Below are 55,436 nucleotides of genomic sequence, written 5' to 3'. Positions count from 1 at the left end.
GGACCGGCCGCGCCGGGGGCGGTGCCCGGCTCCACCACGAAGACCTGCCGCTCGTCCGCCACCCGCCACAGCTCGGGCCGGGCCGCGTCGATCAGCCGGTGGTCCGCGAGGAGCCACTGCTCGTCGAAGGGCGCCATCAGCACCCGTACCGGCTCCGGGCACGGGCCCGGGTCCCGGTCCAGCCGCCCGGTGCCGCCGGAGCGGCCGGGCAGCTGTCCGGCCGCGGTGTACGGCGTGCGGGCGCGCGTCGGCTCGAACAGGGCCTCCCGGTCCGCCCCCTCGGCCTTCAGCAGCGCGTCCCAGCGGGCCCTGAGACAGCCGGCGTCGGGAGCCGCGGGCCACTGCCGGCCGAGCCGCGGCGGTGCGACGGACCACGGCATGAGGTCCGCCAGCAGCGGGGCGTCGTCGTGCGTCACGCGGGGCATCGTACGACGCGGCGACGGCCCGCAGGTCACGTGGCGTCGAGGGTCACCGTGAAGGAGAACCGGTCCCCGCGGTAGTGGATGACGACCACGTCCAGCGGCCGGCCCGCCTCGTCGTAGGTGATGCCCGTGTAGTGCAGGATCGGGCTCAGCAGCGGCACTTCGAGCAGCCGGGCCGTCTCCGGGTCGGCCAGCCGCGCCTGCACGGTGTCCGTGATCCGGCTGATGCCGACGCCCACCACGTCCCGCAGCACCTTGGTCATCGGCCAGCGCACCAGGTCGTGCGGCGATATCCGCTCGGCCAGCTCCGGACGGACGTAGTTGCGGGCGTGGTTGGTGGGCTCGCCGGTCTTCTCGTCGCTGCGCAGCCGGTGGTAGGCCGCCACCTCCTCCAGGTCCGGGAAGAACTCCGCCAGTTCGGCCGTCACCGGCGCGGTGCCGTGGTCCAGCAGCTCGGTCGTCATACCGGACTGCTGGGCCACGATCGCGTCCACCGAGCCCAGCAGCCGCACCGGGGCGCCCCGGTGGGCCGTGGGCGCGATGAAGGTGCCGCGCCGCCGGTGCCGGGTGATCAGCCCCTCCTCCTCCAGCTCCTTCAGCGCCTGCCGCATGGTCAGCACGCTCACGCCGTAGTGCCCCGCCAGTTGCTCCTCGGTGGGCAGGCGCAGCGGGTCCCGGGGCGAGCGGCCGAGGATCGAGGCACGCAGGGACTGGGACACCTGGTACCACAGCGGCAGCTTGCGGTTCAGGACGATCGAATCCGGAGCAAAGGAGGTCACGGGCTATCCGTACCGGTCTGATCCGTTCAGTGCAATGGCCGGAAGTGTTTCTCCAGGCCCTGCCAGACGTCGTCGTAGCGCTGCTGGAGGTGGTCCGCGCGGGCCGCGTGCGGTGTGAGCGTCACCGGCCAGCGGGTCTCGAACATGAACGCCAGCCCGTCGTCGATCTTCTGCGGCTTCAGCTCGGCCGCGCTCGCCCGCTCGAAGGTCTCCCGGTCCGGGCCGTGCGCCGACATCATGTTGTGCAGCGAGCCGCCGCCCGGCACGAAGCCCTCCGCCTTGGCGTCGTAGGCGCCCTCGATCAGGCCCATGTACTCGCTCATCACGTTCCGGTGGAAGTACGGCGGCCGGAAGGTGTCCTCGCCCACCAGCCAGCGCGGCGCGAAGACGACGAAGTCCACCCCGGCCAGGCCCGGGGTGTCGCTCGGCGAGGTCAGCACCGTGAAGATCGACGGGTCCGGGTGGTCGTACGAGATCGTCCCGATGACATTGAAGCGGCGCAGGTCGTAGACGTACGGCACATGGTTGCCGTGCCAGGCGACGACATCGAGCGGGGAGTGGTCGTAGGTGGCCGTCCAGAGGTTGCCGCAGAACTTGTTGACCACCTCCACCGGGCCTTCGGTGTCCTCGTAGGCGGCCACCGGCGCGCGGAAGTCACGGGCGTTGGCCAGGCCGTTGGCGCCGATGGGACCGAGGTCGGGCAGGCGGAAGGGGGCGCCGTAGTTCTCGCAGACGTATCCCCGGGCCGTCCCGTCCAGCAGCTCCACCCGGAAGCGCACCCCGCGCGGGATCAGCGCCACGTGGCCGGGCTCGGCGTGCAGCAGGCCGAACTCGGTGCGCAGCAGCAGCCCGCCCCGCTCCGGCACGATCAGCAGCTCGCCGTCCGCGTCGCTGAAGACGCGCTCCATCGAGGAGTTGGCGTGAAACAGATGCACCGCCATGCCGGTGCGCTGGGTGGCGTCGCCGTTGCCGCCGAGGGTCCACAGGCCCGCCAGGAAGTCCGTGTCCGGGCCCGGCTTCGGCAGCGGGTTCCAGCGCAGCCGGTTGGGGTCCGGGACGGCCTGGGTGAAGGGGGCCGTGCGCAGCGCGCCGTTGCCCGCGCGGGTGAACGCCGGGTGGGCGGCCGAGGGGCGGATGCGGTACAGCCAGGAACGGCGGTTGTGCGCCCTGGGCTCGGTGAAGGCCGCACCGCTGAGCTGCTCCGCGTACAGCCCGAAGGGCGCGCGCTGGGGCGAGTTGCGGCCCTCGGGCAGCGCGCCCGGAACGGCTTCCGAACTGTGCTCGTTGCCGAAACCGGAGAGGTACTCCAGTGCCTCGGCGGTCTTGCGTGCGTCCCCGCTCATGATCGCTCCCTTGCAACCTGATTCCTATGGAGCACCGTAGGATTGCGATTTCCCGGGCGCAAGAGGGACGTCGGCCCTCCTTCCGGCGGACGGCCGGAACCAGACCTGAGGGGGATCCGGCCGCCGGAGGGCTGTTCTACGCTCCCGGGCATGACGTCGTGGACGCGCCGGCCTCTCGCGGCGCTCGCGGTGTCCGCCCTGCTGCTCGCCGCATCGGCCGGCTGCGGGGCGGACGGTGCGCGGGGGAGCGGGCAGAGCCGGGGGAGTGGGCAGAGCCGGGAAAGCCGGGAAAGCGGAGTGAACGGAGAGAACGGAGAGAGCACAGAGAGCGGGGCCGGCGGGTCGGCCACCCCGGTGGGGAAGATCATCGATCACACCGACGAGGAGGGGCGGGCCTACCGTGAGGTGGACCGCAAGGGCGCGCCCGAGATCGGCGTCGAGGTGCGGCCGGACGCGGCGGGCAGCTGGGACGTGCGGCTGACCGTCCGCCGCTTCCGCTTCTCCCCGGCCGGTACGGCGGCCCGCCCGGTGTCCGGCCGCGGTCTCGCCCATCTGCTGGTGGACGGCCGCCTCGTCGGCCGCCTGCACGCCCCCGAGTACCGGCTCTCCGCCCGCCTCGTCCCGCGCGGCACCCACCACGTCACCGCCCGCCTCTACGCCGACGACGACACGGTCTGGGCGGTCTCCGGCAGGCCCGTGCAGAGCACCGCCGACATCACGGCGTCGGACCCGCACGCGGCGAAGGGGGCGGCGGCCGTGCCCGGGGGTGGCGGCTCGGGCGCGGCGCCGTCCGGGGGCGGCGCGGGTGTCCGGCCCGAGGGGGGCGTGAACCCGTCCGTGCCCTCTGCGTCCTCCGCGCCCTCCGTGCCTTCTGCGCCCTCCGTGCGCACTGCGCCCTCTGTGTCCGGGCCGGTCGTGCCCGTGTCCTCCGCGCCCGCGTCGTACGGGAGTGCGCCCTCCGGTGGTGCGCCCTCCGTGCCCGTACGCCCCGCGCCGCCGGTGCCCGCGCCGTCCGCGCCGCTCGCGGCTCCCGTACCGCCCGCGCCCGCGTTCCCGGCTCCCTCCGCACTCGGGGCGCGCGGCGCGCGGGGAGCCGTGTGCGCGGGGGACGACCCGGGTGCCGGTGTCCGCACCGCGGGCACCGCTTCACCCGGCCGCCCCGGCCGGGCATCATGAGTGCCGTGCCCCATGCGACCCCGCTCCGTCGCGCACCCGTGCAGCGGCGCAGCGCCGAACGGCTGACCAGGATCCTGGACGCCTGCGCCGAACTCCTCGACGAGGTCGGCTACGACGCCCTGAGCACCCGCGCCGTCGCGCTGCGCGCCGGTGTGCCCATCGGCTCGGTCTACCGGTTCTTCGGCAACAAGCGCGCGATGGCCGACGCGCTCGCCCACCGCAACCTGGAGCGGTACTCCGAGCGCGTCCAGGAGCGCCTGGAGGGGCTGGCGGACGACGGCTGGCGTCCGGCCATGGACGCCGTGCTCGACGAGTACCTGGCGATGAAGCGGACCGCGCCCGGCTTCTCCCTCGTGGACTTCGGCAACCAGATACCGCTGGGCGCCCGGCACGCCGAGCCCAACCACCGCCTCGCCGACCGCCTCACCCACCTGCTCGCCGGGTATCTGCGCCGCGAGCCGGACGACGATCTGCGCCGCGCGTTCCTGATCGCCGTGGAGACCGCCGACACCCTCGTGCAGCTCGCCTTCCGGGTCGACCCCGAGGGCGACGAGCGGATCATCGAGGAGATGCGGGAACTGCTGCGGGCGTACCTGGGGCGCGTGCTGGGCTGAGGCCCCCGCCCGGCCCGGCCACCCCGTCCCCGCCCCTCGGACTCGCGCGCCCTGTCCGCGCCCCACCCCCTGCCGGTCCCCCTGTCCGTCCCGCCCGCTCCGGTGCCCGGTTGCGCCGGGCGGGTGACAGTGGACGGCGCGTCGAGGCGGGGTGCGGTGGCCCCGGCGGGCGATGTGAAAGAGAGTCAGGTGAAAGAGCGATTTGTATGAAAATCGTCTGACTCGGAGGAGCGCGCATGCCCACCCTGACAGTCCCCCGCACCCTCGGCTCCCGCGTCGGTGCCGCCGCGGCCCTGACGGCCCTGACCGCCGCGGGTGCCACCTGGCTGGCGGCGCCCGTGGCGATGGCCCAGGGAGAGGCCGGCGACATCAAGATCCACCGGGTGGGCGTGCCCTTCGGCGTCTCGAAGGACGACCCGGTGGTGTGCCGCTTCTACCTGGACGCCGTCAACTTCGACGTCCTGCCCACCATCGGCTACACCATCCAGGCCATGCCCCCGCTGCCCACCAGCGCCACCGTCACCGGCACCATCGCGCTCGCCGCCGGGGCCGGCCACACCGACCCGCTGGGCCTGGCCGACGGGCAGTACAAGCTCGTCTGGACCGTCGCGGGCGTGCCCAAGGAGAAGATCTTCCACGTCAACTGCCGTGACGACGACGGCCGCAAGGAAGGCGCCCAGGGTCCGGGCGGGCAGATCGAGGACCAGGGCCGCGGCAACGGCGAGCAGCACTCCGGGCCCGGCGCCGGGCAGGGCGGCCAGAACGGTCAGGGCCCCAAGGGCGGCGTGCACGCGGGCGGCGGCGGCCTCGCCTCGGCCGCCGCGTACACCCCGGTGGCCGGGGCCGCGGCCGTGGGGCTCGTCGTGGTCGGCGGGGTCGCGTACCTCCGGCTGAACCGCCGGCGCACCCGTGGCGCCGCGTAGGCGCCGACGCAGGCCCTGGTACCGGACCCGCGCCTACCGCCTCGCCAGGACGGCCGCGCTGACGGCCGTCCTGGTCACGGTGGGCACGCGGTGCGACGGGCACCGCGACCACGGCGCACCGCAGCGGGCGGCGGGCCCGCACGCCGAGGCGGCCGCCGCCCCGGCGGACCGGCGGGACGGCCCGGACGGCGCTGCGGCCCCGACCGGGCCCCCGCCCCGGCCGCTGCCCCGCTCCCCGGCGACCTCCCTGCGCATTCCCTCGCTCGGCATCGACGCGCCCGTAACCGGCATCGGCCTCGCCGCCGACCGGCAGCTCGGGACCCCGCCCGTGGACAAACCCAAGCTGGTGGGCTGGTACCAGGACGGACCCACCCCGGGCGAGTCCGGCACCGCCCTCGCGGTCGGGCACCGCGACACCACCACCGGTGCCGCCGTCTTCGCCGCGCTCGGCCAGGTGGAGCCCGGCCGCTCCATCGAGGTGCGGCGCGCGGACGGCCGTACCGCCGTGTACACCGTCGACAAGGTGCGGGTCTTCGACAAGGACCGCTTCCCCGACAAGGAGGTGTACGGCCGCTCCCGGCGGCCCGAGCTGCACGTCATCACCTGCGGCGGCCTCTACACCCGGCGGACCGGCTACTCCAGCAACGTGGTCGTCTTCGCCCATCTGACGGCGACGAGGTGAGCCGCGCGTGACGGCATCGGGGTGGGGCGCGCGTGGAGGTGGCGTGGCGAGGCGCGCGCGGCGTGGCGCGGGGCGGGACGGGGCCGGGTGGCGCGGCGGGCGCCGACCGCTTCACCCCGCCCCGCCGCTGGACGCGGACCGCCCGCCTTCGTCCCCCCCCCTCGCACCGGAACCCGTCCGAACCCTCCTGATCCCCCGATGCGGCCGTATCCCGCCCGATCCCGCCCGATCCCGCCCGATGGACGAAAGTGTGCGAGATCGTGCCCGATGTCTTCCCCGGGCCGCACCCGTCCGTTAGCTTCCGTGACTCACACGCCCCGTACGACCCGCGCGAGGCGTCCGCCGCGCTGCGCCCAGCGCCTGGGTGAGTCACCGAAGGCATGCCTCATGACACGCGCCATCTCCCTGCACGACGTGAGCAAGACCTACAGCAGCAAGACCCCACGGGTGGTGGACCGGCTGTCGCTCGACGTGGCGCCCGGTGAGTTCCTCGTCCTGCTCGGACCCTCCGGCTGCGGCAAGTCCACGGTCCTCAGGATGATCGCCGGACTGGAGGAGATCACCGAGGGGATGCTGCTGCTCGACGGGGAGTACGCCAACGAACTGCCGCCCGCCGCCCGGGACATGGCGATGGTCTTCCAGAACTTCGCGCTCTACCCGAACATGACCGGCCGCGGCAACATCGGCTTCCCGCTGCGCATCGAGTCGCCCGGCGCCGACCACGGCCCGCGCATCGACGCCACCGCCCGGATGCTCGGCATCGAGGACCTGCTCGACCGCCTCCCCGGCCAGCTCTCCGGCGGCGAGCGCCAGCGCGTGGCCATGGGCCGGGCGATAGCCCGCCACCCCTCCGTCTTCCTGATGGACGAGCCGCTGTCCAACCTCGACGCCAAGCTCCGCAGCCATCTGCGCGCCGAGATCGCCCGGCTCACCCGGGAACTGGGCGTCACCACCCTCTACGTCACCCACGACCAGTCGGAGGCCATGTCGCTGGGCGACCGGGTCGCCGTGCTGCGCGGCGGGGTGCTGCAACAGGTCGGCACCCCGCGCGCCGTCTACGCGCTGCCCCGCAACGTGTTCGTCGCCGCCTTCATCGGGACCCCGCGCATCAATCTGCTGCGCGGCCTGGTCCGCGCCCCGCTCGACGGGGCCATGACGATCAGGCTGGGCAAGCAGTTCCTGCGGCTGCCCGAACCGCTCTCCCTGGACCACCAGTTGCTGCGCGTGCAGCAGGGCCGCGAGGTGATCGTGGGGCTGCGCTCGGAGGCCGTACGGATCGCGAAGCCCGCCGCCGCGCGGCCCGGCGAGGTGCCACTGACCGGGCTGGTCGAGCACCTGGAGTTCCAGGGCCACGAGGTGCTCGTCCACTTCGACACCGGGTCGAGCCCGGCCGTCGTACCGGAGCTGGAGGCGCCGCGCCCGCACACCCGGCCGGACCGGCGCCGCCGCCGCGACGCCACCGTGCTGGAACGCCTGCGGGAGCGGGCCGGGGCCCTGCGCGGCGGTCCGGTGGCGCTGCTCGACCGGCCGCGCCGGGCGGGTGCCGGGGAGACCGGTGCCGCACCGGAGGGCGCCCCCGCGGCCGAGCCCCGGCTGCCCGGCGACCTGGTGGTGCGCACCACCCCCGACATCCGGCTCCGGCACGGCATGCAGGTGCCGCTCCTGGTCGACCTCGCCCACCTCTTCGTCTTCGACCAGCACGGCGAACGCGTCTGCCCGGCCCCGGACCGGCTGCCGGACCTGCGGGAGTGACCGCCCGGGGGCGGCCGCCCGGAGTGACCGCCGGGAGTGAGGGCCGGGTGCGGCCGCCTGTCGTGACCTTTGGGCGTGAGCCGCCGCACACCGGGCGGGGAGGGGCACGGTTCCCTGGCGCCACAAAACTATCGGCGCTAGTTTATGGATCGGCCGAGCCCGGCCCGCACCCCCCCCGTGGACCGCGCGCCGACGCGGCCGACGCCCCCGCCCCGGAGGAGCACCATGAAGGCACACGACGGCATGTACATCGGCGGCGCCTGGCGCCCCGCCCCCGACCGCGCCGCCATCGAGGTGGTGAACCCGGCCGACGAGCAGGTCGTCGCCACCGTCCCCGCGGGCACCGCCGAGGACGTCGACGCGGCGGTGCGCGCCGCCCGTGCCGCCTTCCCCGGCTGGGCCGCGACCCCGCCCGCCGAACGCGCCGCCCGCCTGGCCGCCCTGCGTGACGTCCTCACCGCCCGCAAGGACGAGATCGCCGAGACCGTCACCACCGAACTGGGCGCCCCCGAGCAGTTCGCCCAGGCGGTCCACGCGGGCCTGTCCCTCGCGGTCGCCGCCTCCTACGCCGACCTCGCCGCCACCTACGCTTTCGAGGAGCGGACGGGCAACTCCACCGTCCTGCACGAGCCCGCCGGTGTGGTCGGCGCCATCACGCCCTGGAACTACCCGCTGCACCAGATCGTCGCCAAGGCCGCCCCCGCCCTGGCCGCGGGCTGCACCCTCGTCCTCAAGCCCGCCGAGGACACCCCACTCACCGCCCAGCTCTTCGCCGAGGCCGTCGACGAGGCCGGATTCCCGGCCGGTGTCTTCAACCTGGTCACCGGGCTCGGCCCGGTCGCCGGACAGGCCCTGGCCGAACACCCCGGCGTCGACCTCGTCTCCTTCACCGGCTCCACGGCCGTGGGCCGGCGGATCGGCGCCACGGCGGGCGCCGCCGTCAAGCGGGTCGCCCTGGAACTGGGCGGCAAGTCCGCCAACGTCATCCTGCCCGGCGCCGACCTCGCCAAGGCCGTGCACGTCGGCGTCGCCAACGTCATGTCCAACTCCGGCCAGACGTGCAGCGCCTGGACCCGCATGCTCGTCCACCGCGACCGCTACGACGAGGCGGTCGCCCTCGCCGCCGCTGCCGCCGCCAAGTACGCCGACCGCATCGGCCCCCTCGTCAGCGCCCGGCAGCGCGACCGGGTCCGCGGCTACATCGAGCGCGGCCTCGCCGAGGGCGCGCGCCTGGTGACCGGCGGCCCCGAGGCGCCCCGCGAGCGCGGCTACTACGTCAGCCCCACCGTCTTCGCCGACGTCACCCCCGGCATGACCATCGCCCAGGAGGAGATCTTCGGCCCGGTCCTGTCGGTCCTGCGCTACGAGGACGAGGAGGACGCCCTGCGCATCGCCAACGGCACGGTCTACGGACTCGCCGGAGCGGTCTGGGCGGCCGAGGAGGCCGAGGCGGTCGCCTTCGCCCGCCGCATGGACACCGGCCAGGTCGACATCAACGGCGGGCGCTTCAACCCGCTGGCGCCCTTCGGCGGTTACAAGCAGTCCGGGGTCGGCCGGGAACTCGGCGCGCACGGACTCACCGAGTACCTTCAGACCAAGTCCCTCCAGTTCTAAGGGAGTCACGCGCCATGGCCGTACGTGCCGCCGTCCTGCCCGCCATCGGCTCACCGCTGGAGATCACCGGCATCGACCTGCCCGACCCCGGCCCCGGACAGGTCCGCGTCCGGCTCGCCGCCGCCGGGGTCTGCCACTCCGACCTGTCCCTGACCGACGGCACCATGCGCGTCCCGGTCCCCGCCGTCCTCGGCCACGAGGGCGCGGGCACCGTGCTCGCCGTCGGCGAGGAGGTCACCCATGTCGCGCCGGGCGACGCCGTCGTCCTCAACTGGGCGCCGTCCTGCGGCACCTGCCACGCCTGCGGTCTCGGCGAGGTCTGGCTGTGCGCCAACGCCCTCGGCGGCGCCGCCGCCGTCCACGCCCGCACCACCGGCGGCACCGACCTGCACCCAGGGCTGAACGTCGCCGCGTTCGCCGAGGAGACGGTCGTCGCCGCCTCCTGCGTCCTGCCGCTGCCCGACGGCGTCCCGCTGGCCGCCGCCGCCCTGCTCGGCTGCGCCGTCCTCACCGGCTACGGCGCGGTCCACCACTCCGCCCGGGTGCGCGCCGGGGAGACGGTGGCCGTCTTCGGCGCGGGCGGCGTCGGACTCGCCACCCTCCAGGCCGCCCGGATCGCGGGCGCCGGGCGGATCGTCGCCGTCGACGTCAGCCCGGCGAAGGAGGAACTGGCCCGCCGGGCGGGCGCCACCGACTACATCGTCGCCTCCGAGAACACCCCGCGCGAGATCCGCGCCCTCACCGGCGGCCAGGGCGTCGACGTCTCCGTGGAGTGCGCGGGCCGCGCCGTCTCCATCCGCGCCGCCTGGGAGTCGACCCGACGCGGCGGCCGGACCACGGTCGTCGGCATCGGCGGCAAGGACCAGCAGGTCACCTTCAACGCCCTGGAGATCTTCCACTGGGGCCGCACCCTCTCCGGCTGTGTCTACGGCAACGCGAACCCGGCCGAGGACCTGCCCGTACTCGCCGCCCACGTCCGCGCCGGCCGCCTGGACCTGGACGCCCTGGTCACCGAGCGGATCGCCCTGGACGGCATCCCGGCCGCCTTCGAGAACATGCGGGCGGGGAAAGGCGGCCGGGCCCTGGTGGTGTTCTGACGCCGGGGCGCCGCGGGCGCCGGATCGCCACGGCCCGCCCCCGCCGCAGCCCGTGCGGTCGCTCGCTCCGAGCATCCGCTCGGGCTGTCCGCTCAGCGCACCTGCCCGGGTCAGCGCACCTGCTCGGGACGCGGCCGGACCGTCCCCCTGTCCGCCTCCGGCATGTCCGCCACCGACCGCTCCGCCTCCGGCATGCCCTCCGTCTCCGGCCGCCTCCGCGGCCGCGAGCGGGACACCGCCACGCCCGCCAGGCACAGCACCCCGCCGCCCAGCGTCAGCAGTCCGGGCACCTCGCCCAGCGCCAGCCATGACATCAGCACCACCAGCGCGGGCACGGCGTACGTCGTCGCGCCCATCCGGGTCGCGCTGGTCCGGGCCAGGGCGTACGCCCAGGTGGTGAAGGCGAGGGCGGTCGGGAACAGGCCGAGGTAGACCACGTTGAGCGTGGCGGTCAGCGGCGCGCGGGCGGCCTCGTGGACGAGCTGCCCGGCGAACGGCAGACACGCCACCGCGCCGACCAGGCACCCGAAGGCGGTCACCTGGAGGACGCTCGCCCGGCCCAGCGCGGGCTTCTGGGCGACGACCCCGCAGGCGTACGCGACGGCCGCGAGCAGGCACAGTGCCACGCCCACCACCGAGGAACCGCCCGCCCCGGACATCGAGAGCCCCACCGTCACCGCCCCGGCGAACGACACCCCCATGCCCGCCAGCAGCCGCGGCGGCATCCGGTCGCCCAGCAGCCGCGTGCCGAGCAGCGCGATCAGCAGCGGGCCGACGTTCACCACCAGGGCGGCCGTCCCGGCGTCCACGCGCTGCTCACCCCAGTTGAGGGCGACCATGTAGAAGCCGAACCACAGCAGACCCGATATCGCGATCCCGCGCCACGCCTCCCGCGGCGGCCACCCCTCCCGCCGCACGAGGCACAGCGCCCCCAGCGCCACGGCCCCGGCCAGCAGCCGTCCGAGCGCCAGCGCCCCGGGCGAGTACGCGGCTCCCGCGCTGCGGATCGAGACGAAGGCGGAGGCCCACAGCACCACGGTGACCGCGGCGGCTCCGGCTGCCAGTCGGGACGGGGGCAGGAGCTGGTGATGACGCATCATGTCTCCGGAGGCTAGGCGGGGAGGTGAAGGGAAAGCTCGCGGATTCCGGACACCGGGTCCGCGGGACGGCCGTCAGCCCAGTGCCGTGCGCTCGATGCCGAGCAGCTCGTAGAGGGCGGTGGCGCCGACCGGGGTGACCCGTACGGCGCGTTCCGAGCCGATGCGTTCGCACCAGCCGGTGTCCAGGGCATGGCGGCACAGGGCGGCGCCCGCCGCGCCCGCCAGATGGGGGCGGCGCTCCGTCCAGTCCAGGCAGGCGCGGGCGAGCGGGCGCCGCCCCCGCCGGTCCAGCGCGATGCCCGCCGAGGCGAACCACCCCAGGCCCGCGTCCGTGAGCGCGAACCCGGTGCCCGCACCGGCGGAGCCCTTGCCACCCGTCCCCGTGCCACCCGACCCCGCGCCACCGGATCCCGTACTGCCCGGGTCCGTACCACCGGTGCCCGCACCGGCGTCCGTCCGCAGCAGGCCGCGCGCGGACAGCGCGTCCGTCACCGCGATGCCGAGGCGCCCGGCGAGATGGTCGTAGCAGGTGCGGCCCCGGGCCATCGCGGAACCGGCGCCCGCCTCGCGCAGGGTGCGCGGACGGCGGGCCGCGGGCGCCGCCCGCGCGGCCAGGTCCTCCACCAGCTGGGCCGCCCGCGCGTCGGCGAGGCGGACGTAGCGGTGGCGGCCCTGCCGTTCCTGGGCGAGCAGGCCGCCCGCGACGAGCCGGTCCAGATGCGCGCTGAGCGTGGAGGCGGCCACGCCCGCGCGCCGGGCCAGCTCACCGGCCGTCCAGGCCCGGCCGTCGAGCAGCGCCAGCAGACAGGCGGCGCGGCTCTCGTCGGCGATCAGCCCGGCGAGCGCCGCCAGCGCGGGTGCCTGCGGATCCTTGGGGGTCATGCTCCCAGGATGGGGTACGGACGGTTCGGCGGGCACCGAAGTGTGGCCGCGGGCGGCTACGCCTCGGCGCGGGCCTGCTCGTACTGGTGCGCCAGCCCGTCCAGCAGCGCCGCGAGCCCGGTCTCGAAGGCGCGTTCGTCGATCTTCTCCTGCTGCTCGGCGAGCAGATGGGCCTGGCCGAGGTGGGGGTAGTCGGCGGGGTCGTAGGCGCCCGCGTCGTCCGGGAAACCGGCCGCGAAGGAGCCGAGCGCGGAGCCCATGACGAAGTAGCGCATCAGCGCGCCGACCGAGGTGGCCTGTGCGGGCGGCCAGCCCGCGTCGACCATCGCCCCGTAGACCGCGTCGGCCAGGCGCAGCGCCGCCGGGCGGCGGCCGGGGCCGTGCGCGAGGACGGGGACGATGTTGGGGTGCGCGCGCAGGGCGGCCCGGTAGGAGACGGCCCAGTCGTGCAGCGCGGTCCGCCAGTCGCGGCCGTCCTCGAACATCGACAGGTCGACCTGGGCGCTGACCGAGTCCGCGACCGCCTCCAGGATCTCGTCCTTGGTGCGGAAGTGGTTGTAGAGCGAGGGGCCGCTGACGCCCAGTTCGGCCGCGAGGCGGCGGGTGGAGACGGCGGCCAGGCCCTCCGCGTCCACCAGCTCCCGCGCCGTCGCGACGATGCGGTCGGTGCTGAGGAGGGGCTTGCGCGGTCGGGCCATGGCGCACATAGTAGGGCTGCGGACTAAAACTAGCAGTGGTAATTTAATTGTTCGGCTTTCAAGGTCCAGGGTCGGCACAGGCCCGGGATCCGGCATCTGTGGGGTGATCCGTCATGCATCTCGGTCTCAGCGAGGAGCAGACAGCGGTACGGCAGCTCGCCCGGGACTTCGTCGCACGGGAGATCGCCCCTCACGTCGTCGCCTGGGACCGCGCCGAGGAGGTCGACCGGGGCATCGTGAAGAAGCTCGGCGAGGTCGGCTTCCTCGGGCTGACCATCGACGAGGAGTACGGCGGCTCGGGCGGCGACCACCTCGCGTACTGCCTGGTCACCGAGGAGCTGGGCCGCGGCGACTCCTCCGTGCGCGGCATCGTCTCCGTCTCGCTGGGCCTGGTCGCCAAGACGATCGCCGCCTGGGGCGACGCGGAGCAGAAGCGGCGCTGGCTGCCGGGCCTGACCTCCGGCGCGTACGTCGGCTGCTTCGGCCTCACCGAGCCCGGCACCGGCTCCGACGCGGGCAGCCTCGCCACCCGGGCCGTGCGCGACGGCGACGACTTCGTCCTCGACGGCACGAAGATGTTCATCACCAACGGCACCTGGGCCGACGTCGTGCTGCTCTTCGCCCGCTCCACCGACGCCCCCGGCCACAAGGGCGTCTCCGCCTTCCTGGTGCCCGCCGACACCCCGGGTCTGACCCGCCGCACCGTGCACGGCAAGCTCGGGCTGCGCGGCCAGGCCACCGCCGAACTGGTCCTGGAGGGCGTGCGCGTCCCCGCCTCCGCCCTGCTGGGCGAGGAGGGCAAGGGCTTCTCGGTCGCCATGTCGGCGCTGGCCAAGGGGCGGATGTCGGTGGCCGCGGGCTGTGTCGGCATCGCGCAGGCCGCCCTCGACGCGGCCGTGCGGTACGCGGGCGAGCGCGAGCAGTTCGGCAAGCCCATCGCCCGCCACCAGCTCGTCCAGGAGCTGATCAGTGACATCGCCGTGGACGTGGACGCCGCCCGGCTGCTGACCTGGCGGGTGGCCGATCTCGTCGACCGCGGGCAGCCGTTCGCCGTCGAGTCCTCCAAGGCCAAGCTGTTCGCCTCGGAGGCCGCCGTGCGCGCGGCCAACAACGCCCTCCAGGTCTTCGGCGGCTACGGCTACATCGACGAGTACCCGGTGGGCAAACTGCTGCGCGACGCCCGGGTGATGACCCTCTACGAGGGCACGAGCCAGATCCAGAAGCTGGTCATCGGGCGGGCGCTGACGGGCGTCTCGGCCTTCTGAGGTCCGGCCGTACGGCTTCCGGGGCGCCCGTCCGCGCGGGCTCGGGGACCCGGCCGCACGGACGTCTGAGTACGCGTCTGAGTACGCCGGCGGATGTGGCGGCGGCCACCTCCGCGGATGCTGGGCCGCATGAGTGACACATCGGTCAAGCACCAGAACACGGCCGCCTTCTACGGCCAGGCCGTCGCCTCCTTCGCCATCGCCATGGCGGCCACCGCCATCGGCATCTTCCGGCTGGACGCCAACGCCTGGGTGCGGTCCTTCCTCGCCATCGCCGTCCTCTACCTCGTCACCTCCGCCTTCACCCTCGCCAAGGTGATCCGGGACCGGCAGGAGGCCGGGCAGATCGTCAGCCGGGTCGACCAGGCCCGGCTGGACAAGCTGCTCTCCGAGCACGACCCCTTCGAGAAGATCTGACCGGCCGCGCCCCGGTCCGCCCCCGGGCCCCGGCCGCAACCGTCCCCACCGGGGATGCTAAGCGCCCGCTCAGCTTCGGCGGTATGGTGGACCCCTTGACGCAGAGAGGGGCGAACGAGCGATGAGTACGGCGCAGGAGACGGCCGGCGGGGACGCGCACCCGTGGGCCGAGGTCACCCCCGACGCGGCCCGGCGGCTGCTCGTGGCCGCGGTGGAGGCCTTCGCCGAGCGGGGCTACCACGCGACGACGACCCGCGACATCGCCGGCCGGGCCGGGATGAGCCCCGCCGCGCTCTACATCCACTACAAGACCAAGGAAGAGCTGCTCCACCGCATCAGCCGCATCGGCCACGAGAAGGCGCTGGAGATCCTGCGCACGGCCGCCCGGCGCGAGGGCAGCGCCACCGAGCGGCTCGCGGACGCCGTCAGCTCCTTCGTCCGCTGGCACGCACGCGGGCGCACCACCGCGCGCGTCGTGCAGTACGAACTCGACTCCCTCGGCCCGGACGCCCGCGCCGAGATCCTCGCGCTGCGCCGCCTGGTCGACGCCGAGGTGCGCGCGGTCGTCGAGGAGGGCGTGGCCGCGGGCGAGTTCGACGTCCCGGACGTGCGCGGCACGACGCTGGCCGTGCTCTCCCTGTGCATCGACGTCGCCCGCTGGTTCAACGTCGAGGGGCCCCGCACCCCGGAGGAGGTCGGCGCGCTCTACGCCGACCTCGTGCTGCGCATGGTCGGGGCCCGGCCGGACGCCGCCCGGGAGTAGGTCAGAGGTAGTAGCGGGAGACCGACTCCGCCACGCACACCGGCTTGTCGCCGCCCTCGCGCTCCACGGTGAAGGCGACGCTCACCTGCACCCCGCCCTCGACGTCGCGCACGCCGGTGACCGACGCCGTGGCGCGCAGCCGGGAGCCGACCGGCACGGGGGAGGGAAAGCGGACCTTCTCGGTGCCGTAGTTGACGCCCATCCGCACGCCCTCGACCCGGATCAGCTGCGGTCCGAACAGCGGGAGCAGCGACAGGGTCAGATAGCCGTGCGCGATGGTCGTGCCGAAGGGGCCCGCCGCGGCCTTCTCCGGGTCCACGTGGATCCACTGGTGGTCGCCGGTCGCCTCGGCGAACAGGTCGATCCGCTTCTGGTCGACCTCCAGCCAGTCGGTGTACCCCAGCTGCTCGCCCACCGCCGCCCTCAGCTCGTCGGCGGAGGTGAAGATCCTCGGCTCTGCCATCTGCCCGGCCTCTCGCGTCGCACATCGTCCCGTATGTCTAAGCAACTGCTTAGCATGCTCGGTGCGGCGGCCCCTGTCAACGGAACCGGCCCGGACGCGGTGGGTAGGCTCTGAGGAGTGCCCCAGATTCCCGAGAAGATCAACGAGCTGACCGTGGGCCAGATGTCCGCCCGCAGCGGCGCGGCCGTCTCCGCCCTCCACTTCTACGAGGCCAAGGGCCTGATCAGCAGCCGCCGGACCACGGGCAACCAGCGCCGCTACAGCCGTGACGCGCTGCGCCGGGTCGCCTTCGTCCGGGCCGCCCAGCGCGTCGGCATCCCGCTGGCCACCATCCGCGCGGCCCTCGCCGAACTCCCCGAGGAGCGCACCCCCACCCGCGAGGACTGGGCCCGCCTCTCCGCGGCCTGGCGCTCCGAACTCGACGAGCGCATCGAGCAGCTCAACCGCCTGCGCGACCACCTCACCGACTGCATCGGCTGCGGCTGCCTCTCCCTGGACACCTGCGTCCTGTCCAACCCGGACGACGCCTTCGGCGACCGCCTGACCGGCTCCCGCCTGATGGCCGAACGCCCCGGCACCCCCGCCCCCGCCGCCGACCCGCCGAAGAACTCCTGACCCGCCCGGCGCCGACACCCGGTCCGGTGCCGGGGCGCCGTGGTCCGCCCGCGCGGTGTCCGCCGCTCCGGTGGCACCGGGCGTCGGCCGGTGCACCTGTTCTGGCGGATGCAGGCGTGGAGGTACGTGGGCGCCACCGCCGGGGGAGGGGCGCGCCTGCCGGACGCGCCACGAGCCCGGTGCTCGGGCGGACGTGGGGTCGGCGTGGTCCGCTCGCGCGGACGGAGCGCCCGGCGCCGACACCGGCGGTGCCGGACGGGAGCCGGGTACGCGCGGGAGATCACCGTCGCCGGGCGGGGCGGAGACGACCCGCGGGCGGGCGACCCCGGCTGCGTCCGGGCCCGGCGCGAGCCGGTGCACCCGTTCGGGCGGGCGGGCCCGGGTCAGGCGCGTACGTACGCGGTACTGCGCCGAGAGAGCCCCGCGGTCCCGGCACGGCGCCCGCCCTGGAGTCCGCCCCGGGGCGGTGCCCGTCCCGGGACCTGTCCCGACGCGGAGCCTGTCCCGGGATCCGTCCCGACGCGGTGCCCGTCCCGGGACCCGTGCGGCGTCGATGTGCCCGCGGATGCCCGCGCCGCCCCGGCGCGTCGCCGAGGCGCCCGCTCCGCTCCGGTGCGCCCGGCTGCGGCCCGTCCCGGCGCGGCGCCTGCGGCGCGGCATGCGGCCCGTCCGGTGTCCGGCCCGCCCGGCGTGGTGTCCGGCCGGGACCCCGTACCGCCCCGGCGCTCCCGTGGAAGGCCATACCGCCCCGAGCAGCCCCCGGACGGGGAGGCGCCCCGCCGCCGTCCGGGATCCCTCCGGGCGCCCGTTCCGCCCGCGGCCTACAGCCCGCCGGCCTGGCGGCGGGCCAGGCGCAGCGCCTCCGTGACCAACTGGGCGTTGGACGCGGCGGGTTCGCCGTCGGGCAGGTGGAGGGTGTCCTCCAGGCCGATGCGGGTGGGCAGGCCGAGCCGGGCCGCCAGGGTGAGGACGGGCCAGGTGCCCGCCTCCTCGCCGTGCAGCAGGACCGGGCGGCCGTGCGCGTCGCCGACGGCGGCCAGCAGGGCGCGGGCGGACGCCTCGGCGCTCGCGGCGGCCGGGTCCGTCACCTCCGCCAGGACGCGCAGCACCCGGGGAGCGAGCGGCGAGGCGGCGAACCGGGCCGGGCCGTCCGTGCCCGACCACAGGCCGGCCTCGACGCCGACGCCCCGGTCGAGCAGGGCGGCGGCCAGCTCCTCGGCGCCCGGCTCGTGCCAGTTGACCGAGGCGAGGTCGGGCAGCACGGTCCAGTCCCGCACCCGCGCGAGGCGGGCCGCCGGACCGGGCTCCGTCCAGGCGCCCGTGGTCACCCCGACCGGTACGGCCACCCGCTCCCTGATCGCCTCCACCGTGGCCGCCACCACGCGGGGCGACAGGCTCTCGCGCCCGCACGGCGTACGCGGATGGACATGCACCTCGGTGGCGCCCGCCGCGACGGCCGCCGCCGCGGACCCGGCCGCCTGGTCCGGGGTGAGCGGCACCGCCGCGCCGTCCCGGGCCGTACGGGAACCGTTCAGACACACCTGCATGCCCGCGACAGTGCCCCGGACCGCGCCCCGGTACTCCTCCCCGGCGGCGGTCCGGCTCAGGCCGACACCAGCAGCCGCCGCCCGCGCCGGGCGTCCGCCAGGGCCGCGGGGGTGAGCACGGGCCGCGGGACCAGGATGCCGCAGTCCGCGCAGACCGGTCCCGAGGACGGCTCGTGGTCCAGGCCGTACCGCCACACCAGGCGCTCCGCGCCGCACACCGGGCACGCCGCGCCCGGGTCGCGCTCCAGCGCGGCGATCAGCCGGCGCAGCACCTCGGCCAGCGGCTCGCCGGGGTGCACCCGGGGGTCGTCGCACCAGGCGACCCCGAAGCCGCCCCAGGTCAGCCGGTGCCAGTCGTCCACGCTGCCCGGCCGGCGCAGCCCGTCGTGCTTCTCCTTCCTGCGCCGCCCGGCGAACTCGGCCTCGTAGGCGAGCCACACCGAACGCGCCTCCTCCAGCTCCTCCAGCGCGGCCACGAGCCGCACCGGGTCGGGGGACCTGTCCTCCGGGCCGAACCCGGCGCGGGAGCACAGATGGTCCCAGGTCGCCCGGTGCCCGTAAGGGGCGAACCGCTCAAGGCACTTGCGCAGTGAGTAGCGCCGCAGTGCCAGATCGCACCGCGGGTCCCGCACCTGTCTCGCCAGACTCCGGAAACCGGCCATCGCCCTGCACCTCCGTCACACCTGCACCTGCTACTTCGGTCACTTCGGCGCCGTCGTACGGATGGGTCGTACCGACGTCGTCGGATAGACGCGTCTGCCCGCGATTCGGCTCCATCCGATTTCCGGTGTCCGCCACAGCTTCGCCCTGATCGACCGTCATGTCCGTCACGCAGACTCCAAAAAGTGACGCGTGTTCATCTTCCAAGTCGGAGCTACCGCCGGTAACGTCCCGCCCCACCCCCGTCGGGAGGAGCAGTCATGCCACGGCGCACCCCACTCAGCGCGCTCGACAGAATGAGAACTCCCCGCAGATTCCCCGGGTTCCTGAAGACCGCATCCGTATGCGTCCTCATTGCCGGTCTTTTGTCACCCTTTTCCCAAGCGGTTGCCGCGAGCGGCGCACCGAAGGCCGCGGCCGCGGACGACTACTGCGGCGGACAGTGCTCGGACATCCTGCCGCCGGGCGAGAACGGCAACGCCACCCTCGCCCAGATCCTCCTCAACCAGGCGTTCGGCACCCAGCCCGGCCACGCCGAGGACCAGCTCGGCCCGTACGCGAACCTGGCCAAGGGCTACCCGGCGCTCACCACCGACAAGATCAACACCTTCTTCAACGACGCCTCGTTCGGCGTCCCCTCCGGCCAGGTCGCCTCCAGCGAGAAGCCGGCCGGACGCGGCGACGTCACCATCGTCCGCGACAAGAAGACGGGCGTACCGCACATCACGGGCACCACCCGCTACGGCACCGAGTTCGGCGCCGGGTACGCCGCCGCCGAGGACCGGCTGTGGCTCATGGACGTCTTCCGGCACGTCGGCCGCGGCCAGTTGACCTCCTTCGCGGGCGGCGCCCCCGCCAACCAGGGCCTTGAACAGCAGTTCTACCGCAACGCGCCCTACACCGAGGCCGACCTCCAGGCGCAGATCGACACCGCCGTGGCCAAGAACGGGGAGCGCGGGCAGCAGGCCCTCGCGGACGTGAACGCCTACCTCGCCGGGATCAACGCCTACATCGACGCCTCCGACCCCGGCCGCTACTTCCCCGGCGAGTACGTCCTGACCGGACACAAGGACGCCATCACCAACGCGGGCACCATCGACCACTTCAAGGTCACCGACATGGTCGCGCTCGCCTCGGTGGTCGGCTCGCTGTTCGGCGCCGGCGGGGGCGGCGAGGTGAACAACGCCCTGTCGCTGCTGGAGGCCCAGGCCAAGTACGGCGTGGCGGAGGGCACCAGGGTCTGGGAGTCCTTCCGCGAGCGCAACGACCCCGAGGCCGTCCTCACCCTGCACGACGGCCAGAGCTTCCCCTACGCCGCCAAGCCCGCCTCCGCGCAGGGCGAGGCGCTGCCCGACGCGGGCTCGGTGACGGCCGAACCCCTGCTGTACGACCGCACCGGCAGCGCGAAGAGCCAGACCGCGACCGGCACCGCGGACACCGTCGCGAAGAGCGCCCTGTCCTCGGCCCGCCGGGGCATGTCCAACGCCCTCGTCGTCAGCGGCGCGCACACCGCGAGCGGCCACCCCGTCGCCGTCTTCGGACCGCAGACCGGCTACTTCGCCCCGCAGCTGCTGCTGCTCCAGGAGATACAGGGGCCGGGCATCAGCGCCCGCGGCGCCTCCTTCGCGGGCCTGAGCATGTACGTCGAACTGGGCCGCGGCCAGGACTACTCGTGGAGCGCCACGACCTCCGGCCAGGACATCATCGACACCTACGCCGTCGAGCTGTGCCAGGACGACCACCACTACCTCTACCACGGCACCTGCACCGCCATGGACCAGGTCCAGCAGGCCAACGCGTGGAAGCCCACCGTCGCCGACGGCACCGCGGCCGGTTCGTACACCATGCGGGTGTGGCGCACCAAGTACGGCCCGGTCCAGTACCGCGCCACCGTCGGCGGCAAGAAGGTCGCCTACACCACCCTGCGCTCCTCCTACCTGCACGAGGCCGACTCCATCATCGGCTTCCAGATGCTCAACGACCCCGACTACGTCAAGGGCCCGCAGGACTTCCAGAAGGCCGCGCAGCACATCAACTTCACCTTCAACTGGTTCTACGCCGACTCCCGCCACACCGCGTACTACAACAGCGGCGACAACCCGGTGCGGGCCGCCGGAGTCGACGCCGAGTTCCCGGTGTGGGCGCAGCCCGCCTACGAGTGGCGCGGCTGGGACCCGGCCGCCAACACCGCCGACTACACCGCGCCCGCCGCGCACCCCAACTCCGTCGACCAGGACTACTACATCTCCTGGAACAACAAGCAGGCCGAGGACTACGCGGCCGCGCCCTGGGGCGAGGGCTCGGTGCACCGCGGCAACCTGCTGGAGGACCGGGTGAAGAAGCTCGTCGCGGCCGGCGGGGTGACCCGCACCGCGCTGACGCAGGCGATGGCGGCCGCGGCCGTCGCCGATCTGCGCGCCGAGGACGTGCTGCCGAAGCTGCTGAAGGTGATCGACGGCGCGCCGGTCACCGACACCGCGGCCGCGGCGGCGGTGGACAAGCTGCGGGCCTGGCTGACCGCGGGCGCCCACCGCACCGAGACCTCGGCCGGCTCCCAGAAGTACGCCGACGCGGACGCCGTCCGCATCCTCGACGCCTGGTGGCCGCTGCTGGTCGAGGCCGAGTTCGAACCGGGCCTCGGCAGCGCCCTGTACACCGCCTTCGGCGCCAACCTGCCCGTCGACGAGGCGCCGTCCGCCGGACACGGCCCGACCGGCTCGCACGCCGGAAGTGCCTTCCAGTACGGCTGGTGGAGCTATGTCGACAAGGACATCCGCGCGGTCCTCGGCGAGCAGGTGAAGGGCCCGCTGGCGCAGAAGTACTGCGGCGCCGGCAGCCTGACCGCCTGCCGCGACACCCTGCTCGGCACGCTCAAGCAGGCGGCGGGAATGACCGCGGCCCAGGTCTACCCGGGCGACGACCAGTGCTCGGCGGGCGACCAGTGGTGCGCCGACTCGATCGCCCAGCGCGCCCTGGGCGGCATCAAGCACGGCAGGATCAGCTGGCAGAACCGGCCCACCTACCAGCAGGTCGTGGAGTACACCTCGCACCGGTGACGCCGGGCCACCTCCGGGCCACCCCCGGGCCCCGGCGGTGACGGTGCCGGCGGCGGGTCAGCGCACGCGACCCGCCGCCAGCACCAGCCGGGCCAGCTCCGGGTGCACGATGTCGCTGTGCGCACCGGCCGGCGGCCCGCCGTTCCTGATCACCGCGGACGCGTCCACGTTCACGCACCCGGCGGCGGGCAGCGGCCCGCGCAGCGCGTCGGCCAGGGTGCACGCGCGCGTGCCGGGCACCCCCTGCACACCGTCGTGCCCCAGGGCGCCCCACCGGGGACCGAGCAGCGCCCCGATGTCCACCCCGAGCACCGACCGGTCGTCGCCGGACAGCCGCGACGCCAGCGGGTAGAAGGTGCCGAGCGCCGTGTCGTGGGAGGAGTGGCAGCACACCACGGGGCCGTCGACCCGGTGCTCCTGGCCCTGGAGCACCCCGCCCGTGCGCGGGTCGCCGGGCAGCCGGGCGGCGAACGCGTAGTGCGAGAACGCGCCCTGGAGCAGCGTCACCGACTTCACCGCCCGCACCCGCGCGGGCAGCCCGCGCAGCGCGAACGACACCAGCCGCCCGCCGAAGCTGTGCCCCACCAGATGGATCCGCAGCTCGGGCACCGCCTGCGCGAGCCGCCCGACCACCGGTCCGAGCCCGCGCTCGCCGACCGTGCCCGCGCGCCGCTTCATCGCGTAGTACGCCGCCTGCCGCAGCAGTTCCTTGGCGCCCTCCCACGGGTCCGGCAGCGCGAACGCCGCCGCGCCGCCGGGCGCCTCAAGGCCCGCGAGGGCGGCGGCGAACTCCGCGCAGACCTCCGCGGCGGGCCGGGTGAACATACGGGGACCGCTCTCGGGGACGCCCTCCGCCACCGTGTCCGCGGCGAAGTGCGCCTGCGGTCCCGCCGGCACCACCTCCACCAGCAGCCGCACCAGCCGTCCGAACTCCTCCTCCGCCCCCTGCTCGCGCGGCCGCTCGTCCAGCATCCGCACCAGCCGGTCCACCACCGTGGCCCGCCCCGGGAAGGTCTCCAGCAGCGCGTGCCGGGTGTCCTTGTCGAGGGCGGGGCCGGGCGCGGCGCCGGTGGCGGCGGAGCGCGGGAAGTCGGGGATCGGCTCGTCGCAGAACCGCATCGACGGCCAGATCACCCCCACGTACCCGACCCGCGCGCCCGGCGCGAGGTCCGGGACGGGGGCGAGGAAGTGCCGGTAGAGGAGGGTGGCGCCGGTGCGGTCGTTGTTCCAGCCGTGTGCGAGGACGATCAGGTCGCGCACCCCGCTCGCACCCGCCTGCGCGAGCAGCCGGTCCCGCTCCGGGCCGTCCACGTCCCCGTCCGCGTCGAACGTCAGCTCCCAGTAGGGGGCCGGATTCGTCCCTGGTTCCGTCATGACCGTCCCCCTCGTCCCGAAGCGGTGCGATGTGGGATGCATCGTCCCGCTGCCGGGGCGAGTTGGCCATACGTCAGGACGGGCGCGGAAGAGGAGTTCCCCGGCACGCCGCCGCCGTGCGCCGCGCCGGTGCGCGCCTCACCGGTACAGCAGATGGCGCCCGCGCGTACGGCGGAAGGCGGCCAGCTCGGTGCGCCAGCCGCCGACCACCTCGTCGGTGTCCGCGCCCGCGTCGATCATCGTGCGCACCCGGGCGGATCCGGTGAGCTTGTCGATCCAGTCGTCGGGGCGCCAGGCGAAGCCGCTCCAGACCCGCTTGGCGGTCACCAGCAGCGCGATCCCGGTGCGCAGCGGGTCGAAGGCGTCCCGGTCGTGCACATGGATCTGCACCCCGCCGACCGTCTTCCCCTCGAACTTGGAGAACGTCGGCGCGAAGTACGCCTCGCGGAAGCGGACCCCGGGCAGGCCGAGCGCGTTCGCGGCGTCCGCCCAGCGGCCGTCCAGGCCCTCCGCTCCCAGCAGTTCGAAGGGGCGGGTGGTGCCCCGGCCCTCGGAGAGGTTGGTGCCCTCGAACATGCACGTCCCCGCGTAGACGAGCGCCGTGTCCGGGGTCGGCATGTTCGGGCTCGGCGGCACCCAGGGCAGCCCGGAGGCGTCGTAGAACGAGGACCGGTCCCAGCCGGTCATCAGCACCGTCTCCAGCCGCACCGGGGTGGCCAGGAACTCCGCGTTGAACAGCCGCGCCAGCTCCGCGACCGTCATGCCGTGCGCCTGGGCGACGGGCTGCCGCCCCACGAACGTGGCGAACTCCTTGTGCAGCACCGGCCCCAGCGCCTCGCGGCCGGTCATCGGGTTCGGCCGGTCCAGCACCACGAACCGCTTCCCGGCGAGCGCGGCGGCCTCCATGCAGTCGTACAGCGTCCAGATGTACGTGTAGAAGCGGGCGCCCACGTCCTGGATGTCGAAGACCACGGTGTCCACGCCGGAGGCGGTGAACACGTCGGCCAGCGGCTGCCCGCTCTTGAGATAGGTGTCGTACACCGGCAGCCCGGTCGCCGGGTCGTCGTAGCGGCCCTCGGAGCCGCCCGCCTGCGCGGTGCCGCGGAAGCCGTGCTCGGGCCCGAACACGGCGCGCAGGTCCACCCGGCGGTCGGCGTGCATCACGTCCACGATGTGCCGGACGTCCCGGGTGACGCCGGTCGGGTTGGTGACGACGCCGACGCGCTGCCCGGCCAGCACCGCGTAGCCGTCGGCCGCCAGCCGCTCGAACCCGGTCCGCAGCGGCCGGCCCCGGCCCCGCGGTGCGGCCTCGGCCTGCGCGGCGGGGACGGCGGTGGCGGCCACCGCGGCCGTGGTGGCGAGCAGACTCCGACGGGACAGCTTCATCCGGTGACCTCCGTGATCGCGGGCGGGTGTCATGCCCACGCACGCTAGCGTGCGCCCCGCCGTGAGGGAACGAGCCGGGAGCGAGCCCGCGTACGCCCGGCCCGAACACCCCTTCCCCGTGGCATACCGACCGGTTAGTGTGTCGCCGCGGAGCCGATCCGCGAGCGCGTCGGACCAGGGCGAAGGAGATCGCTGGTGGAAGCCGTTCAGGGTGCGGGCGTGGTCGTCACCGGGGCCGGAGCGGGCATCGGCGCGGCCCTGGCCCGCCGGTTCGCCGCCGAGGGCGCCAGAGTCGTCGTCAACGACCTCGACGCCGCGAAGGCGGCGGCCGTCGCCGCCGAGACCGGCGGCATCGCACTGCCCGGCGACGCCTCCGCGATCGTCGCCGACGCCCGCGACGCGCTCGGCGGCACCGTCGACGTCTACTGCGCCAACGCGGGCCTCGGCTCGGCCGGCACCGAGGCCGCGGGCGAGGAGGTCTGGGCGCGGGCCTGGGACGTCAACGTCATGGCCCATGTGCGCGCCGCCGAGGCGCTGCTGCCCGGCTGGCTGGAGCGCGGCGCCGGCCGGTTCGTCTCCACCGTCTCCGCCGCCGGACTGCTCACCATGATCGGCGCCGCCCCCTACAGCGTCACCAAGCACGGCGCGTACGCCTTCGCCGAGTGGCTGTCGCTGACGTACCGCCACCGCGGGATCAAGGTCCACGCGATCTGCCCGCAAGGGGTGCGCACCGACATGCTCGACGCGGCCGGGAGCGCGGGCGACCTGGTGCTCAGGCCGACCGCCGTCGAACCCGCCGACGTGGCCGACGCCCTGTTCAAGGGCATCGCCGAGGACCGCTTCCTGATCCTGCCGCACCCCGAGGCGGCCGGCTTCTACCAGGCCCGCGCCACCGACCCCGATCACTGGCTGGCCGGGATGAACCGCATCCAGCGCACCTGGGAGCAGGCCCGGTGAGCGCCGCCCCCGCCTCCCGGTACGCGGCCAGGCCCTGGCTGCCGCTGCTCGACGACGCCCAGCGCGCCCCCGTCCACCCCGCCGACTCCCTGGTGCACGCCCTGCGCCGGTCGGCCGCCGAGACCCCCGACCGCACCTTCCTCGCCTACTTCGACGCCCGCCTCAGCCACCGCGAGACCGACGAGCTGAGCGACTCGGTGGCCGGACACCTCGCCGCGCGCGGCCTGCGCCCCGGCGACCGGGTGGCCGTCGTCCTCCAGAACTCGCCGCACTTCGTGCTCGCCGTCCTCGGCGCCTGGAAGGCGGGCGCGACCGTCGTCCCGGTCAACCCGATGTACAAGTCCGCCGAGGTCGCCCACGTCCTGAAGGACGCCGAGGTCAGCGCGCTCGTCTGCACCGACCGGGCCTGGGACTCCTTCCTGCGCGCCACCGCGGCCGGCTCGCCCGTGCGGATCGTCCTCACCGCCTGCGAACGCGACTTCCAGACCCGCGACGACCCGCGCGCGCTCGCCTTCGAACGACTGCCCGAGGCGCCGGACGCCGACGACCTGACGGCCGTGGCCCGCGCCGGACACCCGGCCCCCGCGGCGCCCGCACCGGCCCCCGGCGATCTCGCGCTGATCAGCTACACCTCGGGCACCAGCGGCACCCCCAAGGGCGCCACCAACACCCACGGCAACATCATGTACAACGCCGAACGCCAGCGCACCGGCCTCGGCCTGCCCGAGGCGCCCGTCTACTTCGCGCTGGCACCGCTGTTCCACATCACCGGCATGGTCTGCCAGTTCGGCGCCTGTCTGAACAGCGCGGGCACCCTGGTCCTGGCCCACCGCTTCGAACCCTCCCTCGTGCTGGAGGCGTTCGCCGAGCACCGCCCGCACTACACCGTCGGCCCGTCCACCGCCTTCATGGCGCTGGCCGCCCACCCCGCCGTCACCCCGGACCACTTCTCCTCCTTCCACGTCATCTCCTCGGGCGGCGCGCCCCTGCCGCCCGCGCTGGTCGAGGCGTTCCGCGCCCGCTTCGGCCCGTACATCCGCAACGGCTACGGCCTCACCGAGTGCACCGCGCCCTGCGCCTCCGTACCGCCCGGCCGCGAGGCTCCCGTCGACCCGGTCTCCGGCACCCTCGCCGTCGGCGTGCCGGGACCCGACACCGTCGTGCGCATCGTCGACGACACCGGCGCCGAGACGCCCTTCGGCACCCCCGGCGAGATCGTCGTCAGCGGCCCGCAGGTCGTCCCCGGCTACTGGCGGCGCCCCGACGCCACCGCCGAGACCTTCCCCGGCGGCGAACTGCGCACCGGCGACATCGGCTTCATGGACGAACAGGGCTGGCTGTACGTCGTCGACCGCAAGAAGGACATGATCAACGCGTCCGGCTTCAAGGTCTGGCCGCGCGAGGTCGAGGACGTCCTCTACACCCATCCGGCGGTGCGCGAGGCGGCCGTCGTCGGCGTGCCCGACGCCTACCGCGGCGAGACCGTCAAGGCGTACGTCAGCCTCCGCCCGGACGCCGCCGCGGAGCCGGACGCGCTCGCCGCGTACTGCAAGGAGCGGCTGGCCGCCTACAAGTACCCGCGGCAGGTGGAGATCCTGCCGGAGCTGCCGAAGACGGCGAGTGGGAAGATCCTCCGGCGGGAACTGCGTTCACGCGGTGACCGCGACGGCACCGAGCAGGACCCACGACACCCGTAGCACCAAGGAAAGGCAGGTGGCGGCAGTGCCCAGGACGACGGAATCGGCCGGGACCCCCGTGCCCCAGCGGCTGCTGGCCGCCGCCACCCGGCTCTTCGCCGCCCAGGGGTACGACCGCACCTCGGTCCAGGAGATCGTCGAGGCGGCCGGCGTCACCAAGGGCGCGCTGTACCACTACTTCGGCTCCAAGGACGATCTGCTGCACGAGGTGTACGCGCGCGTGCTGCGCCTCCAGCAGGAGCGCCTCGACGCCTTCGCCGACGCCGACGAGCCCGTGCAGCAGCGGGTCCGGGACGCCGCCGCCGACGTCGTCGTCACCACCATCGACAACCTCGACGACGCCTCGATCTTCTTCCGCTCCATGCACCACCTGAGCCCGGAGAAGTACAAGCAGGTGCGCGCCGAGCGGCGGCGCTACCACGAACGCTTCCGCGCGCTCATCGAGGAGGGCCAGGACCAGGGCGTCTTCTCCCGGGCCACCCCCGCCGACCTGGTGGTCGACTACCACTTCGGCTCCGTCCACCACCTGTCCACCTGGTACCGCCCGGACGGCCCCCTCACCCCGCAGGAGGTCGCCGACCACCTGGCGGACCTGCTGCTGCGAGCGCTGCGTCCGTGAGATGAACCGGCCGGGCCGCAGCGCCCGGACCCCGGGGCCGCTGCCCCCGCCCGCCGGCCTCTGTCCTCCGCGCCCTCGCCCGCGCGCCGGGTTGCGGCGCGGGCGGGCGGCACGGAGGGTCGGTGCCATGAAGGGCATCAGCTACCGCCGCTACGGCGGACCCGAGGTGCTGGAGTACGGGGACGTGCGCGATCCGAAGGTCGGCCCCGACTCGGTGCTGGTCGAGGTGCGGGCCGCCGCCGTGAACCCGGTGGACTGGAAGTGCCGCGAGGGCTACCTGGACGCCCTCCTGGACCCCGTCTTCCCGGTGGTGCCCGGCTGGGACCTCGCCGGGGTCGTGGTCCGGCCGGGCGCGGCGGTCACCGAGTTCTCCGCCGGGGACGAGGTCATCGGCTACGTCCGCGAGGACTTCCTGTCCCGCGGCACCTTCGCCGAGTACGTCGCCGCCCCGGTGCGCACGCTCGCCCGCAAACCGCGCGGCCTCTCCTTCGCCGAGGCGGCGGGCATCCCGCTGGCCGGGCTCACCGCCTACCAGGTGCTCACCGGGGCGCTGCGGGTCGGGCGGGGCGAGACCGTGCTCGTGCACGCCGCGGCGGGCGGGGTCGGTTCGTTCGCCGTCCAGCTCGCCGCCCATCTGGGCGCCCGCGTGATCGGCACGGCCAGCGAGCGCAACCACGCCTATGTGCGCTCCCTGGGCGGGGAGCCGGTCAGCTACGGCGAGGGCCTGGCGGAGCGGGTGCGCGGACTCGCCCCCGAGGGGGTGGCCGCGGTGTTCGACACGATCGGCGGCGAGACCACCAGGATCTCCGCCCAGCTGCTCGCCCCCGAGGGCCGCCTCGCCTCCATCGCCGACCCGGAGGTCACCGACTACGGCGGCCGCTACTGCTTCGTCCGCCCCGACGCCCGGGATCTGCTGCACCTGTCCGAGCTGGCCGAGCAGGGGGTGCTGAGCGTGCACGTGGCGCAGACGTACCCGCTGGCACGGGCGGCGGACGCGCTGCGGCAGAGCGAGGAGGGCCGGACCCGGGGGAAGATCGTCGTGACGGTGGACCGGGAGACGGCGGCCTAGCGGACCCGGGCCGCTCCCGCCGGAGCGGCCGGGGCCGCCTCAGAGCACCAGCACCGACGCGCACAGAGCCAGGGCCACCGTGCAGAGCACCGCCGCGGTGGCCAGCCGGGGGGTGAGGACGGGCGGGACCGCCGTCCGGGCCAGAGCGCGGATACGGGTCTGGGCCACCAGCAGGAAGCCCAGCCACAGCAGGAAGCACAGGGCGCAGACAAGCACCCCGGCGGCCGAGACACCGCCGTACAGCGCCGCCTTCACGGCGAGCACGGCCACCACCGTGCCGGACAGCGTCGTACGGCGCCAGGCGAGCCGCGTCCGCTCCGGCTGGAGCCCGGGATCGCGCCCGGCGGCCGCCGCCCGCGCACCGCCGCCCGCGCCCCCGGTGCCCCCGTGACCCTCGTCCGCCTCGTCCGCCCCGTCCGCGCCGCTCACCCCGCCCGTCCCGCGAGGACCACCACGACCATGGCGACGGCCACGACGGCGACGACCAGGCTCAGCACGGCGGGGAAGCGGGAGGCGGGCAGGTCCTCGCCGCGCCGCATCGCCCGTTCGCAGCGCACCCAGTGGTCGACGGCGCGCAGACAGCACAGCACCCCCGCGCCGAGCAGGGCGAGGGCCAGACCGACGCGCCAGGCCCAGCGCAGCCCCGGCAGGAACTGGTCCACGGCGAACCCGCCGCCGATCAGGGCGAGCGCGGTCCGCAGCCAGGCCAGGAAGGTGCGCTCATTGGCCAGCGAGAAGCGGTAGTCCGGGGTGCGGCCCTCCTCCCTGACCTCCTCGGGGGCGAACCACAGGCGGACGTTCCGTGCGAAGTCGATCACGGTGGGGACCCTACCCACGCGCGGCTGCGGCGGACGCCGGGGGCCGGGGTCACCCCGCCGCCCGGTACGCCTTCAGCCGCTCGTACGCGGCGAGGCCGTCCGGCACCCACTCCCACGCGCCGAGCCCCCGCTCGACCTCGTCCTCGGACAGGAAGCCGTGCCAGGCGACCTCCTCGGCCTGCGGGCGCACCGGCAGTTCGCAGCGCACCCGGTACACCGCCGACCACCAGCTGTGCCCGGCGCCGTCGTCGTACAGGAACGTGAACAGATGCTCGGGGCGCGGCAGCCCCGTCACCCCCAGCTCCTCCTCGGCCTCGCGCAGGGCCGCGTCGTCGTAGCTCTCCCCGGCGCCGACGACGCCGCCCACGAACAGGTCGTACAGGGACGGGAAGACCAGCTTGGACGCGGTGCGGCGGTGGACGAAGAGCCGTCCCCCGGCGTCCCGCGCCTCCACGAAGACGCAGCGGTGCCGCAGCCCGCGGGCGTACACCTCCCCGCGGGGTGCCTGTCCGACGACGCGGTCGTCGGCGTCGACGATGTCGAGGATCTCCTCCGCAGCGCTCATGCCCCCATCCAAGCAGCCCGCCCGGCACCGGGAGCGGGCGCACCGCACGCGGCGGGCCCGGCGGCCGGGCTCAGCGCGGCTGGAGCTTCCGCTTCTGCTCGGGCACCGAGGCGCCGCACGGCATCGCCGGATGCAGGCCGAGCAGCACGATGCCCGCCACGATCGCGGCCAGGCCCGCCGCCTCCCCGGTCAGCGCGGCGACGTCGGTGCGCAGGCGGTCGCCGAGGAAGCCGACCCCGCAGGCGATCCCGGCCAGCGGCTCGGCCGCGGTGAGCGCGGGCAGCGACATGCGCAGCGGCGCCGTCTCGAAGGCGCTCTGCACCAGGATCAGCCCGGTGACGCCGATGACCAGCAGCCCGTACGGCTGCCAGCCGGTGAACAGCTCCGACCAGCCGCCCGCCGAGAAGCGCTGCCCGCTCACCCGGGTCAGCGCGTCCTGCACCCCGTACAGCAGCCCCGCGGCCACCGCGAGCAGCACCGGCCCCCAGCTGAGCCGGGACCGCTTGGCGTAGGTGGTCAGCAGCAGCGCGACGCCGACCATGGTCCCGATGATCAGCCAGTGCCGCAGCGGATCGGTGACCGCGCTGCCCGCCCGGGGCCGGCCCGCCAGGATGAACGCCGTCACGCCGCCCGCCAGCAGCGCGAGCCCCAGCCAGCCCTGGCGGCCCAGCGGCTGCCGGGTCTGGCTGCGCGACAGCGCCAGGGCGAACAGCAGATTGGTCGCGAGCAGCGGTTCCACCAGGGAGATCTCGCCGTGGCCCAGGGCGACGGCGCCGAGCACCATGCCGAGCACCATCAGCCCGAGCCCGCCCAGCCAGCGCGGCACCCTCATCAGGTCCAGCAGCAGCCGGGGCGAGAGGAAGTCGCTGAGCGGAGCGCGCTGGGCGGCGTTCTGCTGGAGGACGAAGCCGAAGCCCAGGCAGCACGCGGCGCTCACGGCGAGAGTCAGAACCAGAACCGACACGCTGCGTACCTCGATCATCCGGCCGGGCCACGGGGTGCGTAGGGGCCGACTCTAGCGTTCCAGGGCACTGTCCGCCGGTGCGTGTACCCGGATCCGCGCGCTCGACCCGGCCGCTGCGGTCCGTCCGGGAGGGCGGCGGCACGGCGACACGGCCATGGTGGGCCGCCGCACGGAAGCGCGCCATGGCCTGCGCCACACGGGTGAAGGAAGCCCGCGGACCCGGTCCGGCGGCGCGCCGCCCGCCGCCTTCCGCAAGTACCGCCCCTTCACGTCGAGTTGACGCGTGTAACACTCCGGCGGCCCTTGACGCCGACTGTTGGCTGCGGGTTTGCTGTCCGTGATCGGGCGACCAGCGATCGGTGACCGGGAGCGGACCCGCACCCAGCGGGAGGGACGCGAGCGGCAGGAATCCACGAGCGGCCGGACCCACCACGACCGGAGAGCGGCGCACACAGCACGACCGGAGAGCGGCGCACACAGCACGACCGAAGAGCGGCGCACACAGCACGACCGAAGAGCGGCGCACCCAGCACGGAAGAGCGACGCACACAGCACGAACGAAGAGCGCGTGAGGAAGTCCCGCGGTGCCCCCACCCCCGCCTCCCCTCGGCCGTGGCCGCAAGCGTGCGGCCCACGCCTTCGACGCCGCTCTCGACGACGCCGAACTCGTCACGGTCCGCTCCGCCCTGGCCCAGGGCCGCTGGCAGGCGGTCCGCTCGCTGCTCGCGCGCACCGGTGACGACTGGGACCGCCGCGCGCACCGCGTCACCGTCCTCGCCCGGGAGGCGCACACCGCCGCCTGGGTCCGCGACTGGCTGCTCGCCGAACCCGAGTCCGCCGACGCGTCCGTACTCCTCGGCGCCGCCCTGGTCGGGCGCGCGCTGCACGGCCGGCAGAAGCCGGACCCGGCCCGCGAGGCGTGCCGCGCGGCGGCCGCCCTCGCGCCCGCCGACCCGACGCCCTGGCTCGCCCTGCTCCTGCTGGAGCGCTCCCTGGGCGCCGAGGAGGACGTGGTCCGCCTCTTCGACGAGGTACGGCTGCGCCACCCGGACCACCACCACGCCCACCACCTGATGGTGGCGGCGCTCGCCGAACGCCACGCCGCCGCCGGTCCCGACCCGCTGCACGAGGTCTACGACTTCGCCAACTGGGCCGCCGAGCAGGCCCCCGCCGACTCCCCGCTGGCCATCCTGCCGGTGGTCGCCCACGCCGAGCGCTACCGCGCGCTGGCCGCGGCGGGCCGGGCGGGCGCCGACCCGGCCGGCTGCGGGCACTGGGCGGGCCGCAGGGCCAGACAGGTGATGAAGACCGCCTTCGACTGGTGGCTGGAGTGGGGGCAGGAAGGCCATCCGCGGCGCATGGTCGACCTGAACTACCTCGCCCACGCCAAGCACTGCGAGGGCCGCGCCGCCGAGGCCGCCGCCCTCTTCCTGCGCATCGGCGACCACGCCACCGAGCACCCCTGGTCCTACCCGGAGCGGGACCCGTACACCGCCTTCCGCACCGCCCGCGCCACCGCGCTCGGCACCGCCTAGCGCGCCTCCCGGCCCTCGCAAGCCCCCAGACCCTGGCCCCGACGCCCGAAAGGACGCCCCGATGACGACGGGCAGTTCGAACCCGAGCAGACCGACCGCCGACGGCGGCGGCATCAGCACCTTCAAGGGCCCGGAACGCGCCCTGCGCGCCGACCGGCTCGGCACGGGCGGCCTGCTGCTGTCCGTGCTGGCCGCGACCGCCCCGCTGATGGTGGTCGCCGGGGTCATGCCCACCACCTTCGCGGTCATGGGCATCGTCGGGCAGCCGCTGCTCTTCGTGATCCTCGGCGTGGTGCTGGTCCTCTTCAGCCTCGGGTACGCCGAGATGAGCCGCCATGTGCACAACGCGGGCGCCTTCTACGCCTACATCTCCCGCGGTCTGGGCGGCACCGCCGGGGCGGGCGCGGCGCTCGTCGCGCTCGTCGCCTACAACGCCCTCCAGGCCGGTATCTACGGCATCTTCGGCTTCGAGGTGTCCAACCTGTTCGCCACCTACGCCGATCTCACCGTCGCCTGGTGGATCCCGGCGCTCGCGGCCGTCGCCCTGGTCGGCGCGCTCGGCTGGCTGAAGATCGACGTCAACGCGCGCGTGCTCGGCGTGCTGCTGGTGATCGAGGTCGTGCTGGTCGTCGTCTTCGACGTGGCCGCCGTGGGCGACCCGGGCCCGGCCGGTCTGTCCCTGCACGCGTTCGACCCGGACACCCTGTCGGGCGCGGGCATCGGCACCGCGCTGTGCTTCTGCATCGCCGCCTTCCTCGGCTTCGAGCAGGCCCCCGTCTACGCCGAGGAGACCAGCCGCCCGCACATCCTGGTGCCCCGCGTGATGTTCCTCGCGGTCGCCGGGGTCGCCGTCTTCTTCGCGCTCAGCAGCTGGGCGCTGACCGTCGCCACCGGCCCCTCGGCGATCGTCGGCACCGCCCGCGAGGAGAGCGCCGGACTGCTGTTCTCGCTCACCGAGTCCCGGCTCGGCAACACCTTCACCGACGTCCTGCACGTCCTGTTCGTGACCGGCATGTTCGCGGCGATGCTCAGCTTCCACAACGTCGTCGCCCGCTACGCCTTCGCCATGGGCCGCGAGGGGCTGCTGCCCCCGGTCTTCGGCCGCACCTCCAGCGCCAGCGGGGCCCCGGCCACCGGCTCCCTGTCGCAGACGGTCTTCTCGCTGCTGATCGTGGCCGCCTTCGCGGTCACCGACGACAAACCGGCCGGCGACCCGACCGCACCCGTCCTGCACCTGTTCACCTGGGGCGGCAACATCGGCGCGCTCGGCGTGATCCTCCTGATGGCGGCCGCCTCGCTGTCGGTGATCGTCTTCTTCGTGCGGCGCGGCGCCGCACGCACCCAGGGCTGGCGGCTGGTCACCTCCGCCCTGGCCGGGCTCGCCCTGCTGGTGATCGCCCTCTACACGGTGAAGGACTTCGACGTCCTGGTCGGCACGGGCCCCGGCTCGGCCCTGAGCCGGATCCTGCCCGGCATCATCGGCCTCGCCGCGCTCGTCGGCCTGGTCCAGGGGGCCGTGCTGCGCGCCCGCAGACCCGAGGCGCACGCCCGCATCGGCCTGGGCAACGAGGCGTTCCAGCTGGAGAAGGCGGCCGAGTCGGCACCGTGACGTCCGGCGGGGCGGATGCGGGCGGCAGGGCGGACGCGGGCGGCGGTGGCGCCTCGTACGCGTCCCGGCGCGTATGAGGCGCGGCTCGTACGCGCTTCGGCTGGTACGTGGTCCGGCGCCACCGCCGCCGGACCGGCGCTAGACGATCAGCGACAGCAGCAGGACCAGCGCACCGGCCACCACGGAGATGATCGTCTCCATCAGCGACCAGGTCTTGACCGTCTGCCCGACGCTCAGCCCGAAGTACTCCTTCACCAGCCAGAACCCGGCGTCGTTGACATGGCTGAAGAACAGCGAGCCGGCCCCGATCGCCAGCACCAGCAGCGCCGTGTGCGCGGTCGACATGTCGGCCGCCAGCGGCGCGACCAGACCGGCGGCCGAGACGGTCGCCACGGTCGCCGAGCCGGTCGCCAGCCGGATGGCCACCGCGATCAGCCAGGCCAGCAGCAGCGCCGGGATCGACCAGTCCTTGGAGATGTCCAGGATCATCTGGCCCACACCGCAGTCGATCAGCGTCTGCTTGAAGCCGCCGCCGGCGCCGACGATGAGCAGGATGCCCGCGATGGGCATCAGGCCCTTCTCCACGGTGGAGTTGATCCGCTCCCTGGTGAAGCCGGCCGGGCGGCCCAGCGTGAACATACCGACGATCACCGCGGCCAGCAGCGCGATCAGCGGGGAGCCGATGACGTCGAAGACCCGCTGGGTCATGTTCGTACCGTCGTCGACGACGATGTCCACCAGGGCCTTGGCCAGCATCAGCACGACCGGCAGCAGCACCGTGGCGAGCGTGGCGCCGAAGCCCGGCCGGTGCTCCAGCTTCTCCGAGGCGCGCTCCGGGAGCATGCGGTCGGGCGCGGGCACGTCCACCCAGCGGGCCGCCACCTTGGAGAACAGCGGACCGGCGATGATCACGGTCGGCACGGCGACGACGATGCCCAGCGCCAGTGTCACGCCCAGGTTGGCCTTGACCGCGTCGATCGCGACCAGCGGACCGGGGTGCGGCGGGATCAGACCGTGCATCACGGACAGACCGGCCAGGGCCGGGACGCCGATCCGCATCAGCGAGTAGTTGCCGCGCTTGGCCACCATCAGCACCACCGGGATCAGCAGCACGATGCCGACCTCGAAGAACAGCGGCAGCCCGATCACCGAGGCGATCAGCACCATGGCCCACGGCATCGCCCGGCCCTTGGCCCGCGCCAGGATCGTGTCCACCACCTGGTCGGCGCCGCCCGAGTCGGCGAGCAGCTTGCCGAGCACCGCGCCCAGCGCGATCAGCACGCCGACACCGGCGACGGTCGAACCGAGTCCGCTGGTGAAGCTGGTGATCGCCTTGTCCAGCGGCGCGCCGGCGACCGCGCCGAGCACCAGCGAGCCGATGGTCAGCGACAGGAAGGCGTGCAGCTTGAACCGGGTGATGAGCAGGACGATGACGGCGATGCCCGCCAGGACGGCGATGCCCAGCTGGGCGTGTCCGGCCGAGGTGATCGCCGGGGGCGCGTCCGCTGCCAGCATCTCGACGCTGAGTCTGGTCACGGGGTGTTCCCTTGGAGGTGAAGAGGGACAGGGGCGGTGGGTGTCGGGGCGGTGGGGGTCGGGGAGGTGGGTTTCAGGGGAAGCGCGGCCGGTGGCCGCGCGGCAGCGGAAGCGTCAGAGCGGGGACGGCCCGGCCTGCGCGGTGGTGTCCGGCGCGGTGCCGTCGAGGCCGTCCAGGGCGGCCGCGGCGCGCGCGGCGATCTGCTCGGGCGAACCCGAGACGTCCACCGCGACACCGCGCTCGTCCGCCTCCAGCGGCTGGAGCGTGGCGAACTGCGAGTCCAGCAGCGCGGTCGGCATGAAGTGCCCCTGGCGCTGCGCCATCCGGTCCTCGATGAGCTCGCGGTCACCGGTCAGATGCACGAAGACGACCCCGGGGGCCGCCGCCCTGAGCCGGTCGCGGTAGGCCCGCTTCAGGGCCGAGCTGCTCACCACCCCGCCGAGCCCGGCCCGCCCGTGCGCCCAGGCGCCGATGGCGTCGAGCCAGGGGCGGCGGTCCTCGTCACCGAGCGGGATCCCGGCCGCCATCTTGTCGATGTTGGCCTGCGGGTGGAAGTCGTCGCCCTCGGCGTACGGGACGCCGAGCCGGCCCGCGAGCAGGGGACCGATGGTGGTCTTGCCCGTACCGGCGACGCCCATCACCACGACGACGTGGGGGGTGCGCATCACTGCCTCGCTGTCTTCCTCGACATGGGACGCCGCCATCCGGCGTCCGCCACACTGAAACCCATTAGGTACGACGAATTCAAGAGTCTGTGACATATAAGTCTGACTTTTCGATTCCGTGACCCACCCCGTACGCTGAGTGCATGAGCACATCGGGCCGGGGTCTGCACGGCCGCGTACTGGACACCCTCGGCCCCGCGATCACCGCGGGTGAGTACCCTCCGGGCAGCGTCCTGCGCACCGACGAGCTGGCACAGCGTTTCGACGTCTCACGCTCCGTGATGCGCGAGGCGGTCCGTGTCCTGGAGTCCATGCACCTGGTCGCCTCCCGCCGCCGCGTCGGCGTGACCGTGCGCCCGCAGCACGAGTGGAACGTCTACGATCCCCAGGTCATCCGCTGGCGGCTGGCCGGCGCCGACCGGCCGCGCCAGTTGCGCTCCCTGACCGTGCTGCGCTCGGCGGTCGAACCGGTCGCGGCCGGACTCGCCGCCCGGCACGCCGACGCCGAGCAGTGCGCCGAACTCACCGAGTGCGCTCTCGGGATGGTCGCCAACTCACGCGGCCACCGGCTGGAGCAGTACCTGTTCCACGACATGGCCTTCCACCGCGTGATCCTCACCGCCTCGGGCAACGAGATGTTCGCGCGCCTGGGCGACGTCGTCGCCGAGGTCCTCACCGGCCGCACCCACCACGAGGTCATGTTCGAGGACCCCGACCCCGCCGCCGTCACCCTGCACGTCCAGGTCGCCGAGGCCGTCCGCGCCCGCGACGCCGAACGCGCCGAGCGGCTGACTCGGGAGATCACCGTCGGCGCCCTCCAGGAACTGGACGTCCTGGCGCCGTAGCCGTGCCACGGCCTCGGCGCGGCTACGCCAGGAAGTCACCGTCCACGTACACCCACGCGCCGTCCACCCGCTCGAAGCGGCTGCGCTCGTGCAGCGAACCGCCCCGGTAGGACGCCCGGAACGTCACCGTCCCGGTGGCGTGGAAGGCGGAGCCGTCCGCCGTGTCCAGGATCTCCAGGCCCGTCCAGCGCATCCCCGGATCCAGCTCCAGAAGCTCCGGCCTGGTCCGCGGGTGCCAGGTCCGCAGCAGATACCCCGCGTCCCGCCGCACGAAGGCGCTGTACCGCGACCGCATCAGCGCCTCGGCGCTCGGAGCGGTGGCCGCGCCGGAGTGGTAGCGGCCGCAGCACTTCTCGTACGGCCCGGTCAGCCCGCACGGGCAGGAACGCGTGGTCATGGCGCCCATTCTGCCCGCCCCCGCGCGCGCCGGCGGACGCCCCCTGCCGGGACCGCGCGGCCCGCATCCGCGCGAGGCACAGTGGACAGTGGAAGGGGCGCGAGGAGCAGCAGGAGCAGCAGGAGGAGCAGGAGGAGCAAGAGGAGCCGGAGAAGCCCCGGCGAGCGGAGCCGGGGCGAGCGGAGCTGAGGAGGGACCGACGATGACGCGACCCGTCGACACCAGCCGGCCTGCGTCCGTCAAGGAATGGCGGCTGAACCTGTACCTGTCCGAACACGACCCGGACACCACCGCCCGGATCGTCCTGGACACCGGCGACAACGTCCTGGAGAGCTGCGCGGAGGCCCGCCGCAGCCCCTACGACCCCGATGTGCCCGAGATAGGCGACGAACTCGCCGCCGGCCGGGCCCTGATCGCGCTGGGCCGCGCACTGATGCGCGCCGCCTCGGGCGACATCGAGGCGGTGGGGGCGCCCGAGGCGACGTCGTCCGCCCCGCTGTGGACCTCCGGGGAGTGAGGGAGCCCGACCGTGCTCTTCACGGACCGTGCGGCGGCGGGCAGGCGGCTCGGCGACCGGCTGGCCGCTCTCGCCGGGCGGCCGGACGTCGCCGTGCTCGGCCTGCCGCGCGGCGGCGTCCCGGTCGCCGCCGCGGTGGCCAGGGCGCTCGGCGCCCCGCTGGACCTCTGCCTGGTACGGAAACTGGGCGTGCCCGCACAGCCCGAACTGGCCATGGGCGCGCTCGGCGAGGACGGCGTGCGGGTCGTGGACGACATGGTGGTGCGCGAGGCGGGCGTACCACCGGCGGCGCTGGAGCGCGTGGCGGAGCGCGAACAGCGCGAACTGCTCCGCCGGGCCGCCCGCTACCGCGGCGAGCGGCCCGCGCTCCCCGTCGCCGGGCGGACCGTCGTGCTGGTCGACGACGGGGTGGCCACCGGTTCGACCGCGCGGGCGGCCTGCCGGACGGTACGGGCCCGGGGCGCCGCGCGCACCGTGCTCGCGGTGCCGGTCGCCCCGCCGGACTGGACCCGGCGCCTGGCGGGCGAGGCCGACGAACTGGTCGCGCTGGAGACCCCGCCCGGCTTCTTCGCCGTCGGCCAGTTCTACGCCGACTTCGCCCAGCTCGACGACGCGGACGTCCTCGCCTGCCTGCGCGAGGCGGCCTCCGGCAACCGGACGGAGCGGACCGGGGAGCCGGGGGAGACCGCCGAGGAGACCGAGACCGAGACCGAGGCCGAGGCCGAGGCCCGGGTGGAAGTGGAGGCAGAGGCAGAGGTAGAGGCAGAGGCGGAGGTGGTGGAGGTCGAGGCGGGCCCGGTCCGGCTGGCCGGACACCTGACGATCCCCGCCGCCCCGACCGGCCTCGTCGTCTTCGCGCACGGCAGCGGCAGCGGCCGGCACAGCCCGCGCAACCGGTACGTCGCCGCCGGGCTGCACCGCGCCGGGCTCGGCACCCTGCTGTTCGACCTGCTCACGGAGGAGGAGGCGGGCGAACGCGACAACGTCTTCGACACCGCCCTGCTGGCCGCCCGCCTCACCGCCGCCACGGCCTGGCTGCGCCGCCGCCCGGACACCCGGAACCTCCCCCTCGGCTGCTTCGGCGCCAGCACCGGGGCCGCCGCCGCGCTACGGGCCGCCGCGGACCCGGCGGCGGACCTCGCCGCGGTCGTCTCCCGCGGCGGCCGCCCCGACCTCGCAGGCCCCGCCCTGCCCGCCGTGACCGCCCCCACCCTGCTGATCGTCGGCGGCGCCGACCCCCAGGTCCTGGACCTCAACCGCCAGGCCCAGACCCACCTGACCTGCGAGAACCGCCTCGCCGTCGTCCCCGGCGCCACCCACCTCTTCGAGGAACCCGGCACCCTGGAGCAGGCCACAGCCCTGGCCCGCACCTGGTTCACGACCCACCTGACACCGCCCACCGCCCCCGAAAACGCGAAAGACCCCAGATGAACTGGGGTCTCTGCTGGTGTTGCTGGTGTCCGAGGGGGGACTTGAACCCCCACGCCCGATAAAGGGCACTAGCACCTCAAGCTAGCGCGTCTGCCATTCCGCCACCCGGACAAGGTGTCTGCCGTGCGGGGTTTCCCCCGCGGCGACGACGTAAACATTACCAGGCTTTCCGGTGTGCCCGATCACCCCCGGTCCGCGCCCGGCCCGGGGCGTGAACGCGCTGTGACGGGCCGGGGGCGCCCTTGGGTCCCGGGCGCCGGGAGAGGGAGGATGAGTGGACCACGGGCACACGAGATGGGCCACCAGCACACCAGCGGGAGGAAGCAGCGTGAGCGAGACGGACACGGCCAGGGGCGTCACCGGCGAGGACGAGGTCGTGGACCTCTGCCGTGAGCTGATCCAGATCGACACCAGCAACTACGGCGACCACTCGGGCCCCGGCGAGCGCAAGGCCGCCGAGTACGTCGCCGAGAAGCTCGCCGAGGTGGGCCTCGAACCGAAGATCTTCGAGTCCCACCCCGGCCGCGCCTCGACCGTGGCGCGCATCGCGGGCGAGGACCCGTCCCGGCCCGCGCTGCTCATCCACGGCCACACCGACGTCGTACCGGCCAACGCCGACGACTGGACGCACCACCCCTTCTCCGGAGAGGTCGCGGACGGCTGCGTGTGGGGCCGGGGCGCGGTGGACATGAAGGACATGGACGCGATGACGCTGGCGGTCGTGCGCGACCGGCTGCGCAGCGGGCGCCGGCCGCCCCGGGACATCGTGCTCGCCTTCCTCGCCGACGAGGAGGCGGGCGGCACGTACGGCGCCCGGTACCTGGTCGACCGCCACCCGGACCTCTTCGAGGGCGTCACGGAGGCGATCAGCGAGGTCGGCGGCTTCTCCTTCACGGTCAGCGAGCAGCGGCGGCTCTATCTGATCCAGACGGCCGAGAAGGGCATGCACTGGATGAAGCTGACCGTGGCCGGCACCGCGGGCCACGGGTCGATGATCCACCGGGACAACGCGATCACCGAGCTGTCCGACGCCGTCGCCCGGCTCGGCCGGCACGAGTTCCCGGTGCGGGTCACCAAGACCACCCGGGCCTTCCTCGACGAACTCGGCGACGCCCTCGGCACCGAGCTGGACCCGGAGAACATGGAGGGGACCCTCGCCAAGCTGGGCGGCATCGCCAAGCTCATCGGCGCGACCCTGAGCAACAGCGCCAACCCGACCCAGCTGGGCGCCGGTTACAAGGTCAACGTCATCCCGGGCGAGGCGACCGCGCATGTCGACGGGCGCTTCCTGCCGGGCTTCGAGGAGGAGTTCCTGGCCGACCTGGACCGGATCCTCGGCCCCCGGGTCAAGCGCGAGGACGTGCACGCCGACAAGGCCGTGGAGACCACGTTCGACGGGCCGCTGGTGGCGGCGATGCAGTCCGCGCTGGTGGCCGAGGACCCGGCCGCGAAGGCCATCCCGTACATGCTCTCCGGCGGCACGGACGCCAAGTCCTTCGACGACCTGGGGATCCGGGGCTTCGGCTTCGCCCCGCTGAAGCTGCCGCCGGAGCTGGACTTCGCGGGCATGTTCCACGGGGTCGACGAGCGGGTGCCGGTGGACGGTCTGCGGTTCGGCGTGCGCGTGCTGGACCGGTTCATCGACGCCTCCTGACCCTGGTCAGCGCCCGCTTGACCCCGATAATCGACCGCCTGTGCGGGCATGACTGAGAAGAGTGAATCCGACCATAAGCTCGTAGCTCCATTACTCCCTCCTCGTTACAGGTAATGCGATCAGCAACACGGGATCGCTTTTGCCAACTAGGAGGAATAATGATCAAGAAGGTCGTCGCTGCCGCGGTTGCCACCGGTGGGCTGGTCCTCGCGGGCGCGGGCCTGGCCGCCGCCGACTCCGGAGCCCAGGGTGCCGCCGTGCAGTCCCCGGGCGTCGTCTCCGGCAACGTCATCCAGGTGCCCGTGCACGTGCCGGTGAACGTCTGCGGCAACACGATCTCGGTGATCGGGCTGCTGAACCCCGCCTTCGGCAACACCTGCGTCAACAAGTGACGTTGTGCCCCGCCCCGTGAGGGTCTGAAGTCATCGACTCCGTGGGGGGTCTGAACCCGCCGGCCCCGGCGCGCGCGCCATGCGCTCCGGGGCCGGCCGGTTTTTTCGCGCGGTCGCCGGGTGTACTCATCCGCCCGAGCGCGAGCGCGCGTTCCGGAAGGTTCGAGAAGGTCGAGAGCAGGGATTCAGCAACATGCGACAGGTCACCCGCAAGGGCCTGATGACCGTGGCCGCGGCCACCGGTGTGCTCGCCGCGGCGAGCGGTGCCGCGTACGCCGACGCGGGCGCCACCGGCACCGCGGCCGGCTCGCCGGGCGTGCTGTCCGGCAACACGGTGCAGGTGCCGGTGCACGTGCCCGTGAACATCTGCGGCAACACCGTGAACGTCGTCGGGCTGCTCAACCCGGCGATGGGCAACAAGTGCGCCAATGGCGGCGAGGGCAGCGGCGGGCACGGAGAGCACGGAGGGCACGGCCACGGGGGGACGGGTCACGGCGGCAGCGGTCATGGCGGAAGCGGTCATGGGGGCAGCGGTCACGGCGGCTCCGGCGGCGGTGCGCAGGCCGGCGGTCACACCGGGGGCTCACCGGGCGTGGGCTCCGGGAACCAGGTCCAGGTGCCGATCGACGTCCCCGTGAACGTCTGCGGCAACAGCGTCGACGTCATCGGCGTGGGCAACGCGGCCTTCGGCAACACCTGCGCCAACCCGGGCGGTCCCGGCGGTCACCCCACGCCCCCGGGCCACGGCAACCCGCCCGGCCACCCGGGCACGCCCGGCCACCCCGGCACCCCGGGGCACCCCGGCACGCCCGGTCATCCGGGCCACCCCGGTCACCCGGGCACTCCCGGTCACCCGGGCACTCCCGGTCACCCGGGTACTCCCGGTCACCCGGGTACTCCGGGGCACCCGGGCACGCCCACCACTCCGCCCACCACGGGCGGCCGGACGCCCGGCGGAGCGGTGCACATCAACCAGCCCGCCCCGCAGACCGTGACCCCGCCCCGGGCGAGCGGCCAACTCGCTCACACCGGCAGTGAGCTGCACCTGGGCCTCGCCCTGCCGGCCGGTGCCGGAGCGCTGCTGGCGGGCGCGGTGCTGTACCGCAGGGCGCGCGCCTCGGCCTGATCCGCACCGGCGCACACCTGAGCGGGCCCCGCGTCGGCGGGGCCCGCGAGGGCCGGGCGGGGGCGGGATCAGGACGGCTTCGGCCGGGTCACCAGGTGGCGCGCACCTGGCGGATGATCCGCCGCCGCAGCCGCACCCGGCGGCTGCCGTCGCGCAGCAGGCTCAGGCGGTACAACTCCCAGTGTCCGTACTCGGCATGGTCGGTCAGCAGACGTGCCGTCTCGTTGCGGGACACCCCACGCGGGACGAACACGTCGACAAATTCGTATTCCGGCATCGCATCTATTGTGCGGGCTGGGGCCCGGTACGGATAGCGTCTGCACTATGTCTGATGCTGCGCAGCCCACCGCTGCCGAGGTACGCGCCGCCGCCGAGGCGGTCAAGACCGCGCTCGACCGTCACCTGGCGGCGGTCGAACGCAGGTCGGGGGACGACGACCCGGCCGTCTACGAGGCGTTCAACCAGCTGGCCGCCGCCGCGGAGGCGTACGACGAGCTGCTCTACGACCGCTACGACGAGGTCACGCCCTTCGAGATCCCCGGTGACGACTCGCTGCCGCCGTACGCGGGCCCCGAGGAACCGAACGCGATCAGCGTGCTGATCCGCCGCGACTACGCCGTGGCCGACCCGCAGCGGCTGCTGGCCCAGGCCGAGCGGGTGGAGGCCGCGGACGCCGAGGGCGCCGCGGGCATCGGCACGGGCCCGTCCGACACGGTGCACGGGGCCCTCGGGGTGCTCTTCGGCGAGTTCGAACCCGACGAGATCGCCTCCCGGCACAAGGAGTTCGGCCTGGAGGAGGGCGACTCCACCCTCTGGGTCACGGCCTCGGACGAACCCGCCGACCCGGGCGACTGGCTGGAGGCGCCCTTCGAACAGGTCGATCCGGAACTGGTCGTCTGCCGCTTCGACGTCAGCGCGGTCTTCGACGACGAGACGGACGAGGACGAGACCGACGCCGACGACGACCTTGACGAGGTCGACGACGACGAGGATCTGGAGCCGCTGGACGCGCGGGAGCACTGACGCGGGAGCACTGAGCGGACGCGGCGGCCCGTGACGGGGCGGCCCGCGGTGGCCGGGGCGGGGCCTCCGGGACCACCGCCCCGCCGCGCCCCGCCCCGCCGCGTCCCGTCCTGTGCCACCCCGTCCCGTCCCGTCCCGGGCGGCGCTCCCCGGGCCGGGACGCGACGTACGGCGTCAGTCCTGGCCCGCCACCGCCTGGCCCGCCTGGGCCGCCTCCTCCCCGCCGGTCTGCGGGACCAGCAGGACGGGCAGCCGGGTCGTACGCGGCCGGGCCCCGACCTCGGCCACGGCCCTGGGCAGCGCCTGCTCCACCCCGTGCACCACGGACAGATGGCGGCTCGCCCGGCCGAAAGCGGTGTAGACCCACGGCCGGCTGAGCGCCTGCGCCGCGTCGCCCGGCAGCACCACGACCGCCGCGGGCCACCGGCCGCCCACGGCCTGGTGCGCGGTCAGCGCCCATCCGTGCCGCACCCGGCCTTCCACCTGGTCCTTCGGGACGACCACGGACTCGCCCGAGCAGGACAGGTGCAGGCCCTCGGCGTCGGCGCGCACCACCTGGCCGGGCAGCGCGCGGCCGGGCGCGGGGGAGTAGACGACACGGTCGTCCGGGTCGAAGCCGCCGAAGCGGCCGGGGCCCGGATTGAGCCGTTCCTTGAGGGCGGCGTTGAGCGCACGGGTGCCCGCCGCGCCGCCGTGGCCCACGGTGATCACCATGGTCTGCGCGGTGGGGACGCCGATCGCCCGCGGCACCGAGTCCGCGACGAGCTGCACCGTGCGGTGCACGGCCTCGCCCGCGTCCCGCACCGGGACGATGACGACCTCCTTGCCCGGCGCCTCCACCTGGGTCAGCTCGCCGACGCCGATACCGGAGACCAGCTCGCCCAGCGGACCCGGATCCGGTGTCCGCGAGGCGATGTGCGGACAGATCCCCGCCGCCAGCAGATCCGCGAAGACCCGTCCGGGACCCGCGGACCACAGCACACCGGGATCCCCGGCCAGCACCAGCCGGGCGCCGTCCGGCAGGGACTCCACGACCAGGGCGGCCGTCTCGACGTCCAGCTGGGGTGTGTCGAGCACGACGAGGAGGTCCAGGTCGAAGGCGCCGTCGGTGTCCCGGCCCGGCCCCTCGGCACCGGACAGCAGCCCGGCGACCGTGGCCACGGCGGACCCGCCCGCCCCGGAACCCGCCGTGCCGTCCGCACCGGGCCGCTCGGCCCCGCCGGAACCGCCGGAACCGCCGGGCCCCTCGGAGGAATCGCCGAGCAGCTCCGCGAAAGCGTCCCGGCCCAGCGGGCTGTGCGCGGCGGCCCAGGCACGCAGCCCCAGACCGCGGGCCTCCCGGAGCAGCCGTGCCGTCTCGGCCCGGGACGCCTCCCCGCCGGTGTGCAGCACCAGGGCGTGCCCGGCGACCGCGCGGATCAGCTCGGCGGCGGAACCCCGGGCCGCACCGGCGGCCCGCTCCCAGTCCTCGCCCGGACCGTCCTGCTTCGGCACGGAGTTGACCAGCCGGGCCAGGCCGTCCGCGAGGCTCTCCTCGGCGAGCGCGTACCGCTCCAGGCCGACGAGGATCCGTACCGGACGGCCTTCGCCCTCCTCGCCCGTGCCGCCGTCCTCCTCGCCAGGGACCGCGTCGTGGGCCGGGGCGGACGGTGCTCCCGGCTCGTCCAGGGCGTCCTGGAACACCAGGGCCTCGCCCTCCGCGAGCGCGGACTGCATGGCCTCGTCTGGGTCGGGGACGCCCCGCTGGGCCAGTGCGGAGGTGAGGGCCGGAGCCTCCAGCGCGGTGTGCCCGGCGAGCGCCGCCTGCTCCAGGAGCCAGACCGTGAACGCCCGGCCGCGCCGCTCGTCGGCGGGCCCGCACTCGGCACCCAGCAGCGCCCGCGCGAAGCCGTCTGCCTGCTCGGGGCGCACCCCGGGAACACGCAGCAGCTGCCAGGGGTCGGAGTGCAGCAGCTCCGCCGCGCCCTCGCCGAGAGCCGCCGCGACCGCGGCGGCGAGCGCCTGCGGTGCCCCGCCCTCGGCCAGCACCCGGCCCACGGCCTCGACGGTCTCACCGGCCGGGGGCGCGGGCGCGGTGGCCGCCGCCGGCGGCGGTACGGGCGCCGGGCGCGTCCGCTCGGCGGCGGGCCTGCGCCGCGCGGACTCCGCCTCGGGCTCGGCGAACACGGCGGCCGCGGGCTTCTCGCCGCTCTCCACGGCCCGCACCGCGGCGAGCAGATCGGCGGCCGGACCGCTGAGCTTCGTCCCGGCCTCGATCGGTCCTCTCGCCTCCTTCTCGGCCTTCCGGCGCTCGATGCGCTCCCGCTCGATCCGCTGGGCCGCCAGCTCGGCCGCCGCCTCGGACAACTGGGCGGCGCCGTCCGTGCCGCTCGCGGCCCCGGCGCCGGAGCCCTCCCCGGCAGCGGCGTCCGCACTGCCGTCTCCGGTCTCACCGCTGTCTTCGGCCTCTCCGGCCGCGCTGCCATCCTCACCGTCGCCCGTGTCGCCCGTGTCGCCCGTGTCGCCCGCGTCGCTCCCGTCGACGTCCGCAGGGTCGGCGGGCTCGGCGGGTTCGGCGGCGGAGTCCGGGGACTTCGCCCCTTCGCTCCCGCTCGCGGCAGGCTCCCGCCCGTCGGTATCCGGCGTCCCCGGCCCGGTGTTCTCCGTGGTCTCCGGCTCCGTGCTCACAGCGTGCTCCAGTCGTGATCGGGATAGCGGTGCACGGGCGCCGACACATCGTCGAGCGCCCGGCAGATCTCGTCAGGAAGACTAAGGCTCTCCACTGACAACGCGGCCGTGAGCTGCTGCGCCGTGCGCGCGCCGACGATCGGGGCGCTCACCCCCGGCCGGTCGCGGACCCAGGCCAGGGCGACCTGGAGCGGCGTCACCGCCAGCCCGTCGGCGGCCGTCGCCACCGCGTCGGTGATCCGGCGCGCGGTGTCGTCGAGGTACGGCTCGACGAACGGGGCCAACTGCTCCGAGGCGCCCCGCGAGTCCGGCGGCAGCCCGTCGCGGTACTTGCCGGTCAGCACGCCCCGGCCCAGCGGTGAGGAGGGCAGTATCCCGATGCCCAGGTCGAGCGCGGCGGGCAGCACCTCGCGCTCGACGCCCCGCTGGAGCAGGGAGTACTCCATCTGCGTGCTCGCCAGCCGGGTCCGGGTGCCCGGCGCGGCGAGCTGCCAGGTCGCCGCCTTGGCCAACTGCCAGCCGCAGAAGTTGGAGACCCCGGCGTACCGCACCCGCCCGCTGCTCACGGCCAGGTCGAGTGCCTGGAGGGTCTCCTCCAAGGGGGTGGACGGGTCGTAGGCGTGCACGTGCCACACGTCGATGTGGTCCGTGCCCAGCCGGGCGAGCGAGTCGTCCAGGGCCGCCAGCAGATGGCCGCGGGAGCCGTCGAAGCGCCGGTCGGGGTCGGGGACGCTGCCCGCCTTGGTCGAGACGACCAGGTCGTGGCGGGGCACCAGGCCGTCCATGAGCCGTCCCAGCAGGTACTCGGCCTCGCCGTCGCCGTAGACGTCCGCCGTGTCGACGAGGGTGCCGCCCGCCTCCCAGAACGCCTTCAGCATGTCCGCAGCGTCGTGCTCGTCGGTGTCCCGGCCCCAGGTGAGGGTGCCGAGGCCGATGCGGGACACGCGCAGGCCCGTACGGCCGAGATGCCTCTGCTCCATGAACGCCGAGATTACTGGCCACGGATGCCCCGTGGGTGACCTGTGGACAACCGGATCCGCCCCGGTGGCGACCTGTGGACGACCGGTCGCGTCCCCGGCGCGGGCCCCGGACGAGGCCGCCGTCACACCGTCCGCGGCCTGCCGGATCCACCGGCCTCGCGCTAGGGTCGTGCGCACACGCACGTTACTCATCGGTAAGGGGATTGGGCATGCGGCTCGGGATCAACCTCGGCTACTGGGGTGCCGGCATGGACGCGGACAACCTGGCCGTGGCCCAGGAGGCGGACCGCCTCGGCTACGACGTGTGCTGGGCGGCCGAGGCCTACGGCTCCGACGCGGCCACCGTCCTCACCTGGGTCGCGGCGCAGACCGAACGCATCGACGTCGGCTCGGCCATCTTCCAGATCCCCGCCCGGCAGCCCGCGATGACGGCGATGACCGCCGCCACGCTGGACTCGCTGTCCGGCGGCCGGTTCCGGCTCGGCCTCGGCGTCTCGGGACCGCAGGTCTCCGAGGGCTGGTACGGCGTCAAGTTCGACAAGCCGCTCGCCCGCACCCGCGAGTACGTCGAGATCGTCCGCAAGGCCATGACCCGCGAGCGGCTGACCCACGACGGCGAGCACTGGACGCTGCCGCTGCCCGGCGGCCCCGGCAAGCCGATCAAGCTGACCGTGCATCCGCAGCGCGAGCACATCCCGCTCTACATCGCCGCCATCGGCCCGAAGAACCTGGAGCAGACCGGCGAGATCGCCGACGGCGCGCTGCTCATCTTCCCCTCCGCCGACCACCTGGAGGAGACGGCGATCCGCCCGCTGCGGGCCGGACGGGAGAAGGCCGGGCTGACGATGGACGGCTTCGACGTCTGCCCGACCGTGCCTCTCGCGCTCGGCGACGACAAGGACGTGTCCGCGCTCGCCGACACCTTCCGCCCGTACACGGCGCTGTACGTCGGCGGCATGGGCAGCCGCAAGCAGAACTTCTACAACCAGCTCGCCGGACGCATGGGCTACGAGAAGGAAGCCGCCGAGATCCAGGACAAGTACCTGTCCGGCGACAAGCAGGGCGCCGCGGCCGCCGTGCCGGAGCGGTTGATCGACCAGACCACGCTGCTCGGCTCCGTCGACCGGATCGCGGACCGGATGAAGGCGTACGCGGCGGCCGGTGTCACCACCCTCACCCTCGCCCCGGCGGGCTTCACCCGCGACGAGCGCCTGGCCTCGCTGCGCGCCGGCACCGCGGCCCTGGAGCGCGCCGGACTGGCGTGACACCGGCGTGACACCGGACCGCGACGCGGACCGTGCGAAGACGCGGACCATGCGAAGAGGGCGGGTGCGCCGGACGCGCACCCGCCCTCCCGGGACGTCTCACGGCCGCGGTGAGGGCTCGGGGGTCCTCCCCGCCACGGCCGTCACCAAGAACAACGCGCCGGAGCCCGTGGGGTTACGGCCCGCGCGCCGGGCGTGCGCCGCGTCCTCCGGCGCGACCCGCCCCGCGCGTGTCGCGCCACCCGGGCGACCGCGTCCGACGCACTCGACGCACCCGACGCGCCCTCAGCGTCGGTGCGGTGGTCCGGCGGTGCAGCGGTGCGGCACCGAGGCCGCCCGGATCCGCCGTCCTCACAGCCAGTCCCGCCGCTTGAACTGCCGGTACAGCAGCACCTCCAGGACGGCCATCAGCCCGATCACCGCCGGGTACGACCAGATCCAGTGCAGTTCGGGCATGTGGTCGAAGTTCATGCCGTAGATCCCGGCGATCATCGTCGGGATCGCGGCCATGGCCGCCCACGCGGAGATCTTCCGCATGTCGTCGTTCTGCTGGACGCTGGTCTGTGCCAGATGGGCGGAGAGGATGTCCGAGACGAGCCGGTCCAGGCCCTCCACAGACTCGTTCACCCGGGTCAGGTGGTCGCTGACGTCCCGGAAGAAGGGGTGCGCCGAGTCGTCCACGAACGGGACGGTCGCGGTGAACGCGCCCACCCCGGTCCCGCCCAGGCGCGCCATGGGCACCGCGAGCGGGCCCGTCGCGCGCCGGAACTCGGTGATCTGCCGCTTGAAGTTGTAGATGCGGGAAGCGGTGTGCCGCGAGCCGCCCCGGTCGGGGGAGAAGACCTCCGCCTCCAGCTCCTCCAGGTCGGTCTGCAACTCGGTCGCCACGTCCAGATAGTGGTCGACGGTCGCGTCGGCGATCGCGTACAGCACGGCGGTCGGACCCTTGCCGAGCATCTCCGGCTCCTGTTCCAGCCGGTGCCGTACGACGGCCAGTCCGTCGCTCTCGCCGTGACGCACGGTGACGACGAACGAGTCGCCCAGGAAGATCATGATCTCGCCGGCCGACACCTCGTCGCTCTGCGGCTCGTACCCCACGGGCTTGAGGACCGCGAACAGTGAGTCGTCGTAGACCTCCAGCTTGGGCCGCTGGTGCGCCTTCAGGGCGTCCTCGACCGCCAGCGGATGCAGGCTGAACTCCTCGGTGACCAGGTCGAACTCCTGCTCGGTCGGCTCATGCAGTCCCACCCACACGAACCCCCCGGCCGCCCGTGCCTCGGCCAGGGCGTCGGAGAAGTCCTCCGGGCCCTCCGTGCGGTGCCCGCCACGGTAGATGCCACAGTCGACGATCACTGAGCGTGTTCCCCTTTCGTCCGGCCGACGCCGGAGCCGCGTATACCCCTACCCTGGCCGCATGCCCACGCTGATCCTCGTCAGGCACGGACGTTCCACCGCCAACACCGCGGGACTGCTCGCCGGCTGGACGCCCGGCGTCGCCCTCGACGAACGCGGTGCCGCACAGGCCGCCGCGCTGCCCGGCCGGCTCGCCGCGCTGCCGCTCGCCGAGGTGGTCACCAGCCCGTTGCAGCGCTGCCAGGAGACCGTACAGCCCCTCCTGGACGCCCGGCCCGGCCTGGGCGCGCACACCGACGAGCGGATCGGGGAGTGCCACTACGGCGACTGGTCCGGCCGCAAGCTCGCCGAACTCAAGGACGAGCCGCTGATGGAAGTCGTCCAGGCACACCCCTCCGCCGCCGCCTTCCCCGGCGGCGAGTCCCTGCGCGCCATGCAGACCCGCGCCGCCGAGGCGGTACGCGAGTGGAACGCGCGCGTGGAGCGCGACCACGGCCCCGACGCCGTCTACCTGATGTGCTCCCACGGCGACATCATCAAGTCCCTGGTCGCCGAGGCGCTCGGCCTCCACCTCGACCTCTTCCAGCGGATCTCCGTCGAGCCCTGCTCGGTCACCGCGATCCGCTACACCAGGCTGCGGCCCTTCCTGGTGCGCCTCGGCGACACCGGCGACCTCGCCTCCCTCGCCCCGCGCGAGGAGAGCGCCGGCGGCGACGCACCGGTCGGGGGCGGCGCGGGCGCACCGTGATCGTCGCCCGCAGTAGGGTGAAGCGGTCGCCGTAGCCCCACCCCCTCCGTCTTTTGCCGTCGTTTCCCCCGTTTCTCCCGATCCCCATGGAGACAGGACGTGTCCCGTCAGGTGTTCCTCTACGACCCCCCGGACCGTTTCGTGGCCGGCACGGTCGGGCTGCCCGGACGCCGTACGTTCTTCCTCCAGGCCACCGCAGGCTCCCGGGTGACCAGCGTGGCCCTGGAGAAGACCCAGGTCGCGGCGCTCGCCGAACGCATGGACGAACTGCTCGACGAGGTGGTGCGCCGCAGCGGCGGCAACGCCGCCGTGCCCGCGATGGCCCCCACCGAGATCGCCGACACCGGCCCGCTGGACACCCCCGTCGAGGAGGAGTTCCGGGTCGGCACCATGGCACTCGCCTGGGACGGCGAGGAAGAGCGCATGGTCGTCGAGGCCCAGGCCCTCGTCGAACTCGACGCCGAGTCCGAGGAGGACCTCGCCGAGGCCGAGGAACGGCTGCTCCAGGACGAGGAGAACGGCCCCCCGATGCTGCGGGTCCGGCTCACCGGCATCCAGGCGAGGGCGTTCGCCAAGCGCGCACTCGACGTCGTCAACGCCGGGCGGCCGCCGTGCCCGCTGTGCAGCCTCCCGCTCGACCCGGAAGGACACGTATGTCCGCGCCAGAACGGATACCGCCGCGGGGCGTGACGCCGCACGCGGCGTCCGCCGAACTGCTCGCCCGCGGCGAGCTGACCGTGCGCGGCCGTATCCGTGAGGCCTCCAACGCGGCGCTGCTGTGCACCGTCGCGTACGACGGCCGGGAGGCGTCCTGCGTCTACAAGCCGGTCGCCGGGGAGCGCCCGCTGTGGGACTTCCCCGACGGCACCCTGGCCGGCCGCGAGGTGGCCGCCTACGAGGTCTCCGAGGCGACCGGCTGGCACCTGGTGCCGCCGACCGTGCTGCGCGAGGGCCCCTACGGCGAGGGCATGGTCCAGCTGTGGATCGAGGCCCAGGAGGAGGGCCCCGGCACCGAACTGCTCGCTCTGCTGGACGCCGAGGAGCCGGGGCCCGGCTGGAAGGCGATCGGCTTCGCCGAGGTCGGCGAGGACCGCACCGCGCTCCTGGTGCACGCCGACGACGAGCGGCTGCGGCGGCTGTCCGTGCTGGACGCGGTGATCAACAACGCCGACCGCAAGGGCGGCCATCTGCTGCCCGCCCCGGACGGCCGTCTCTACGGCATCGACCACGGCGTCACCTTCCACACCGAGAACAAGCTGCGCACCCTCCTGTGGGGCTGGGCCGGCGAGCCCCTGCCGCAGGAGGCCCTGGGCGTCCTCAAGGGCCTCAGGGACGCCCTGGGCGACGGCGGCACCCTCGCCACCCGGCTGGCCGCCCTCATCACCCCGGCGGAGATCGGGGCCGCACGCGCGCGCGTGGACGCCCTCCTCGCCTCCGGTGTCCACCCCGAGCCGACGGGGGAGTGGCCGGCGATCCCCTGGCCACCGGTGTAGCGGCGGCGCGGCAGCACACCCGCCGTGATCGCGCAAGAACGCCTTACCGGTCATCTGCGCGGTCCGGTTCGTAGACGGGACCGCGGTCCGGTTACGCTCATGACATGCATGCCTGGCCCGCTTCCGAGGTCCCCGCCCTGCCTGGTCAGGGCCGCGACCTGAGGATCCACGACACCGCGACCGGGGGCCCGGTGACCCTCGACCCCGGTCCCGTCGCCCGTATCTACGTCTGCGGCATCACGCCGTACGACGCCACCCACATGGGGCACGCGGCGACCTACAACGCGTTCGACCTCGTCCAGCGCGTGTGGCTCGACACCAAGCGCCAGGTCCACTACGTCCAGAACGTGACCGATGTCGACGATCCGCTGCTGGAGCGGGCGCAGCGCGACGACGTCGACTGGGTGAAGCTGGCCGAGCAGGAGACGGCGCTGTTCCGCGAGGACATGACCGCTCTGCGGATGCTGCCGCCGCGCCACTACATAGGCGCCGTGGAGGCGATACCCGGCATCGTCCCGCTGGTGGAGCGCCTGCGTGACCTGGGCGCCGCCTACGAACTCGACGGCGACGTCTACTTCTCCGTCGAGTCCGACCCCCACTTCGGCGAGGTCTCGCACCTCGACGCCGCCGCGATGCGGCTGCTGTCCGCCGAGCGCGGCGGCGACCCCGACCGCCCCGGCAAGAAGAACCCGCTCGACCCGATGCTGTGGATGGCGGCCAGGGACGGCGAACCGAGCTGGGACGGCGCCTCCCTGGGCCGCGGCCGGCCCGGCTGGCACATCGAGTGCGTGGCCATCGCCCTCGACCACCTCGGCATGGGCTTCGACGTCCAGGGCGGCGGCTCCGACCTCGTCTTCCCGCACCACGAGATGGGCGCCTCGCACGCCCAGGTGCTCACCGGCGAGTTCCCGATGGCCAAGGCGTACGTGCACGCGGGCATGGTCGCGCTGAACGGCGAGAAGATGTCCAAGTCCAAGGGCAACCTGGTCTTCGTGTCCCGGCTGCGCCGCGACGGCGTGGACCCGGCCGCCATCCGGCTCGCGCTGCTCGCCCACCACTACCGCTCCGACTGGGAGTGGACCGACCAGGTGCTCGCGGACGCCGTGGCGCGGCTGGACCGCTGGCGCGCGGCCGTCTCCCGGCCCGACGGCCCGTCCGCCGACGCGCTGGTGGAGGAGATCCGCGACGCCCTCGCCGCCGACCTGGACTCCCCGGCCGCGCTCGCCGCTGTCGACCGCTGGGCCGCGCTCCAGCAGGAGCGGGGCGGCACCGACACCGGCGCGCCCGGTCTGGTCTCGCGGGCCGTGGACGCCCTGCTGGGCGTGGCCGTCTGACCCGGCCGGTTCCCTGACGGCGATCGGGGGCGGTGCGCGATCCGCGCACCGCCCCCGATCCGTCCGTCCCCGGCTCCGGGCCGCTCAGTCCTTCGGAGCGTCGTCCCCCGGGCCGCCGTCGCCGCCGTCCCGGCCGACGGCGCCGCCGTCGTCACCGTCGCTCCCGTCGGTCTCCGCCTCGGGCTCGTCGGTCTCCGCCTCGGGCCGCTGGGGCTTCGGCGGCCGGGTGCGCCCGCCGGGGCCGTCCCGCAGGAACGAGCCGCCCTCGCCGCCGTCCGTCGTGGCATGCCCGCCGGAGGAGGGTCCACCGCCGTCCCGGCGCCGCAGATACCGCTCGAACTCGCGGGCGATGGCCTCGCCCGACGCCTCCGGCAGCTCGGCGGTGTCCCGGGCCTCCTCCAGCGTCTGCACGTACTCGGCGACCTCGGTGTCCTCGGCGGCCAGCTGGTCCACGCCCACCTGCCAGGCCCGTGCGTCCTCGGCCAGCTCGCCCAGCGGGATCCGCAGGTCGAGCAGGTCCTCCAGGCGGTTCAGCAGCGCCAGCGTGGCCTTCGGGTTGGGCGGCTGCGACACGTAGTGCGGCACCGCCGCCCACAGCGAGACCGCCGGGACGCCCGCGTGCGTGCACGCCTCCTGGAGGACGCCCACGATGCCCGTCGGGCCCTCGTACTTGGTCTCCTCCAGGTCCATCCGGCGGGCCAGGTCGGCGTCGGAGGTCGTCCCGCTGATCGGCACCGGGCGGGTGTGCGGGGTGTCGCCGAGCAGGGCGCCCAGGATCACCACCAGCTCCACCCCCAGCTCGTGCGCGAAACCGAGCAGTTCGTTGCAGAACGAGCGCCAGCGCATGGACGGTTCGATCCCGCGCACCAGGACCAGATCGCGCGGTTTGTCCCCGCCGATGCGCACCACCGACAGTCTCGTCGTCGGCCAAGTGATCTTACGCACACCGCCGTCCATGAAGACCGTGGGGCGGTTCACCTGGAAGTCGTAGTAGTCCTCGGCGTCCAGCGCCGCGAACACCTCGCCCTTCCACTCCTTCTCCAGATGCGCGACCGCGGTGGAGGCGGCGTCGCCGGCATCGTTCCAGCCCTCGAACGCGGCCACCATGACCGGGTCGATCAGCTCGGGTACCCCCTCGAGCTCGATCACCCAGCGCCTCCTTCCGACGTGCCCTCGCTTGACCCACCAACCTTACGGCGTGCGACGGGGGCGACCGCGACCCCCTTGCACGGGGGAGTGAACGCATCACTGCCCCGTCCGAGACACTCGAACACCCATGATCGCCGCTGCCCCCCGCCGGACCCCCGGCGAGCCCCACACATCCGAGGGCTGACCGCTGTCACAGCGCCGAGCGCAGCCAGTGCTCGACGCTCGCGATGTGCACCGTCGCCCATGAACGGGCCGCCTCCGCGTCCCGGTCGCGCAGCGCGCCGAGGATCGCCCGGTGCTCGCGCAACGTGCGGCCCACGGCGTCCTCCTGGGTCAGCCCGCGCCAGACCCGGGCCCGCGTGGTGGGCCCGGACAGCCCGTCGAGCAGGGAGCAGAGCA

54 protein-coding genes and 1 tRNA gene (2 of these 55 only partly in view) are annotated in these 55,436 nt (G+C 74.3%); 30 read left to right on the top strand and 25 right to left on the bottom strand.

Going from position 1 to position 55,436, the window contains the following annotated elements; genetic code table 11:
* The 3 genes in view from ACWDYF_RS16390 to hmgA are tightly spaced (at most 26 nt apart) and all read right to left on the bottom strand, a layout consistent with a single transcriptional unit that may run on beyond the window.
* Nucleotides 1–425 carry the start of a type ISP restriction/modification enzyme gene (locus tag ACWDYF_RS16390; RefSeq protein WP_389464007.1) on the bottom strand. Its footprint begins 760 nt before the window's first position, so only the first 425 of its 1,185 coding nucleotides appear in the window; the start codon lies at nt 423–425; the stop codon falls past the left edge of the window.
* Nucleotides 426–451: 26 nt separating this feature from the next.
* Nucleotides 452–1,201 carry a GntR family transcriptional regulator gene (locus ACWDYF_RS16385; protein ID WP_389464009.1) on the bottom strand — a complete coding sequence of 250 codons (750 nt, stop codon included), beginning with the start codon at nt 1,199–1,201 and terminating at the stop codon, nt 452–454.
* 26 nt (nt 1,202–1,227) lie between these two features.
* On the bottom strand, nt 1,228–2,544 hold the full coding sequence (hmgA, locus tag ACWDYF_RS16380; protein ID WP_389464011.1) for a homogentisate 1,2-dioxygenase: 1,317 nt from the start codon (nt 2,542–2,544) through the stop codon (nt 1,228–1,230).
* A gap of 354 nt (nt 2,545–2,898) precedes the next feature.
* Between hmgA and ACWDYF_RS16375 the strand changes: the two genes are divergently transcribed.
* From ACWDYF_RS16375 to ACWDYF_RS16345, 7 genes are all read left to right on the top strand, one after another.
* Nucleotides 2,899–3,720 carry a nuclear transport factor 2 family protein gene (locus tag ACWDYF_RS16375; RefSeq protein ID WP_389464013.1) on the top strand — a complete coding sequence of 274 codons (822 nt, stop codon included), beginning with the start codon at nt 2,899–2,901 and terminating at the stop codon, nt 3,718–3,720.
* Nucleotides 3,717–4,334, top strand: coding sequence for a TetR/AcrR family transcriptional regulator (locus ACWDYF_RS16370; RefSeq protein ID WP_026252963.1), 618 nt, complete (start codon nt 3,717–3,719; stop codon nt 4,332–4,334). Before ACWDYF_RS16375 ends, ACWDYF_RS16370 begins: the two co-directional genes overlap by 4 nt.
* A 236-nt stretch (nt 4,335–4,570) precedes the next feature.
* Nucleotides 4,571–5,257 (top strand): hypothetical protein, encoded by a 687-nt coding sequence (locus tag ACWDYF_RS16365; protein WP_018570412.1) that lies wholly within the window; start codon nt 4,571–4,573, stop codon nt 5,255–5,257.
* Nucleotides 5,244–5,939 carry a class F sortase gene (locus ACWDYF_RS16360; protein WP_381741440.1) on the top strand — a complete coding sequence of 232 codons (696 nt, stop codon included), beginning with the start codon at nt 5,244–5,246 and terminating at the stop codon, nt 5,937–5,939. The genes ACWDYF_RS16365 and ACWDYF_RS16360 overlap by 14 nt, the downstream gene beginning before the upstream one ends.
* A gap of 387 nt (nt 5,940–6,326) precedes the next feature.
* Nucleotides 6,327–7,691: an ABC transporter ATP-binding protein gene (locus ACWDYF_RS16355; protein WP_018570410.1), complete on the top strand. Its 1,365-nt coding sequence runs from the start codon at nt 6,327–6,329 to the stop codon at nt 7,689–7,691.
* 225 nt (nt 7,692–7,916) lie between these two features.
* Nucleotides 7,917–9,305 (top strand): aldehyde dehydrogenase family protein, encoded by a 1,389-nt coding sequence (locus ACWDYF_RS16350; RefSeq protein ID WP_389464015.1) that lies wholly within the window; start codon nt 7,917–7,919, stop codon nt 9,303–9,305.
* A gap of 14 nt (nt 9,306–9,319) precedes the next feature.
* Nucleotides 9,320–10,402, top strand: coding sequence for a Zn-dependent alcohol dehydrogenase (locus ACWDYF_RS16345; protein ID WP_389464017.1), 1,083 nt, complete (start codon nt 9,320–9,322; stop codon nt 10,400–10,402).
* Between the two features lie 110 nt (nt 10,403–10,512).
* On the opposite strand, the gene ACWDYF_RS16340 is transcribed toward ACWDYF_RS16345, so the two are convergent.
* The 3 genes from ACWDYF_RS16340 to ACWDYF_RS16330 all read right to left on the bottom strand — a co-directional run bounded on the left by ACWDYF_RS16340 (nt 10,513) and on the right by ACWDYF_RS16330 (nt 13,082).
* The gene (locus ACWDYF_RS16340; protein ID WP_389464019.1) at nt 10,513–11,502 is read right to left on the bottom strand and encodes a DMT family transporter; all 990 of its coding nucleotides are present in this window, start codon (nt 11,500–11,502) and stop codon (nt 10,513–10,515) included.
* A 72-nt stretch (nt 11,503–11,574) separates the two neighbouring features.
* Nucleotides 11,575–12,384, bottom strand: a complete 810-nt coding sequence (locus ACWDYF_RS16335) for an ArsR/SmtB family transcription factor (RefSeq protein WP_389464021.1) — start codon at nt 12,382–12,384, stop codon at nt 11,575–11,577.
* A gap of 56 nt (nt 12,385–12,440) precedes the next feature.
* The gene (locus tag ACWDYF_RS16330) at nt 12,441–13,082 is read right to left on the bottom strand and encodes a TetR/AcrR family transcriptional regulator (protein ID WP_064531960.1); all 642 of its coding nucleotides are present in this window, start codon (nt 13,080–13,082) and stop codon (nt 12,441–12,443) included.
* Between the two features lie 113 nt (nt 13,083–13,195).
* On the opposite strand from ACWDYF_RS16330, the gene ACWDYF_RS16325 reads away from it, so the two are divergent.
* The 3 genes from ACWDYF_RS16325 to ACWDYF_RS16315 all read left to right on the top strand — a co-directional run bounded on the left by ACWDYF_RS16325 (nt 13,196) and on the right by ACWDYF_RS16315 (nt 15,527).
* Entirely contained in the window at nt 13,196–14,347 is a 1,152-nt protein-coding gene (locus ACWDYF_RS16325) for an acyl-CoA dehydrogenase family protein (RefSeq protein WP_389464023.1), read from the top strand.
* A 129-nt stretch (nt 14,348–14,476) separates the two neighbouring features.
* Nucleotides 14,477–14,764: a YiaA/YiaB family inner membrane protein gene (locus ACWDYF_RS16320; RefSeq protein WP_381741451.1), complete on the top strand. Its 288-nt coding sequence runs from the start codon at nt 14,477–14,479 to the stop codon at nt 14,762–14,764.
* Between the two features lie 121 nt (nt 14,765–14,885).
* Nucleotides 14,886–15,527, top strand: coding sequence for a TetR/AcrR family transcriptional regulator (locus ACWDYF_RS16315; protein ID WP_381741452.1), 642 nt, complete (start codon nt 14,886–14,888; stop codon nt 15,525–15,527).
* 1 nt (nt 15,528) lies between these two features.
* Here ACWDYF_RS16315 and ACWDYF_RS16310 read toward each other — a convergent pair whose 3' ends face one another.
* Nucleotides 15,529–15,990, bottom strand: coding sequence for a MaoC family dehydratase (locus ACWDYF_RS16310; RefSeq protein WP_018570401.1), 462 nt, complete (start codon nt 15,988–15,990; stop codon nt 15,529–15,531).
* A 117-nt stretch (nt 15,991–16,107) separates the two neighbouring features.
* On the opposite strand from ACWDYF_RS16310, the gene soxR reads away from it, so the two are divergent.
* Nucleotides 16,108–16,605, top strand: a complete 498-nt coding sequence (gene soxR / locus ACWDYF_RS16305) for a redox-sensitive transcriptional activator SoxR (RefSeq protein WP_389464026.1) — start codon at nt 16,108–16,110, stop codon at nt 16,603–16,605.
* A gap of 821 nt (nt 16,606–17,426) precedes the next feature.
* Here soxR and ACWDYF_RS16300 read toward each other — a convergent pair.
* Complete coding sequence (locus ACWDYF_RS16300) at nt 17,427–18,152, bottom strand: 3-keto-5-aminohexanoate cleavage protein (RefSeq protein WP_389464028.1); 726 nt, start codon at nt 18,150–18,152, stop codon at nt 17,427–17,429.
* 56 nt (nt 18,153–18,208) lie between these two features.
* Nucleotides 18,209–18,814, bottom strand: coding sequence for a hypothetical protein (locus ACWDYF_RS16295; protein ID WP_018570398.1), 606 nt, complete (start codon nt 18,812–18,814; stop codon nt 18,209–18,211).
* A gap of 258 nt (nt 18,815–19,072) precedes the next feature.
* On the opposite strand from ACWDYF_RS16295, the gene ACWDYF_RS16290 reads away from it, so the two are divergent.
* Nucleotides 19,073–21,868, top strand: a complete 2,796-nt coding sequence (locus ACWDYF_RS16290; protein WP_389464031.1) for a penicillin acylase family protein — start codon at nt 19,073–19,075, stop codon at nt 21,866–21,868.
* Between the two features lie 57 nt (nt 21,869–21,925).
* Here the strand turns inward: ACWDYF_RS16290 and ACWDYF_RS16285 are convergent, their stop codons facing one another.
* Together ACWDYF_RS16285 and ACWDYF_RS16280 are read right to left on the bottom strand one after the other, a co-directional pair.
* A complete protein-coding gene (locus tag ACWDYF_RS16285) occupies nt 21,926–23,242 on the bottom strand; it encodes a serine-threonine protein kinase (RefSeq protein ID WP_381741460.1) in 1,317 nt (438 codons plus the stop codon).
* Between the two features lie 138 nt (nt 23,243–23,380).
* Nucleotides 23,381–24,628, bottom strand: coding sequence for an exo-beta-N-acetylmuramidase NamZ family protein (locus ACWDYF_RS16280; protein ID WP_389464032.1), 1,248 nt, complete (start codon nt 24,626–24,628; stop codon nt 23,381–23,383).
* A 192-nt stretch (nt 24,629–24,820) separates the two neighbouring features.
* On the opposite strand from ACWDYF_RS16280, the gene ACWDYF_RS16275 reads away from it, so the two are divergent.
* The 4 genes from ACWDYF_RS16275 to ACWDYF_RS16260 all read left to right on the top strand — a co-directional run bounded on the left by ACWDYF_RS16275 (nt 24,821) and on the right by ACWDYF_RS16260 (nt 28,970).
* Nucleotides 24,821–25,585: an SDR family oxidoreductase gene (locus tag ACWDYF_RS16275; protein WP_026252960.1), complete on the top strand. Its 765-nt coding sequence runs from the start codon at nt 24,821–24,823 to the stop codon at nt 25,583–25,585.
* Nucleotides 25,582–27,282: a class I adenylate-forming enzyme family protein gene (locus tag ACWDYF_RS16270; RefSeq protein WP_389464034.1), complete on the top strand. Its 1,701-nt coding sequence runs from the start codon at nt 25,582–25,584 to the stop codon at nt 27,280–27,282. Before ACWDYF_RS16275 ends, ACWDYF_RS16270 begins: the two co-directional genes overlap by 4 nt.
* Nucleotides 27,283–27,307: 25 nt before the next feature.
* Nucleotides 27,308–27,901: a TetR/AcrR family transcriptional regulator gene (locus ACWDYF_RS16265; protein WP_026252959.1), complete on the top strand. Its 594-nt coding sequence runs from the start codon at nt 27,308–27,310 to the stop codon at nt 27,899–27,901.
* Nucleotides 27,902–28,028: 127 nt separating this feature from the next.
* The gene (locus ACWDYF_RS16260; protein ID WP_389464036.1) at nt 28,029–28,970 is read left to right on the top strand and encodes an NADP-dependent oxidoreductase; all 942 of its coding nucleotides are present in this window, start codon (nt 28,029–28,031) and stop codon (nt 28,968–28,970) included.
* 39 nt (nt 28,971–29,009) lie between these two features.
* On the opposite strand, the gene ACWDYF_RS16255 is transcribed toward ACWDYF_RS16260, so the two are convergent.
* The 4 genes from ACWDYF_RS16255 to ACWDYF_RS16240 all read right to left on the bottom strand — a co-directional run bounded on the left by ACWDYF_RS16255 (nt 29,010) and on the right by ACWDYF_RS16240 (nt 31,317).
* Nucleotides 29,010–29,399: a DUF202 domain-containing protein gene (locus ACWDYF_RS16255; RefSeq protein ID WP_389464038.1), complete on the bottom strand. Its 390-nt coding sequence runs from the start codon at nt 29,397–29,399 to the stop codon at nt 29,010–29,012.
* Complete coding sequence (locus ACWDYF_RS16250; protein WP_389464039.1) at nt 29,396–29,788, bottom strand: YidH family protein; 393 nt, start codon at nt 29,786–29,788, stop codon at nt 29,396–29,398. The genes ACWDYF_RS16255 and ACWDYF_RS16250 overlap by 4 nt, the downstream gene beginning before the upstream one ends.
* Before the next feature lie 49 nt (nt 29,789–29,837).
* The gene (locus ACWDYF_RS16245) at nt 29,838–30,353 is read right to left on the bottom strand and encodes an NUDIX hydrolase (RefSeq protein WP_381736985.1); all 516 of its coding nucleotides are present in this window, start codon (nt 30,351–30,353) and stop codon (nt 29,838–29,840) included.
* A 70-nt stretch (nt 30,354–30,423) separates the two neighbouring features.
* Nucleotides 30,424–31,317, bottom strand: a complete 894-nt coding sequence (locus ACWDYF_RS16240; protein ID WP_389464042.1) for a DMT family transporter — start codon at nt 31,315–31,317, stop codon at nt 30,424–30,426.
* Between the two features lie 584 nt (nt 31,318–31,901).
* On the opposite strand from ACWDYF_RS16240, the gene ACWDYF_RS16235 reads away from it, so the two are divergent.
* Complete coding sequence (locus tag ACWDYF_RS16235; protein WP_389464043.1) at nt 31,902–32,852, top strand: hypothetical protein; 951 nt, start codon at nt 31,902–31,904, stop codon at nt 32,850–32,852.
* Nucleotides 32,853–32,913: 61 nt separating this feature from the next.
* Complete coding sequence (locus tag ACWDYF_RS16230; RefSeq protein WP_381736988.1) at nt 32,914–34,461, top strand: APC family permease; 1,548 nt, start codon at nt 32,914–32,916, stop codon at nt 34,459–34,461.
* 138 nt (nt 34,462–34,599) lie between these two features.
* Here ACWDYF_RS16230 and ACWDYF_RS16225 read toward each other — a convergent pair whose 3' ends face one another.
* Together ACWDYF_RS16225 and ACWDYF_RS16220 are read right to left on the bottom strand one after the other, a co-directional pair.
* Nucleotides 34,600–35,997 (bottom strand): GntP family permease, encoded by a 1,398-nt coding sequence (locus tag ACWDYF_RS16225; RefSeq protein ID WP_037896647.1) that lies wholly within the window; start codon nt 35,995–35,997, stop codon nt 34,600–34,602.
* A gap of 114 nt (nt 35,998–36,111) precedes the next feature.
* A complete protein-coding gene (locus ACWDYF_RS16220; RefSeq protein WP_389464285.1) occupies nt 36,112–36,663 on the bottom strand; it encodes a gluconokinase in 552 nt (183 codons plus the stop codon).
* A gap of 143 nt (nt 36,664–36,806) precedes the next feature.
* On the opposite strand from ACWDYF_RS16220, the gene ACWDYF_RS16215 reads away from it, so the two are divergent.
* Nucleotides 36,807–37,508 carry a FadR/GntR family transcriptional regulator gene (locus ACWDYF_RS16215; protein WP_037896645.1) on the top strand — a complete coding sequence of 234 codons (702 nt, stop codon included), beginning with the start codon at nt 36,807–36,809 and terminating at the stop codon, nt 37,506–37,508.
* Nucleotides 37,509–37,530: 22 nt separating this feature from the next.
* Here ACWDYF_RS16215 and ACWDYF_RS16210 read toward each other — a convergent pair whose 3' ends face one another.
* Nucleotides 37,531–37,905 carry a YchJ family protein gene (locus ACWDYF_RS16210; protein WP_381736989.1) on the bottom strand — a complete coding sequence of 125 codons (375 nt, stop codon included), beginning with the start codon at nt 37,903–37,905 and terminating at the stop codon, nt 37,531–37,533.
* A gap of 202 nt (nt 37,906–38,107) precedes the next feature.
* On the opposite strand from ACWDYF_RS16210, the gene ACWDYF_RS16205 reads away from it, so the two are divergent.
* Nucleotides 38,108–38,422, top strand: a complete 315-nt coding sequence (locus ACWDYF_RS16205) for a dsRBD fold-containing protein (protein ID WP_381736990.1) — start codon at nt 38,108–38,110, stop codon at nt 38,420–38,422.
* 12 nt (nt 38,423–38,434) lie between these two features.
* Nucleotides 38,435–39,853 (top strand): phosphoribosyltransferase family protein, encoded by a 1,419-nt coding sequence (locus ACWDYF_RS16200; protein WP_389464046.1) that lies wholly within the window; start codon nt 38,435–38,437, stop codon nt 39,851–39,853.
* 23 nt (nt 39,854–39,876) lie between these two features.
* Here ACWDYF_RS16200 and ACWDYF_RS16195 read toward each other — a convergent pair.
* Nucleotides 39,877–39,964: transfer RNA gene (locus tag ACWDYF_RS16195), tRNA-Leu, on the bottom strand.
* Between the two features lie 217 nt (nt 39,965–40,181).
* Here ACWDYF_RS16195 and ACWDYF_RS16190 point away from each other — a divergent pair.
* From ACWDYF_RS16190 to ACWDYF_RS16180, 3 genes are all read left to right on the top strand, one after another.
* A complete protein-coding gene (locus ACWDYF_RS16190) occupies nt 40,182–41,507 on the top strand; it encodes a M20/M25/M40 family metallo-hydrolase (RefSeq protein WP_389464048.1) in 1,326 nt (441 codons plus the stop codon).
* A gap of 158 nt (nt 41,508–41,665) precedes the next feature.
* Nucleotides 41,666–41,899, top strand: coding sequence for a chaplin ChpH (chpH, locus tag ACWDYF_RS16185; protein ID WP_018570377.1), 234 nt, complete (start codon nt 41,666–41,668; stop codon nt 41,897–41,899).
* A gap of 193 nt (nt 41,900–42,092) precedes the next feature.
* Nucleotides 42,093–43,025, top strand: coding sequence for a chaplin (locus ACWDYF_RS16180; RefSeq protein WP_389464050.1), 933 nt, complete (start codon nt 42,093–42,095; stop codon nt 43,023–43,025).
* Nucleotides 43,026–43,113: 88 nt separating this feature from the next.
* Here ACWDYF_RS16180 and ACWDYF_RS16175 read toward each other — a convergent pair whose 3' ends face one another.
* Nucleotides 43,114–43,302, bottom strand: coding sequence for a DUF5703 family protein (locus ACWDYF_RS16175; RefSeq protein WP_026252957.1), 189 nt, complete (start codon nt 43,300–43,302; stop codon nt 43,114–43,116).
* Nucleotides 43,303–43,349: 47 nt separating this feature from the next.
* Between ACWDYF_RS16175 and ACWDYF_RS16170 the strand changes: the two genes are divergently transcribed.
* A complete protein-coding gene (locus ACWDYF_RS16170; protein ID WP_389464052.1) occupies nt 43,350–44,048 on the top strand; it encodes a hypothetical protein in 699 nt (232 codons plus the stop codon).
* Between the two features lie 174 nt (nt 44,049–44,222).
* Here ACWDYF_RS16170 and ACWDYF_RS16165 read toward each other — a convergent pair whose 3' ends face one another.
* Nucleotides 44,223–46,715: a helix-hairpin-helix domain-containing protein gene (locus ACWDYF_RS16165; protein WP_389464054.1), complete on the bottom strand. Its 2,493-nt coding sequence runs from the start codon at nt 46,713–46,715 to the stop codon at nt 44,223–44,225.
* Complete coding sequence (locus tag ACWDYF_RS16160; RefSeq protein ID WP_389464055.1) at nt 46,712–47,695, bottom strand: aldo/keto reductase; 984 nt, start codon at nt 47,693–47,695, stop codon at nt 46,712–46,714. Before ACWDYF_RS16160 ends, ACWDYF_RS16165 begins: the two co-directional genes overlap by 4 nt.
* A 209-nt stretch (nt 47,696–47,904) precedes the next feature.
* On the opposite strand from ACWDYF_RS16160, the gene ACWDYF_RS16155 reads away from it, so the two are divergent.
* Nucleotides 47,905–48,960 (top strand): LLM class F420-dependent oxidoreductase, encoded by a 1,056-nt coding sequence (locus tag ACWDYF_RS16155; RefSeq protein ID WP_018570371.1) that lies wholly within the window; start codon nt 47,905–47,907, stop codon nt 48,958–48,960.
* 351 nt (nt 48,961–49,311) lie between these two features.
* Here the strand turns inward: ACWDYF_RS16155 and ACWDYF_RS16150 are convergent, their stop codons facing one another.
* Nucleotides 49,312–50,313 carry a magnesium and cobalt transport protein CorA gene (locus ACWDYF_RS16150; RefSeq protein WP_018570370.1) on the bottom strand — a complete coding sequence of 334 codons (1,002 nt, stop codon included), beginning with the start codon at nt 50,311–50,313 and terminating at the stop codon, nt 49,312–49,314.
* 61 nt (nt 50,314–50,374) lie between these two features.
* Between ACWDYF_RS16150 and ACWDYF_RS16145 the strand changes: the two genes are divergently transcribed.
* From ACWDYF_RS16145 to mshC, 4 genes are all read left to right on the top strand, one after another.
* Nucleotides 50,375–51,061: a histidine phosphatase family protein gene (locus ACWDYF_RS16145; RefSeq protein WP_018570369.1), complete on the top strand. Its 687-nt coding sequence runs from the start codon at nt 50,375–50,377 to the stop codon at nt 51,059–51,061.
* Nucleotides 51,062–51,160: 99 nt separating this feature from the next.
* Nucleotides 51,161–51,751 (top strand): DUF3090 domain-containing protein, encoded by a 591-nt coding sequence (locus ACWDYF_RS16140; RefSeq protein ID WP_018570368.1) that lies wholly within the window; start codon nt 51,161–51,163, stop codon nt 51,749–51,751.
* Nucleotides 51,715–52,554 (top strand): SCO1664 family protein, encoded by an 840-nt coding sequence (locus tag ACWDYF_RS16135; RefSeq protein WP_389464058.1) that lies wholly within the window; start codon nt 51,715–51,717, stop codon nt 52,552–52,554. Before ACWDYF_RS16140 ends, ACWDYF_RS16135 begins: the two co-directional genes overlap by 37 nt.
* Before the next feature lie 104 nt (nt 52,555–52,658).
* Nucleotides 52,659–53,888 (top strand): cysteine--1-D-myo-inosityl 2-amino-2-deoxy-alpha-D-glucopyranoside ligase, encoded by a 1,230-nt coding sequence (gene mshC / locus ACWDYF_RS16130; protein ID WP_381736997.1) that lies wholly within the window; start codon nt 52,659–52,661, stop codon nt 53,886–53,888.
* 84 nt (nt 53,889–53,972) lie between these two features.
* Here the strand turns inward: mshC and ACWDYF_RS16125 are convergent, their stop codons facing one another.
* Together ACWDYF_RS16125 and ACWDYF_RS16120 are read right to left on the bottom strand one after the other, a co-directional pair.
* Complete coding sequence (locus ACWDYF_RS16125) at nt 53,973–55,037, bottom strand: PAC2 family protein (RefSeq protein WP_389464060.1); 1,065 nt, start codon at nt 55,035–55,037, stop codon at nt 53,973–53,975.
* A gap of 190 nt (nt 55,038–55,227) precedes the next feature.
* Nucleotides 55,228–55,436, bottom strand: the final stretch of a protein-coding gene (locus tag ACWDYF_RS16120) for a FadR/GntR family transcriptional regulator (protein WP_381736999.1). 463 nt of this gene lie beyond the right edge of the window; the window shows 209 of its 672 coding nt (coding positions 464–672); its start codon lies beyond the right edge, outside the window; the stop codon is at nt 55,228–55,230.

Source organism: Streptomyces sp. NPDC003284, from assembly GCF_053589675.1.
The sequence above is the reverse complement of the archived record's forward strand: the minus strand, read 5'-3'. Positions and strand labels throughout refer to the sequence as shown.

Excerpts from the sequence above, each read along its gene's own strand:
- hmgA (WP_389464011.1), bottom strand. The coding sequence starts at position 2,544 with ATGAGCGGGGACGCACGCAAGACCGCCGAGGCACTGGAGTACCTCTCC.
- ACWDYF_RS16370 (WP_026252963.1), top strand. The coding sequence starts at position 3,717 with ATGAGTGCCGTGCCCCATGCGACCCCGCTCCGTCGCGCACCCGTGCAG.
- ACWDYF_RS16365 (WP_018570412.1), top strand. The coding sequence starts at position 4,571 with ATGCCCACCCTGACAGTCCCCCGCACCCTCGGCTCCCGCGTCGGTGCC.
- ACWDYF_RS16355 (WP_018570410.1), top strand. The coding sequence starts at position 6,327 with ATGACACGCGCCATCTCCCTGCACGACGTGAGCAAGACCTACAGCAGC.
- ACWDYF_RS16350 (WP_389464015.1), top strand. The coding sequence starts at position 7,917 with ATGAAGGCACACGACGGCATGTACATCGGCGGCGCCTGGCGCCCCGCC.
- ACWDYF_RS16345 (WP_389464017.1), top strand. The coding sequence starts at position 9,320 with ATGGCCGTACGTGCCGCCGTCCTGCCCGCCATCGGCTCACCGCTGGAG.
- ACWDYF_RS16340 (WP_389464019.1), bottom strand. The coding sequence starts at position 11,502 with ATGATGCGTCATCACCAGCTCCTGCCCCCGTCCCGACTGGCAGCCGGA.
- ACWDYF_RS16335 (WP_389464021.1), bottom strand. The coding sequence starts at position 12,384 with ATGACCCCCAAGGATCCGCAGGCACCCGCGCTGGCGGCGCTCGCCGGG.
- ACWDYF_RS16330 (WP_064531960.1), bottom strand. The coding sequence starts at position 13,082 with ATGGCCCGACCGCGCAAGCCCCTCCTCAGCACCGACCGCATCGTCGCG.
- ACWDYF_RS16325 (WP_389464023.1), top strand. The coding sequence starts at position 13,196 with ATGCATCTCGGTCTCAGCGAGGAGCAGACAGCGGTACGGCAGCTCGCC.
- ACWDYF_RS16320 (WP_381741451.1), top strand. The coding sequence starts at position 14,477 with ATGAGTGACACATCGGTCAAGCACCAGAACACGGCCGCCTTCTACGGC.
- ACWDYF_RS16315 (WP_381741452.1), top strand. The coding sequence starts at position 14,886 with ATGAGTACGGCGCAGGAGACGGCCGGCGGGGACGCGCACCCGTGGGCC.
- ACWDYF_RS16310 (WP_018570401.1), bottom strand. The coding sequence starts at position 15,990 with ATGGCAGAGCCGAGGATCTTCACCTCCGCCGACGAGCTGAGGGCGGCG.
- ACWDYF_RS16300 (WP_389464028.1), bottom strand. The coding sequence starts at position 18,152 with ATGCAGGTGTGTCTGAACGGTTCCCGTACGGCCCGGGACGGCGCGGCG.
- ACWDYF_RS16295 (WP_018570398.1), bottom strand. The coding sequence starts at position 18,814 with ATGGCCGGTTTCCGGAGTCTGGCGAGACAGGTGCGGGACCCGCGGTGC.
- ACWDYF_RS16290 (WP_389464031.1), top strand. The coding sequence starts at position 19,073 with ATGCCACGGCGCACCCCACTCAGCGCGCTCGACAGAATGAGAACTCCC.
- ACWDYF_RS16285 (WP_381741460.1), bottom strand. The coding sequence starts at position 23,242 with ATGACGGAACCAGGGACGAATCCGGCCCCCTACTGGGAGCTGACGTTC.
- ACWDYF_RS16280 (WP_389464032.1), bottom strand. The coding sequence starts at position 24,628 with ATGAAGCTGTCCCGTCGGAGTCTGCTCGCCACCACGGCCGCGGTGGCC.
- ACWDYF_RS16260 (WP_389464036.1), top strand. The coding sequence starts at position 28,029 with ATGAAGGGCATCAGCTACCGCCGCTACGGCGGACCCGAGGTGCTGGAG.
- ACWDYF_RS16245 (WP_381736985.1), bottom strand. The coding sequence starts at position 30,353 with ATGAGCGCTGCGGAGGAGATCCTCGACATCGTCGACGCCGACGACCGC.
- ACWDYF_RS16230 (WP_381736988.1), top strand. The coding sequence starts at position 32,914 with ATGACGACGGGCAGTTCGAACCCGAGCAGACCGACCGCCGACGGCGGC.
- ACWDYF_RS16220 (WP_389464285.1), bottom strand. The coding sequence starts at position 36,663 with ATGCGCACCCCCCACGTCGTCGTGGTGATGGGCGTCGCCGGTACGGGC.
- ACWDYF_RS16215 (WP_037896645.1), top strand. The coding sequence starts at position 36,807 with ATGAGCACATCGGGCCGGGGTCTGCACGGCCGCGTACTGGACACCCTC.
- ACWDYF_RS16210 (WP_381736989.1), bottom strand. The coding sequence starts at position 37,905 with ATGACCACGCGTTCCTGCCCGTGCGGGCTGACCGGGCCGTACGAGAAG.
- ACWDYF_RS16205 (WP_381736990.1), top strand. The coding sequence starts at position 38,108 with ATGACGCGACCCGTCGACACCAGCCGGCCTGCGTCCGTCAAGGAATGG.
- chpH (WP_018570377.1), top strand. The coding sequence starts at position 41,666 with ATGATCAAGAAGGTCGTCGCTGCCGCGGTTGCCACCGGTGGGCTGGTC.
- ACWDYF_RS16180 (WP_389464050.1), top strand. The coding sequence starts at position 42,093 with ATGCGACAGGTCACCCGCAAGGGCCTGATGACCGTGGCCGCGGCCACC.
- ACWDYF_RS16175 (WP_026252957.1), bottom strand. The coding sequence starts at position 43,302 with ATGCCGGAATACGAATTTGTCGACGTGTTCGTCCCGCGTGGGGTGTCC.
- ACWDYF_RS16170 (WP_389464052.1), top strand. The coding sequence starts at position 43,350 with ATGTCTGATGCTGCGCAGCCCACCGCTGCCGAGGTACGCGCCGCCGCC.
- ACWDYF_RS16160 (WP_389464055.1), bottom strand. The coding sequence starts at position 47,695 with ATGGAGCAGAGGCATCTCGGCCGTACGGGCCTGCGCGTGTCCCGCATC.
- ACWDYF_RS16155 (WP_018570371.1), top strand. The coding sequence starts at position 47,905 with ATGCGGCTCGGGATCAACCTCGGCTACTGGGGTGCCGGCATGGACGCG.
- ACWDYF_RS16145 (WP_018570369.1), top strand. The coding sequence starts at position 50,375 with ATGCCCACGCTGATCCTCGTCAGGCACGGACGTTCCACCGCCAACACC.
- ACWDYF_RS16135 (WP_389464058.1), top strand. The coding sequence starts at position 51,715 with ATGTCCGCGCCAGAACGGATACCGCCGCGGGGCGTGACGCCGCACGCG.
- mshC (WP_381736997.1), top strand. The coding sequence starts at position 52,659 with ATGCATGCCTGGCCCGCTTCCGAGGTCCCCGCCCTGCCTGGTCAGGGC.